At 62.1% G+C, this 56,625-nt stretch carries 52 protein-coding genes and 1 pseudogene (2 of these 53 cut by a window edge); 34 read left to right on the plus strand and 19 right to left on the minus strand.

The genetic code is table 11. The features are described from left to right. The 3 genes from MON38_RS11505 to MON38_RS11515 all read right to left on the minus strand — a co-directional run. Positions 1 to 487: the start of an alpha/beta hydrolase family protein gene (locus MON38_RS11505; RefSeq protein WP_241936315.1), read on the minus strand. The gene continues 1,043 nt to the left of window position 1, outside the view; the window shows 487 of its 1,530 coding nt (coding positions 1-487); it begins with the start codon at positions 485 to 487; its stop codon lies beyond the left edge, outside the window. 381 nt (positions 488 to 868) lie between these two features. Continuing rightward, on the minus strand, positions 869 to 1,063 hold the full coding sequence (locus tag MON38_RS11510) for a hypothetical protein (RefSeq protein WP_241936316.1): 195 nt from the start codon (positions 1,061 to 1,063) through the stop codon (positions 869 to 871). Between the two features lie 41 nt (positions 1,064 to 1,104). After that, positions 1,105 to 1,479: a septal ring lytic transglycosylase RlpA family protein gene (locus MON38_RS11515; protein ID WP_241936317.1), complete on the minus strand. Its 375-nt coding sequence runs from the start codon at positions 1,477 to 1,479 to the stop codon at positions 1,105 to 1,107. A gap of 123 nt (positions 1,480 to 1,602) precedes the next feature. On the opposite strand from MON38_RS11515, the gene MON38_RS11520 reads away from it, so the two are divergent. Further along, complete coding sequence (locus MON38_RS11520) at positions 1,603 to 1,833, plus strand: hypothetical protein (protein WP_241936318.1); 231 nt, start codon at positions 1,603 to 1,605, stop codon at positions 1,831 to 1,833. Positions 1,834 to 2,039: 206 nt separating this feature from the next. Here the strand turns inward: MON38_RS11520 and MON38_RS11525 are convergent, their stop codons facing one another. Next, positions 2,040 to 2,912 (minus strand): glycoside hydrolase family 25 protein, encoded by an 873-nt coding sequence (locus MON38_RS11525; RefSeq protein ID WP_241936319.1) that lies wholly within the window; start codon positions 2,910 to 2,912, stop codon positions 2,040 to 2,042. Positions 2,913 to 3,012: 100 nt separating this feature from the next. Between MON38_RS11525 and MON38_RS11530 the strand changes: the two genes are divergently transcribed. After that, positions 3,013 to 3,288 (plus strand): VF530 family protein, encoded by a 276-nt coding sequence (locus MON38_RS11530; protein ID WP_241936320.1) that lies wholly within the window; start codon positions 3,013 to 3,015, stop codon positions 3,286 to 3,288. A gap of 5 nt (positions 3,289 to 3,293) precedes the next feature. Beyond that, on the plus strand, positions 3,294 to 3,617 hold the full coding sequence (locus MON38_RS11535; RefSeq protein ID WP_241936321.1) for a hypothetical protein: 324 nt from the start codon (positions 3,294 to 3,296) through the stop codon (positions 3,615 to 3,617). Between the two features lie 258 nt (positions 3,618 to 3,875). On the opposite strand, the gene MON38_RS11540 is transcribed toward MON38_RS11535, so the two are convergent. The 3 genes from MON38_RS11540 to MON38_RS11550 all read right to left on the minus strand — a co-directional run bounded on the left by MON38_RS11540 (position 3,876) and on the right by MON38_RS11550 (position 14,770). After that, a complete protein-coding gene (locus MON38_RS11540) occupies positions 3,876 to 4,259 on the minus strand; it encodes an Hsp20 family protein (protein ID WP_241936322.1) in 384 nt (127 codons plus the stop codon). Positions 4,260 to 4,520: 261 nt separating this feature from the next. Further along, on the minus strand, positions 4,521 to 6,344 hold the full coding sequence (locus MON38_RS11545) for a BamA/OMP85 family outer membrane protein (protein WP_241936323.1): 1,824 nt from the start codon (positions 6,342 to 6,344) through the stop codon (positions 4,521 to 4,523). Between the two features lie 185 nt (positions 6,345 to 6,529). After that, a complete protein-coding gene (locus MON38_RS11550; RefSeq protein WP_241936324.1) occupies positions 6,530 to 14,770 on the minus strand; it encodes an FG-GAP-like repeat-containing protein in 8,241 nt (2,746 codons plus the stop codon). A gap of 410 nt (positions 14,771 to 15,180) precedes the next feature. Here MON38_RS11550 and hemW point away from each other — a divergent pair, with 410 nt between their 5' ends. The 5 genes from hemW (at position 15,181) to MON38_RS11575 (ending at position 19,238) form a co-directional block, all read left to right on the plus strand. Further along, entirely contained in the window at positions 15,181 to 16,329 is a 1,149-nt protein-coding gene (hemW, locus tag MON38_RS11555) for a radical SAM family heme chaperone HemW (RefSeq protein ID WP_241936325.1), read from the plus strand. Next, positions 16,326 to 16,748 (plus strand): hypothetical protein, encoded by a 423-nt coding sequence (locus MON38_RS11560; protein ID WP_241936326.1) that lies wholly within the window; start codon positions 16,326 to 16,328, stop codon positions 16,746 to 16,748. The genes hemW and MON38_RS11560 overlap by 4 nt, the downstream gene beginning before the upstream one ends. Positions 16,749 to 16,756: 8 nt before the next feature. Beyond that, entirely contained in the window at positions 16,757 to 17,407 is a 651-nt protein-coding gene (locus MON38_RS11565; RefSeq protein ID WP_241936327.1) for an alpha/beta fold hydrolase, read from the plus strand. A gap of 163 nt (positions 17,408 to 17,570) precedes the next feature. Continuing rightward, the gene (locus MON38_RS11570; protein ID WP_241936328.1) at positions 17,571 to 18,371 is read left to right on the plus strand and encodes a cyclase family protein; all 801 of its coding nucleotides are present in this window, start codon (positions 17,571 to 17,573) and stop codon (positions 18,369 to 18,371) included. A gap of 207 nt (positions 18,372 to 18,578) precedes the next feature. Then, positions 18,579 to 19,238 (plus strand): hypothetical protein, encoded by a 660-nt coding sequence (locus tag MON38_RS11575; protein ID WP_241936329.1) that lies wholly within the window; start codon positions 18,579 to 18,581, stop codon positions 19,236 to 19,238. Between the two features lie 70 nt (positions 19,239 to 19,308). Here MON38_RS11575 and rpmA read toward each other — a convergent pair whose 3' ends face one another. Together rpmA and rplU are read right to left on the minus strand one after the other, a co-directional pair. Then, positions 19,309 to 19,584, minus strand: a complete 276-nt coding sequence (rpmA, locus tag MON38_RS11580; protein ID WP_241936330.1) for a 50S ribosomal protein L27 — start codon at positions 19,582 to 19,584, stop codon at positions 19,309 to 19,311. A gap of 115 nt (positions 19,585 to 19,699) precedes the next feature. Then, the gene (gene rplU / locus MON38_RS11585; protein ID WP_241936331.1) at positions 19,700 to 20,005 is read right to left on the minus strand and encodes a 50S ribosomal protein L21; all 306 of its coding nucleotides are present in this window, start codon (positions 20,003 to 20,005) and stop codon (positions 19,700 to 19,702) included. A 497-nt stretch (positions 20,006 to 20,502) separates the two neighbouring features. Here rplU and MON38_RS11590 point away from each other — a divergent pair, with 497 nt between their 5' ends. From MON38_RS11590 to MON38_RS11610, 5 genes are all read left to right on the plus strand, one after another. Next, entirely contained in the window at positions 20,503 to 21,462 is a 960-nt protein-coding gene (locus MON38_RS11590; RefSeq protein ID WP_241936332.1) for a ribonucleoside-diphosphate reductase small subunit, read from the plus strand. Positions 21,463 to 21,526: 64 nt separating this feature from the next. Further along, complete coding sequence (locus MON38_RS11595) at positions 21,527 to 21,847, plus strand: hypothetical protein (RefSeq protein WP_241936333.1); 321 nt, start codon at positions 21,527 to 21,529, stop codon at positions 21,845 to 21,847. 152 nt (positions 21,848 to 21,999) lie between these two features. Next, on the plus strand, positions 22,000 to 22,641 hold the full coding sequence (locus MON38_RS11600) for a YceI family protein (RefSeq protein ID WP_241936334.1): 642 nt from the start codon (positions 22,000 to 22,002) through the stop codon (positions 22,639 to 22,641). 282 nt (positions 22,642 to 22,923) lie between these two features. After that, entirely contained in the window at positions 22,924 to 25,305 is a 2,382-nt protein-coding gene (locus MON38_RS11605; protein WP_241936335.1) for a ribonucleoside-diphosphate reductase subunit alpha, read from the plus strand. Positions 25,306 to 25,317: 12 nt separating this feature from the next. After that, positions 25,318 to 25,620, plus strand: coding sequence for a hypothetical protein (locus MON38_RS11610; protein WP_241936336.1), 303 nt, complete (start codon positions 25,318 to 25,320; stop codon positions 25,618 to 25,620). 63 nt (positions 25,621 to 25,683) lie between these two features. Here MON38_RS11610 and MON38_RS11615 read toward each other — a convergent pair whose 3' ends face one another. Beyond that, positions 25,684 to 26,037, minus strand: a complete 354-nt coding sequence (locus tag MON38_RS11615) for a type II toxin-antitoxin system HicB family antitoxin (protein ID WP_241936337.1) — start codon at positions 26,035 to 26,037, stop codon at positions 25,684 to 25,686. Between the two features lie 441 nt (positions 26,038 to 26,478). Between MON38_RS11615 and MON38_RS11620 the strand changes: the two genes are divergently transcribed. The 3 genes from MON38_RS11620 (at position 26,479) to MON38_RS11630 (ending at position 28,610) form a co-directional block, all read left to right on the plus strand. Next, positions 26,479 to 27,315, plus strand: a complete 837-nt coding sequence (locus tag MON38_RS11620; protein WP_241936338.1) for a hypothetical protein — start codon at positions 26,479 to 26,481, stop codon at positions 27,313 to 27,315. Positions 27,316 to 28,053: 738 nt separating this feature from the next. Next, on the plus strand, positions 28,054 to 28,389 hold the full coding sequence (locus MON38_RS11625; RefSeq protein WP_241936339.1) for a DUF6883 domain-containing protein: 336 nt from the start codon (positions 28,054 to 28,056) through the stop codon (positions 28,387 to 28,389). Next, positions 28,389 to 28,610: a DUF4926 domain-containing protein gene (locus MON38_RS11630; RefSeq protein WP_241936340.1), complete on the plus strand. Its 222-nt coding sequence runs from the start codon at positions 28,389 to 28,391 to the stop codon at positions 28,608 to 28,610. The genes MON38_RS11625 and MON38_RS11630 overlap by 1 nt, the downstream gene beginning before the upstream one ends. Positions 28,611 to 28,758: 148 nt before the next feature. On the opposite strand, the gene MON38_RS11635 is transcribed toward MON38_RS11630, so the two are convergent. Further along, positions 28,759 to 29,103, minus strand: a complete 345-nt coding sequence (locus MON38_RS11635) for a DUF5615 family PIN-like protein (protein ID WP_241936341.1) — start codon at positions 29,101 to 29,103, stop codon at positions 28,759 to 28,761. After that, entirely contained in the window at positions 29,100 to 29,324 is a 225-nt protein-coding gene (locus MON38_RS11640; protein WP_241936342.1) for a DUF433 domain-containing protein, read from the minus strand. The genes MON38_RS11635 and MON38_RS11640 overlap by 4 nt, the downstream gene beginning before the upstream one ends. Before the next feature lie 252 nt (positions 29,325 to 29,576). Between MON38_RS11640 and MON38_RS11645 the strand changes: the two genes are divergently transcribed. The 10 genes from MON38_RS11645 (at position 29,577) to MON38_RS11690 (ending at position 39,786) form a co-directional block, all read left to right on the plus strand. After that, positions 29,577 to 30,230 carry a hypothetical protein gene (locus MON38_RS11645; protein WP_241936343.1) on the plus strand — a complete coding sequence of 218 codons (654 nt, stop codon included), beginning with the start codon at positions 29,577 to 29,579 and terminating at the stop codon, positions 30,228 to 30,230. Between the two features lie 135 nt (positions 30,231 to 30,365). Next, positions 30,366 to 30,716, plus strand: a complete 351-nt coding sequence (locus MON38_RS11650) for a YbbC/YhhH family protein (protein ID WP_241936344.1) — start codon at positions 30,366 to 30,368, stop codon at positions 30,714 to 30,716. A gap of 115 nt (positions 30,717 to 30,831) precedes the next feature. Next, positions 30,832 to 31,197 (plus strand): hypothetical protein, encoded by a 366-nt coding sequence (locus tag MON38_RS11655; protein WP_241936345.1) that lies wholly within the window; start codon positions 30,832 to 30,834, stop codon positions 31,195 to 31,197. Positions 31,198 to 31,389: 192 nt separating this feature from the next. Further along, on the plus strand, positions 31,390 to 32,295 hold the full coding sequence (locus MON38_RS11660) for a DUF5694 domain-containing protein (protein ID WP_241936346.1): 906 nt from the start codon (positions 31,390 to 31,392) through the stop codon (positions 32,293 to 32,295). 195 nt (positions 32,296 to 32,490) lie between these two features. Next, on the plus strand, positions 32,491 to 33,759 hold the full coding sequence (locus MON38_RS11665; protein ID WP_241936347.1) for a cation:proton antiporter: 1,269 nt from the start codon (positions 32,491 to 32,493) through the stop codon (positions 33,757 to 33,759). 64 nt (positions 33,760 to 33,823) lie between these two features. Continuing rightward, the gene (dut, locus tag MON38_RS11670; protein WP_241936348.1) at positions 33,824 to 34,255 is read left to right on the plus strand and encodes a dUTP diphosphatase; all 432 of its coding nucleotides are present in this window, start codon (positions 33,824 to 33,826) and stop codon (positions 34,253 to 34,255) included. Positions 34,256 to 34,365: 110 nt separating this feature from the next. Further along, positions 34,366 to 35,376 (plus strand): sugar phosphate nucleotidyltransferase, encoded by a 1,011-nt coding sequence (locus MON38_RS11675; protein ID WP_241936349.1) that lies wholly within the window; start codon positions 34,366 to 34,368, stop codon positions 35,374 to 35,376. Between the two features lie 122 nt (positions 35,377 to 35,498). Continuing rightward, positions 35,499 to 37,349, plus strand: a complete 1,851-nt coding sequence (locus MON38_RS11680) for a tetratricopeptide repeat protein (RefSeq protein ID WP_241936350.1) — start codon at positions 35,499 to 35,501, stop codon at positions 37,347 to 37,349. Next, complete coding sequence (gene lolB1 / locus MON38_RS11685) at positions 37,342 to 38,133, plus strand: lipoprotein insertase outer membrane protein LolB1 (protein WP_241936351.1); 792 nt, start codon at positions 37,342 to 37,344, stop codon at positions 38,131 to 38,133. Before MON38_RS11680 ends, lolB1 begins: the two co-directional genes overlap by 8 nt. Before the next feature lie 84 nt (positions 38,134 to 38,217). Beyond that, a complete protein-coding gene (locus tag MON38_RS11690) occupies positions 38,218 to 39,786 on the plus strand; it encodes a murein hydrolase activator EnvC family protein (protein ID WP_241936352.1) in 1,569 nt (522 codons plus the stop codon). 225 nt (positions 39,787 to 40,011) lie between these two features. Here MON38_RS11690 and MON38_RS11695 read toward each other — a convergent pair whose 3' ends face one another. Next, positions 40,012 to 40,938: a GAF domain-containing DNA-binding protein gene (locus MON38_RS11695; RefSeq protein WP_241936353.1), complete on the minus strand. Its 927-nt coding sequence runs from the start codon at positions 40,936 to 40,938 to the stop codon at positions 40,012 to 40,014. A 265-nt stretch (positions 40,939 to 41,203) separates the two neighbouring features. On the opposite strand from MON38_RS11695, the gene MON38_RS22885 reads away from it, so the two are divergent. Genes MON38_RS22885 through gatA form a run of 3 tightly spaced genes read left to right on the plus strand, consistent with a single transcriptional unit; the run spans position 41,204 to position 43,519 of the window. Continuing rightward, complete coding sequence (locus tag MON38_RS22885) at positions 41,204 to 41,584, plus strand: Sec-independent protein translocase subunit TatA/TatB (RefSeq protein ID WP_338423768.1); 381 nt, start codon at positions 41,204 to 41,206, stop codon at positions 41,582 to 41,584. A gap of 18 nt (positions 41,585 to 41,602) precedes the next feature. After that, entirely contained in the window at positions 41,603 to 42,055 is a 453-nt protein-coding gene (locus MON38_RS22890; RefSeq protein ID WP_338423769.1) for a Sec-independent protein translocase subunit TatA/TatB, read from the plus strand. Between the two features lie 36 nt (positions 42,056 to 42,091). Continuing rightward, complete coding sequence (gene gatA / locus MON38_RS11710; RefSeq protein WP_241936354.1) at positions 42,092 to 43,519, plus strand: Asp-tRNA(Asn)/Glu-tRNA(Gln) amidotransferase subunit GatA; 1,428 nt, start codon at positions 42,092 to 42,094, stop codon at positions 43,517 to 43,519. Between the two features lie 85 nt (positions 43,520 to 43,604). Here gatA and MON38_RS11715 read toward each other — a convergent pair whose 3' ends face one another. Further along, a complete protein-coding gene (locus MON38_RS11715; RefSeq protein ID WP_241936355.1) occupies positions 43,605 to 45,110 on the minus strand; it encodes a lipopolysaccharide biosynthesis protein in 1,506 nt (501 codons plus the stop codon). A 97-nt stretch (positions 45,111 to 45,207) separates the two neighbouring features. Beyond that, the gene (locus tag MON38_RS11720) at positions 45,208 to 45,999 is read right to left on the minus strand and encodes an enoyl-CoA hydratase/isomerase family protein (protein WP_241936356.1); all 792 of its coding nucleotides are present in this window, start codon (positions 45,997 to 45,999) and stop codon (positions 45,208 to 45,210) included. Between the two features lie 239 nt (positions 46,000 to 46,238). Here MON38_RS11720 and mscL point away from each other — a divergent pair, with 239 nt between their 5' ends. After that, on the plus strand, positions 46,239 to 46,622 hold the full coding sequence (mscL, locus tag MON38_RS11725) for a large conductance mechanosensitive channel protein MscL (protein WP_241936357.1): 384 nt from the start codon (positions 46,239 to 46,241) through the stop codon (positions 46,620 to 46,622). A 236-nt stretch (positions 46,623 to 46,858) separates the two neighbouring features. Further along, on the plus strand, positions 46,859 to 47,308 hold the full coding sequence (locus tag MON38_RS11730) for a hypothetical protein (RefSeq protein WP_241936358.1): 450 nt from the start codon (positions 46,859 to 46,861) through the stop codon (positions 47,306 to 47,308). Between the two features lie 199 nt (positions 47,309 to 47,507). Here the strand turns inward: MON38_RS11730 and infB are convergent, their stop codons facing one another. From infB to MON38_RS11745, 3 genes and pseudogenes are all read right to left on the minus strand, one after another. Continuing rightward, positions 47,508 to 50,600: a translation initiation factor IF-2 gene (gene infB / locus MON38_RS11735; protein ID WP_241936359.1), complete on the minus strand. Its 3,093-nt coding sequence runs from the start codon at positions 50,598 to 50,600 to the stop codon at positions 47,508 to 47,510. A 346-nt stretch (positions 50,601 to 50,946) separates the two neighbouring features. Next, a pseudogene (nusA, locus tag MON38_RS11740) lies at positions 50,947 to 52,179 on the minus strand (transcription termination factor NusA); the annotation flags it as partial. 94 nt (positions 52,180 to 52,273) lie between these two features. After that, entirely contained in the window at positions 52,274 to 52,759 is a 486-nt protein-coding gene (locus MON38_RS11745; protein WP_241936360.1) for an LSm family protein, read from the minus strand. Between the two features lie 287 nt (positions 52,760 to 53,046). Between MON38_RS11745 and MON38_RS11750 the strand changes: the two genes are divergently transcribed. From MON38_RS11750 to MON38_RS11760, 3 genes are all read left to right on the plus strand, one after another. Continuing rightward, complete coding sequence (locus tag MON38_RS11750; protein WP_422388740.1) at positions 53,047 to 53,601, plus strand: DUF2911 domain-containing protein; 555 nt, start codon at positions 53,047 to 53,049, stop codon at positions 53,599 to 53,601. Between the two features lie 114 nt (positions 53,602 to 53,715). Further along, entirely contained in the window at positions 53,716 to 54,753 is a 1,038-nt protein-coding gene (gene selD / locus MON38_RS11755) for a selenide, water dikinase SelD (RefSeq protein WP_241936361.1), read from the plus strand. 21 nt (positions 54,754 to 54,774) lie between these two features. Further along, complete coding sequence (locus MON38_RS11760; RefSeq protein WP_241936362.1) at positions 54,775 to 55,368, plus strand: PH domain-containing protein; 594 nt, start codon at positions 54,775 to 54,777, stop codon at positions 55,366 to 55,368. A gap of 169 nt (positions 55,369 to 55,537) precedes the next feature. Here MON38_RS11760 and MON38_RS11765 read toward each other — a convergent pair whose 3' ends face one another. Then, on the minus strand, positions 55,538 to 56,625 hold the 3' portion of the coding sequence (locus MON38_RS11765; protein WP_241936363.1) for a hypothetical protein. 322 nt of this gene lie beyond the right edge of the window; 1,088 of the gene's 1,410 nt are visible here — the last part of the coding sequence; the start codon falls outside the window, past its right edge; it ends in the stop codon at positions 55,538 to 55,540.

A 56,625-nucleotide genomic window follows, 5' to 3' on the forward strand; every position in this document is an offset into this window, starting at 1 on the left:
CCGCCGGCCGGCGCAGAATGCCACCCAGGCCCACTTCGGGGTTGGGGCTGCCGGGGCTGCTCACGTGCACTTCCTCGATGGCGAAAGTAGCCGCCGGGACGGGCGCGGCGCTGGCACCCGCTACGTGGTCGAGCACCAGCACCGTGCGGAAGCCGGGCTGCTGCCAGGTGCCGCGCAGCCGCTGGCCTTCGGCTACCGGCAGCGCGACGAAGCGGCAGCCGGCCTGGTCGGCCACGAAAGAGATGCTGTCGGCAGTGTTGCGCACGCGCATCGGGCTGTTGTCGAGCCGGTGGGCATCGATGCGCAACACCGCCGTGGGCGTGCCATCGGCCTGCTGGCTGACGAAAATAGCAACCTGTCGGCTCCCGCCCGGCACCGGCAGCACGCCGGCCCATTGGCCCAGCAGGTGCGGTGCGGCAGTCGGTGCCGCTTTCAACGCGCTGCTACACGAAAGCAAAATTGCCAGCAGACTGATGAGTTTGTTCATGGCAGTAGCGCGGCCGAGGCCATTAGTAAGACAATAGCTAGTTAAATCATTCTTGATATTATTAAAAATACAATTAAAAATTGGATAAGCAATTAATCAACCCATAAATGATTAAAATTTATGGGCGAATAGTTCTATCTGCACGGCGATGATTCTTCGCTATGACGCGCACAGCTTGCGGGCCGCCTGCTCAGGCGGCAGGGGCAATACCCACTATTTATCGATTAAAGACCGCAAAAACTGAACTGGTCGAACGTTAGCAATAAGCCGCACATCATGCGGCTGGCCGTGCCGGCGGAGTAGGCAGCACTAGCAAAGCCATGCTTTCAGATAACTCATTCGTCGGAATGAGTTATTCGGCGCAATGTTCCACCCAGCGGCTTAGAAACGCGAGTACCAGGCCAGCACGGCCAGGCCGGCGGCATCATCCTCGGCTTCTACTACTTCGTCGATGACGAACTGAATTTCGGCTTCCGACCAGTCCTCGTCTTCGGCGGCGGCCACCCAGCTATCGAGAGCAGCGTAGCGGTTGAGGCCGGCGGGCAGCGTCCAGGCAACTTTTTTGCGGATGTTCATGACGACAGAGGCGGTAGGCGTTGGCAAACGAATGGGCAAATTTAGCGGTTGCCCGGGGCCGCGCGCACCACGGCTACCTCCACGGGCACCACGCCCGCCTGGATAATGTCGAGCTGCACGGCGGCGCGGTGCGATACATCCACGATGTAGCCTTTGGTGTGCGGGCCGCGGTCCGTCACGGTGACTTCGACGGAGCGGCCGTTGCGGGTGTTGGTGACGCGGATGAGGGTGCCGAAGGGCAGCGTGTTGTGGGCGGCCGTCATGCCGCCGGGGCGGTAGATGCTGCCGCTGGCCGTGGCCCGGCCGTTGAATTTGCTGGCGTAGTACGAGCCGAGGCCGGTTTGCACGGCCCCGCGCGGGCCTTTGCCGGTGCCCACGTTGCGGCTGCCGTGGCACGAGGCCAGCAGCAAAAGCACGAATAGTGGCAGGAGGCGGAGGTATAGAATTTTGGCTTGTGGCATGGGCTTCATCTAAAATTTATGCGGGCGGCTAACCTTTCGGGCAGAATTCTCACCCAACCTCATTTCACTCCAACAACCATGAACAACCTGCTGAAACTGGCTTCGGCCGCCGCCCTGTCGCTCACTTTTATTGCTGCCCACGCCCAGCAAGGCGATGGCAAGATGATGAAAAAAGATGAGAAGACGGACGCCAAGATGATGAAGAAGACCGGCAAGATGGCCAACGACAAGTCGATGAAGAAGTCGGGCAAAATGATGAAGCACGACGCCAAAATGGATGCCAAGATGGAGTCGAAGGACAAAATGTAGTTTGCAGATGGCCGGAAACGGCAACCGCCCGGCTCGTTTGCTTCAGATTGAAGCAGCGGGCCGGGCGGCTTTTTTGTGAGCATTTTAGTGATGATGCTGAACAATGTAGAGACGCGACACCTCGCGTCTCGTGGGCCGCGCTGTTCCTGAATCGTTCAATCCCGCCGTTCAACGACGAGACGCGAAGTGTCGCGTCTCTACACCCGTCATTTCCGGCGGGCGGGCGCAGTGGGCAGCTTCGGCGCGGCGGGCGGCGCGGGCACGCGTAATGCCTGCAAGGCCTCGAAGTTGCCTTGGAACACGTTGAAATCGACCACACCGCGGATGCCGGGCACGTAGGCTTCGTCGGAGTGTTGCCAGATTATCCACTTGCTGCGGGCCATTTTGGGGCGGGCCACCTCGTAGTGAGCCAGCCAGAGCGGGTAGTCGTCGAAATGCCCGGCCAGGTGGCGCTGGTAGAAGCTGTGGTTGGAATACAGAATGGGCCGCACGCCGTAGTGCGCCTCCACGAGGCGCAGCCAGCGGGCCACCTCGCGCCGCATCACGGCCACGTCGTGGAAATTGGCGGCTTCCACGTCGAGCACGGGCGGCAGGTCGCCGGGGGCCAGCGGCACGGTGCGGGCAAAGAGGTCGGCCTGCACTTGGCCGTCGCGGTTGGGCTGGAAGTAGTGGTAGGCCCCGCAGAGCACCCCGGCCTTGCGGGCCTCGCGCCAGTTGCGGGCAAAGCGCGGGTCGCGCAGCGTGGCGCCTTCGCTGGCTTTGATGAAGGCAAAACGCACGCGGTTGCGGGCCACCTCGGGCCAGTCGATGCGGCCCTGGTAGGCCGATACGTCGATGCCGTGCACCGAGTAGCCGGCCAGCAATGGCGTCTTTTCGCGGCCGGTAAGGCCATTTTTGGTGAACGTGGCCCAGGCGCGGCGGGCGTAGCGGTTCAGCTGCACTTGGTGCCGAACGTAGTAGTAGCCAGCCAGTAATACGGCCGCCAAAGCTGCCGCCAGCAGCCCGCGCCGCCATGGCCGGCGCGGGGCAGCGCGGCGCACGGAGCGGGAGGCGGAAGCAGCAGCAGAAGATGAGGGCATAGGCGGGCGGCGGCCAAAAATAACGCCCGGCCCGCGCCCATCGTGCCCACGGCCCCGGGCTTTTCGCCAACTTTGCACTTTCCGCCCCTCACTTTCGCCCATGTCATTCCTCCGCGCCGCCGATGCCCGCGACGAATCCGGCCACCTCATCAGCGAGCTGCACGGCGTCAAGCTCGTGCAAATTCTGGAGTACCTCGTGGCCGCCTACGGCTGGCCCGAGCTCGATGCCCGCCTGCGCATGAACTGCTTCGCCGAGAACCCGAGCATCAAATCGAGCCTCACGTTTTTGCGGCGCACGCCCTGGGCCCGCACCAAAGTCGAAGAGCTGTACATCAAAGCCCGCAGCGCCGAAGTGCAGGGCCGGCCCCGCCCCTAACCGCCATGGCCGACATCTCCGAAAAATCGTCTGGGCAGGCGCTGCTGGCGGGTTTCTGCTGGTTTGTGGCCTTTGAGGTGGCCGCTTTTTACGGGCTGCAATACCTCACTTCGGGCCTGGGCGAGAGCAACCAGTACCAGGCTGAAAACACCATCGTGAGCAATTGGGTGAAGACGATGGTGTTCTTCGTGGCCCACCTGCTGCTGGTGATTGCGGCCATGCTGGTGCTCAGCAACCGCCTGCCGCGCCGCTACCGCGGGCAGGTGATGGGCTGGTTTTACCTGGCCCTGGTCATGAGCTTCGTGCTCATTATTCCCTTATTCGGGTAGGCCCCAAAAAACAAAACCACCGCTGCGGGCGGTGGCTCAAGAGTGAAAACCCAGATGACTTCGGTAAGCAGCCGGTCGGTCCCGGCGGTATAACTGGACTGCGGTTGCCGGTCGGTCCCGGCGTTATATGAAGAAATAATCGGCTGTCATCCTGAGCTTGCGAAGGACCTTATCAGGTCTGTGCAATTAGGCTACTAGCAGCGTGGCCGTGATAAGGTCCTTCGCAAGCTCAGGATGACAGCCAGTTCAGATAACGAATTACTCTTCGCGCTTGATGTCGATTTCGCGCTGGCTGTTGGGGTTGGCGAAGGGGATGCGCACGCGCAGCTCCTGGCCTTCGTGGATGGCGTCGATGCGGGCCGCGTCGAGATTGGCGGGCAGTTCCAGCGTTTGCACAAACAGCGGGGCGGCGAGCTGGTCGTCGGGCTCGTGGCGGTACTCGCTGAAGACGGTGAGCTTGTTCTGGTTGAGCACCACGCGGAAGCTGTCGGCCGAGACGGTGGGCATGGCCACCCGCACAATCACGCCCTTTGGGTGCTGGTCGATGCGCAGTTGGGGCTGGGCTACGCCACCACCGATGGTGTTGAGCAGGTCGAGCTGAGGGGCAATGCTATGGATGAATTTCGAGCTGATGAGTTTCATGTCGGGGAGCCACAAATAGGGGCGGCTTCGGGTCGGTAATTACAAATGATGTACCAATCTGAATCACCCATTATCCGCATTGAATATCAGCGCAATTGGCAGTTTTTAAACCGGCGCATTTTGTTATTCCGGCCACAGTGGCGGGAAGCGGTTTTAGTTCCCGTAAAATGCGGACGATATGGCGGCTTGTAGCATGGACTCTGCAAGTCCGCGCATTGAATGCAACCATACAGGCGCGGACTCGCAGAGCCCATGCTACGGCTAGAACCGGCTGGTCAGGCCGAAGTGGATTTTCGACGATTTCACATCGAACCCCTGCCCATTGGCCCGGCCCACCGAGTACACGAACTGAAACAGCCCCGCCGGCGTGCGGAAGCTGAGGCCGGTGCCCAGGCCGGTGGGCTCGTTGGCGGTGGCGTTGGCCAGGTCGCGGCGCAGGTAGGCCTGGTCGGCAAACAAAAAGGCGTAGGAATCGGGCCCGATGAACTGGCGAAACTCGGCCGTGGCCACGGCGTAGGTGCTGGTATAGAACTGATTTTCGTTGAAGCCCCGCAGCGAATTCAGCCCGCCCAGCCGGTACAGGTCGTTGATGAACAGCTGGGGGTTTTGCAGGGTTTCGCCGCGCACGCGCAGCAGCAGCACGCCGGCGCGCTGCACCGGGAAGTAGCGTTCGGCCCGCAGGCTGAAGGCGTACTGCGTGGTACGCAGGGCCACGCCTTCGTAGAGTTCCGGCCGAAGCTCAGAGTTGCGGCTGATGGTTTTGGTGCCGACTGCGCCCTGCCCGCTCAGCAGGTAGCCGCGGCGCGGAAAGTAGAGGTCGTCGAGGCTATTCCACGTGTAGTTCAGGCCGTAGGAATTGAACTGCGAATCGATGTTTTCGGGCAGCGTCGTGCGGGTTCTCAGCAGCGTGTCGAGCAAAAAAGAGTTGCGCTGCTCGAAGAAAAAGCTGACGCGGCCAGCCCGGGCCGTGGGGTAGCTCACCTGCACCCGGGGGCGCAGGGTGAGGAAGGCGTCGGTTTGCTTGTAAAGATTGAAGCTGGCCGCTACCTCGAAGGGCGTGCCGAAGAAGTTGGGGTGCACGTATTGCACATCGAGCAGCTGCGAGAGGGCATCGGTTTTGCGCCATTGCAGTCCAATCTGCTTGCCGCCGCCTTTGATGTTGCGCAGGTTGATGGTGACGTCGCCGGTGAACTGCACGCCGGTTTTATCGGTGTTGGCGTTGGGCAGAATGCCCACAATGGCATCGAACTGGTTGCTGGGCCGCTCGTCGAGCAACAGGTACACCCGCGCCCGGCCCAGGGCAAAGCGCACTTCGGGCTCGGCGCGCAGCTTCACGTAGGGCAGCTGGCGCAGCAGCTGGGCGGCGGCATCCACGCGCTGCTGGCTGAAGGGCTGGCCCGGGAACAGCTGCAGGTACTTGGTGAGGAAGCGCTTTTTGGTTTTGGTGTTGCCCACAATCTGCAGCGAGTCGAACACCACGGCCCGGCCGCGCTTCAGCACCACGCGCCCGGCAATGGCGGCCCCGTCGAGATGAATGGAATCGAGCCCCACAGTAGCAAACGGGAAACCCTGGTTTTCGGCTTCGGTGAGAATACGCTCCTGCAGCCGCGCCCAATCGGCGGGCACGAAGGGCGTGCCCCGGAAGAACTTTTCGCGGTAGCCGGCCCGGGTCAGCAGGCCGTCGCCGAGGTTGCCGTTGCGCAGGTAGGCCCAGCGGAAGGCCTCGCCCACGTACAGGCGCACCCGCACGGTGTCGCGGCTCCAGCGCAGCTCGTCGGCCGAGGCCGTGAGGTAGGCATCGGCCTGCAGGCCCAGCACCAGCTCGCGCACGGCGCGCAGGGCACTCAGCGAGTCGGGCACGGTGCTGCGCAGCTTGTAGCGGCGCAGCAGCGGCCGGTCGGCGGCTTCGGTTTCGAGCAGCAGCACGCGCGGACGGACTGGGGCGCGCGGGCCGGCAACCGGCGCGGCGGGGGCGGCCGGGCGCGGCGGCAGTGGCGGGCTGGCCAGGCCGGGCTGGTTGGGGTTGGCCGGGTTCAGGCCGGGCGTTTGGGCGCGGGCAGCCGGGCCGGCCAGCAGCACAAGCATTCCCCACAAGCATAGCAAAACCCTGGTCATTCGGAGGCACAACGCGAAAGCGGGCGAATAATTTCCCGAAGGTAGCCGGCAAGCCATGCCTGCCGAGAACCGGACACTGAAACAGAAAAACCTGCCCGAAAAATCGGACAGGCTTTTCCTGTTCTCAGCTTGCCCATCGGCCCAACGGCCGGAACCTAGTGCAGCACGATTTTGAAAGTAGCCGGGCCATCGCGCAGGGCGAGCCGAAGCGTATAGAGGCCGGGCGGCAGGTGGGCTGCTTCCACGGTTTGTTCGCCGTTGGCGGCCGGTGCGTAGGGCTGCTCCAGTACCAGCTGGCCCAGCGCGTTGTAGAGCCGCAGCGGGCCTGGCGTGGCGGAACGCAGCTCGTGGGGCACCAGCAGGGTGAAACGGCCGTGCGCCGGGTTGGGGTACACCCTCACGCCCGCTTCGGTCGGTTGGGCTGCCGTGGTGGCCAGGGCCACGCCGTCGTTCAGCCGCTCGTCGAGGTAGGCATTCACGCCGTTGAACTGCACCAGCGTGCAATCGAGGTCGCCGTCGCCGTCCAGGTCGCCCAGCGCCAGCCGCGAGGGGCTGCCCGTCAGCATCAGGCTGGCGGTGCGCGCAAATCGACCCGCGCCGTTGTTGAGCCGAACGTTGACGCTCGGGTAGGTATACACGTCGTAGTAGCTCAGGGCCACCACGTCGAGGTCGCCGTCGTGGTCCACATCGCCCAGGGCGAGTTGTCGCAGGCCCTTATCCATCGTCACCTGGGGGGGGGCGCCGGTGAAGCCGCCCGTGCCGTTGTTGGTCATGGTTGTCATGGCGGAATTGTTGGCCGCATCGATTAGCCCGATGGCTAGGTCCAGGTCGCCGTCGTTGTCGAGGTCGGCCAGGGCCAGGCTCGGGACGTAATCCGTTACCGGCAACGTGGCCCCCACGGTCAGAACGTTGGTGCCGGTATTGAGCAGCAGCCGCACCCCGTTGTGGTCGTTGGCTGTAACGGCATCCAGGTCGCCGTCGCCATCAATGTCGCCCAGGGCCAGGTCGGTGATGGGGTAATAGTAGCTCAAGTTGGGCGAGGTATAGGTGAAGTTGGCTTGCCCGTCGTTCACGGCAATGGTCACCAGCCCGGTAGTGGAATTGTCGCCCACCACAATGTCGAGGTCGCCGTCGCCGTCCATGTCGCCCACGGCCAGTTGGGTGGCAATCAGGCCCACGAAGCGCCCGGCACCGAAGGTCGCGCTGCCGTTGTTGAGGCACACGTTCACGCCCCGGCTGCCGGCGCCCACAATCACGTCGAGGTCGCCGTCACTGTCCACGTCGCCCAGCGCCAGCTTTTCTATTCCGTAGATGCTGGTGGTGATGTTGGTGCCGGCGCTGAACTGGCCCTGCCCATTGTTGAGCCGCACGCCCACCCGGGCCGGCGAATACGACAGCCCCGTTTCAAGGGCCGTAATCATGTCCAAATCGCCGTCGTTGTCGAGGTCGCCCATTGCCAGGCCCGCGGCATACTGGCCCATGGCCACAAGGGGCCCCGGCACAAACCCGCCGCGCCCGGTGCCTCCGGTGGCCGCCGTGAACTGGTACACCTGGGGGCTCACCAAAGCCCCGGTCGTCGTCTGCATGCTGCGGGGCAGGCTCACGCTGATTTGCTCGCCGGGCGCGAAGTCCTGGCTGGGGTCAAAGCTCAGGGCAGCAGTGCCGCCCCCGCTGAGCGTGCCGGGTCGTTTGCCCCGCAACTGGCTGCCAAACACGCGCATAGTGCCCGCCGAGGCTGCCGTAATGGCCGCCGGAAACGTGACGCCAACAGCCGCATTCCGCGCCACCGACGGGGCGTTGGCCGCGGGCAGCAGCTGCGTGGCCACCACCTGCGGGGCCACGGCAAAGGCCGTGGCCGAGGTGCCCGTACCATTGGGTGTGGTAATCGAAATAGCCCCCGTAGTGGCCCCGGTGGGCACGTTCACGGTGATGCGCGTATTGGAATTGATGACGAAGCCCGGCGCGTTGGTGCCGTTGAAGCGCACGGCCGTGGTGCCCGCGAATGCTGTGCCCGTAATTACCACGGGCGTGCCCACCGCGCCCGACGTGGGCGTGAAGCTGGTGATGACCGGCAGGGGCAGCGGCCCGTTGTAGAACACCGTGAGGTAGGGATAAGTCGTGACAAAGTCCAGGTCGCCGTCGCCGTCCACATCGGCCAGAGCGGGGCGGCGGGGCTTATCGGAAACAGCGAAATCCTGCACCGGCGTAAACGTGCCCGTTCCGTTGTTCAGGAGTACCTGCCCCGTGTAGAAGTTCGGGCTGCTCGTTACCAGGTCTAGGTCGCCGTCGGCATCGAGGTCACCCAGGGCCAGGCATTCGGCATCGCGGCTGGCCCAGAAGCCTCCCGCCGTAAAGGAGCCCGTGCCATCGTTGCGGGCTATATTAACCCAGACATTGCCCCCGCCCGAAACATTGCCGCCGGTGTCGCGGAAACTGGTGCCGAGCACATCGAGGTCGCCGTCGCCATCCACGTCGGCCAATTCAATGATTCGGTCAACATCCAGGTAGAAGGGCAGGTTTCCCCCGGGCGAAAAATGCCCCTCCCCGTCGTTCAGCCGCACCGAACTGGTGCCAAGGTTGGCCATTACTAGGTCGAGGTCGCCGTCGCCATCCACATCACCAACTTTCGGGGGCCACATACCAGCATAGCCCGATGGCCGCAGCACTTCGTTGGTGGTGCCGCTGAAATGCCCGCCGCCATCGTTGTAGCGCAGGCTGGTCGTAGTAGCAGTCGTGCCGGAGTTGGCCGTTAGTAAGTCCTGGTCGCCATCGCCGTCGAAATCAGCCAGCACAATGCCCTGCGGGTAATCCCCCACCGGCACATCAGGCGCCGCCGTAAAAACGCCGGTGCCATTGTTCAGTCGTACGTGCACCACGTTGGCGGTTGAGTTGGTTACCGCCAGGTCCAAGTCGCCGTCGCCGTCCACATCGCCCACGGCCAGCAGGTTCAGAATGTTGCCGGAGTTGGTAATCAGCGGGGTTTCCGCCCCAAAAGTGCCCGTCCCGTTGTTGCGCTGCCACGATATCCGGTCGTTGTTATCACTCACCTGAAAGACATCCTGGTCACCGTCGCCGTCGGCATCGGCCAGCACAGTTTGCCGGGCGTAGCCCTGGGTCGCAGTCGGCACGCTCAGGTAGCCCCGGCCGGTGCCGCCCACCGCCGCCCGGAACTGGAAAACGCGCTTCTGCACCCGGGCCGTGGCCGCCGTATAAGCCGGCACGCTTGCGCTCAGCACCTCGCCCGGCACGTAGGGCGTGCCGGGCGTGAGGGTAAGGGTAGCGCTGCCCGCGCCCGTGCGGGCACCGGCTAGTCGCCCACCCCGCTGCTGGCTGAATACGGTCAGGTTGGCATTGGTATTGGTGGCAATGGCCTGCCCAAAACCCACTGCCACCGGCGTGGTAGGCGGCACCGTAGCATTGGCCACAGGATTGGTATTCAGCACCGCAATGGGCTGCAGTACGGTGAAAGCGGTAGCCGAAGTCGCCGTGCCGTTGGCGTTGGTTAGCTGCAGCGGGCCGGTGGTGGCCCCGGCCGGCACCTGCACCTCCAACCGGCCGGCCGTGCGCAGGCTGAAGCTGGTAGCAGCCGTGCCATTGAACGACACGGCAGTGGTGCCAACCAGGTCGGTACCCGTCACAACCACCGTAGCACCGGGCAGGCCGCTGGCCGGCGCAAAGCTGAGCAGCGCCGGCGCCGCCAGGCGTTGGTTTAGCCACACGCGCACCGTGGCGTTGCTGGCATCGCCCACCAGCAGGTCGAGGTCGCCGTCGCCGTCGAGGTCGCCCAGCACGGGGTGGTGGGCCTGGCCGCTGCTGCCAAAGCTCAGGCTTTCGGTGCCGCCAAACTGGCCGGTGCCGTCGTTGCGCCGCACGGCGGCCGTGGTGGGTCCGCTCACCAGCAGGTCGAGGTCGCCGTCGCCGTCGAGGTCGCCCAGGGCTAGGTCGGTGCCGGTGGCCGTCGTCTGGCTGCCAGCGAAGGTGCCGGTGCCGTTGTTGAAGCGCACCAGGCCGTTACTGGTAACCAGGTCCAGGTCGTGGTCCCCGTCGAGGTCGCCGAGGACCGCCTGGAGCAGGCCCGTGCCGGCAGCCGTCGTCTGCACGCTGGTGAACACCCCGATGCCATTGTTTAGCGCCACGCTGAGGCTGCTGCCGCTCACGCCGGCGTTGGCGGTGATGAAGTCGAGGTCGCCGTCGTTGTCCACGTCGCCCAGGCTGATGCCTGTGGGCCGGCTGCCCACGGCAACCAATAGCCGCGTAGGGAAGTGACCGGTGCCATCGTTGAACAACACGCGCACGCTGTCGCGGGCGTAGTTGGGCGCCACCAGGTCCAGGTCGCCGTCGGCATCAAGGTCGCCCAGGGCCAGGTCGCGCGTATCGTCATCGAAGCCGCGCAGGGAGGCTTGGTTGGTAAAGCCGCCCTGCTGGTTGTTCAGGTATTCCGTTCCACTCGTCGACAACAGGTCGAAGTAGCCGTCGCCGTTGAGGTCGCCCACGACCACGTGGCGCGAGGCGGTACCGGCAAAATAGCCGTAGCTGAGCATAGTGCTATCGGGAAAGGCTCCCTCCCCGTCGTTGAAGCGCACAATGCCGCTGTTCGACAGCACGTCCAGGTCGCCGTCGCGGTCGAGGTCGCCCACCGCGAAACCCGCCGGCGAGCGGTAAGCCGCAAAGGGACGGCCGTTGCTCACGGGTAGAAACAGGCCCGTGCCGGTTCCGCCGGCGGCCATCGTAAATTCAAAAACCTGGCGCTCGGCCCGGCTGCCGTCGGTGCCGGCCAGGCGGTCGGGCACGCTCACGCTCAGCCGCTCGCCGGCGGCCAGCGGCCGGGCGGGGGCCAGCGCAACAGTGCTGCCGCTGGCCGTAGCCGTGCCGGCGGCTGTCCCGCTGCGCCGGTTGCTGAACACCCGCAGTTCGCCGGCCGAGGCCGCGCTCACCGGCCGGGCAAACGTTACGCTCACCGTCGAAGGCCGTGGGGCATTGGCCGTATTGCGGGCCGGGCTCACTTGCGTGGCCGCCAGCGTCTGCAGCACGGCAAACGAGCCGGGGGCCGTAGCCGTGCCGGCCGGCGTGGTAGCCGCCACCGGGCCACTGGTTGCCCCGGCCGGCACAGTAGCCACCAGCTGCGTATTCGAAAGCACCGTAAAAACCGCCGTAGCTACTCCGTTAAAGCTAACCGAGGCAGTGGTTTGCAGGTTGGTGCCCGTCAGCAGTACAGCGCTGCCCACGGGGCCTGCGGCCGGCCGCAGGCCGGCGAGGGTGGGCGGCGGGCCAGGGCGGTTTAGTTTCACCAGCACCGTGTTCGAATTGTCTTCGCAGAGTTCGTCGAGGTCGAGGTCGCCGTCGAGGTCGGCCAGCACTACATTGTTCGAATCAGTTGTCGACGTGGGAGTCAACTCCAGGGTGAACTGGCCGGCGCCGTCGTTGAGGGCGACGCCCGCACTGGTTACCAGGTCGAGGTCGCCGTCGGCATCGGTATCGCCCACGGCCAGGCTGTTCCCGCCCAGGCCCAAGATGGCCGTTTGGCTGAAATTGCCCGCCCCGTTGTTGCGGAGCACCACCACGCGGTAGCTGTAGGCGGGGTACGATTGCAGAGCCAGGTCGAGGTCGCCGTCGCCGTCGAGGTCGCCCAGCACCATTTTGCGCACCGTATTGGCCGACTGCGTGAGCGCGGCGGCCGTCGCAAAGCTGCCTGCGCCGTTGTTGAGGCTGACGGTGAGGCGCTCGTAGCCGTAGTTGTCGCGGCCGGCCACCACCACGTCGAGGTCCCCGTCCCCGTCCACGTCGCCAATGGTCATCGCGGTAGCGGTTACGCTGCTGGCAGAAAAAACCTGGCTGGCAAAGGTACCGGCGCCATTGTTCAGCAGGGTCGTTATCTGGCCATCGCCTACGAATAACAGGTCGAGGTCACCGTCGGCATCGGCATCAGCCAGAGCCAGCAGGGTGCTCGCACCAATTGCTCCCGAAAAACTGCTCCCTCCCGCAAAAGCTCCGCTGCCGTTGTTGAGCCAGGTCTTGCCGGTGGTAGCCGTCGCCGAGCTGACCAGGTCGAGGTCGCCGTCGCCGTCCACATCGCCCACCACTACGCCACTGGCGGGGGCGGTGCCGGCCAGCGGCGTGGCGCTCGCAAATGTTCCCGTGCCGTCATTCAGCAGCAGCAGCAGGCCCTGCGCGCCTCCCGGGGCCACCAGGTCCACGTCGCCGTCGTTGTCGAAGTCGCCCGCCCGAAACCCAGTCGCCCCGGCCGTGGCCAGGGTGCCGGTGCCCACAAAATAGTGCCGCCCCGTACCGCCCACGGCGGCCGTGAACTGCACCACCTGCTTGTTTACCCGGTTGCCATCGGCAGCCTGCAGGCTGCCGGGCAGGCTCACGCTCACCAGTTCGCCCGGCGCAAACTCCTGGCTCGGGGCAAAGGTGAGCGTGGAGGTGCCGCCGCCGCTCACGGCTCCCGGCCGGCCGCCACGGCGCAGGCTGCCAAACACCCGCAGGTTGCCCGCCGTAGCCGCCGTAATGGGCACCGTGAACGTGGCTGCCACCGTGCTGGCGCGGGGCACCGCAACGGCATTGCGCGCGGGCGCAATGGCCGTGAGCAGCACCGGCACGGGAACAACAATGGTGAAAGGCGTGGGCGAAGTGGCAGTGCCGGCTTCTTCCGTCACCACCGTCACCACGCCCGAGGTGGCACCCGCTGGCACAACCACATCAAGGCCGGTGCCCGTGCCATTGAGCACAAAGCCGGAAGCCAGCAATCCATTAAAGAACACACCGGCCACATCGGTCAGGGCCGTGCCGGTGATGGTCACGGTGGCCCCCACCGGGCCCGAAACCGGGCTCAGCCCCGTGATGACGGGCGCGGGTAGCGGGGCCAGGCTGCCCTGGTTCAGGCTGGCAAGCACCTTGCCGTGCTCGTCAGACGTAATCAGGTCGAGGTCGCCGTCGCCATCCAGGTCGCCCAGGGCCACGCCCACCGCTTGCACCGGGCTGGCCGTGCCGGGCCGGTTGAGGCGCAACGGGCGGGCCTGCACCGCAAAGCTGCCCGCCGCGTTGAGGCAGGTAAATACCCGGCCACCGGAGCCCTGCGCGACCAGCAGGTCGAGGTCGCCATCGGCGTCGAGGTCGCCGGTGCGCAGGCCGGTGGGCGTGCTGCCCGCTGGCAGGCTGGTGGTGGCCAGCGAAGCAAACGTGCCGCTGCCGTTGTTCAGCAGCCGGCTCACCGAAGCACCGCCGGTGTTGGCCGTCAGCAGGTCGAGGTCGCCGTCGCCGTCCACGTCGGCCAGGGCCAGCTCGCTGGGCTGCAGGCCCACGGCAAAAGTAGTGGGCGCGCCAAACGTGCCCGTACCCGAGTTGCGGCACAGGCTCACGGTACCAATGGGGCTGTTCAATGTGCCGGCGTTGCTGGTGAGCAGGTCGAGGTCACCATCGTTGTCCACATCGGCCAGGGCCACGGCCGTGGGGCCAACGCCCACTCCTACCGTAGTGGCAGCGGTGTAGAGCAGCGGCAGGGCGCCGTTGTTGTAGCGCACAGTGGCCGAGTTACCGCCGTTGTTGGCTGTCACAAAGTCGAGGTCGCCGTCGCCGTCCACATCGCCGGCGGCCACACTCACCGGGCGTAGGCCAACCGGCGCATTCTGCGCGCCCGTTACCGAGCCGATGAAATCGCCGGTGCCATCGTTGATGCAAACCGACACCACCGCGTTATCGGCATCGCCCACCAGCATGTCGAGGTAGCCGTCCTGGTTCACATCGGCTAGCGTTACGCCGCTGGGTGTTTGGGCCGTTACCACGCCCGTTTTGAAGGTGAAACGGCCGTTGCCGTTGTTCAGAAAAATGCGGCAGCCGTAGAGCGCGCCGGTTGTTACCAGGTCAAGGTCGCCATCGTTGTCGAGGTCGCCCAGCACCTGGTCGCGGTTGCCCGTATTGCCCACCACGGTGGTATCGCCGAAAAAGCCTTTCCCGCCACCGCCCGTGGCCGCCGTGAACTGGTACACCTGCCGGGCCAGGGCCGTGCCGCCGGTGCTTAGCATACTGGCCGGCAGGCTCACGCTCAGCACATCGCCGGGCATAAATGCCTGGCCGGGGGCGAAGGACAGGGCCGCCGTGCCCCCGCCGCTGAGGCTGCCCGCCAACCGGCCGCCCCGCTGGGCACTATATACCCGCAGGTTGCCGGCCGATGCCGCCGAAATTGCCTGCGAAAACCCGACGCCAACGGCGGAGCTGCGGGGTGCCGCCACGGCGTGCCGCGCGGGCTGGCGGCTCATCACCGTCACCTGCGCCTGGGCTGCCAGGCCCGGCAGCAGCCCGCCCAAAGCCAGCAGGCGATGCCACCGAGAAGCCCGGGATGTAGCAAGAAAACCGGCCCCGCCGCAGTGGGCCGCAGTGGAAGTAGAGAATGAAGCCAAACGATTGTAAATGATAAAGTAGAAGCCGAAATGAAGAAAGGCGGAAATACCTGCGCAACGAAGTTATTGTGCAAATAACCAAATATAAAAGTTACCGCCAGAGCTTCTCATTTCCTCCTTTTTCAGGTTTCGACAATCCTTGTTTTTCGGTGTAGCCACCAAGCTCACTGGTGTGTTGAAACGGGTGTTGAGACTGGTTTCAGCGGGGCAAACTGTGCTCAGCAAGGCAGAAGCTCCCGTTGCTCCAGCGCAGTATGCCGCATGAGGCCCGATGACTTGCCTCAGTGGTTTTGCCGCTACCGTTGCGCTGCTGACGGGCGCAGTATCGGCGGCCGGCAACCTGATAGCTGCTCTGCGTAGTAGTGACGACCTTTGCGGGCAAGTATTGTATTGCTGCACCCGCGTTTCTCATGGCCGGCCTCTATCTCCACATTCCCTTCTGCAAGCAGGCCTGCCACTACTGCGACTTTCATTTCAGCACCTCGCTGGGGCTGAAAAGCCAATTAGTAGAGGCCATCGTGCGCGAGCTGGAACTGCGTCGCGATTACCTGCCCGCCGATACTACGCTCGACACCATCTACTTCGGGGGCGGCACCCCGTCGCTGCTCACCGCCGATGAGCTGGCGCAGATTTTTGCCGCCATTCACCGCCACTTCGCGGTGTCGCCGCAGGCCGAAATCACCCTCGAAGCCAACCCCGACGACCTCAGCGCCGCCAAGCTCGCCGAGCTACAGGCCGCCGGCATCAACCGGCTCAGCATCGGCCTGCAAAGCTTCTACGAGCCGCATTTGCGCCTGATGAACCGCGCCCACACCGCCGAGGAGTCCACCACGGCCGTGCGCCGCGCCCAAGATGCGGGCTTCGAGAACATTTCCATCGACTTAATTTACGGCGTGCCCGCGCCCGGCCACCACATCTGGGAAGCTGACCTGGCCAACGCTTTCGCGCTGGGCGTGCCGCACGTGTCGGCCTACGCCCTCACCATCGAGCCGGGCACGGCCTTCGGGCACCGCCTGCAAAAAGGCACGTTCAAGGCGGCGCCCGATGAGTTTGTGGCCACGCAGTTCGAAATGCTGCTAGCGGCAATGCGCGCCCATGGCTACACGCAGTACGAAATCAGCAATTTCTGCCGGCCCGGCCGCGAAAGCCGCCACAACGGCAACTACTGGCGCGGGGTACCCTACCTCGGCCTCGGCCCCAGCGCCCACAGCTACGACGGCCGCAACCGCCTCTTCACCCTGGCCAACAACCCGCAGTACGTGGCGGCGGTGCTGGAGCGCGGCGAAGTGCCCGTGACCATTGACGAGCTCAGCGCCACCGACCGCGCCAACGAGTACCTGCTCACCACCCTGCGCACCGCCCGCGGCTGCGACCTGGCCCACCTGCGCACCCACCACGGCCTCGACCTACCGGCCACCCGCGCCGCCTACCTCGCCGAGCTGCAGGCCAGCGGCTGGGCCACCATCCAAAACGAAGTGCTTACCTTGACCGACGCTGGCAAGCTGCTGGCCGACCACATTACGCTGGAGCTGTTCCAAACCCCTGCCGTAACCGAATGAAACTCCTGAGCGACAGCATTGCCGACGATGCCGACTTCTTCGTCGAGCAGATTCACCTCGTGACCATCGTCTTCGACAATACCGACGACGTGACCGTGTGGGCCACCACCCACTTCGACCACGACACGCACTTTTTCCACCTCGCTCTGCCCTTCAAGGCACTCGATACGCTGCTCTCGCTGGCCCATACCCGCGCCGAAGCCCTGCAGGAAGAAGTAGCCGATGCCCTCGCTACCGCCGACTGGCCCGCTCTGCTCGAATACAACTCCGACGACCGCCCGCCCGTGCCCCTGCCCAGCGTGGCCCTGAAACTATCCGTCACCTACCCCGTGCCCGAGGAGGGCGAAGCCGAGGACGACGACCCGCAGCCCCACAACATCTTCTACCTCGAAGGCGTGTTCGTGCGCCTCGACACCTAGCGCCCGCCGTGGCCGCGCCGCCCGTTTTCTATCTCATTCCCGGCCTCGGGGCCGATGAGCGGGTGTTCCAGTTCCTGCGCTTGCCAAGCGAAGTGCACGTGCTGAAATGGCTCGCGCCCGAGACGCCCGCCGAGCCCCTGCCCCACTACGCCGCCCGCCTCGCCGAGGCCGTGCCGCCCGGGCAACCCTGCTGGCTGGTAGGCGTGTCGTTCGGCGGCGTGCTGGCGCAGGAAGTAGCCCGGCTGCGTCCGTTGGCCCGCGTCGTGCTCATTTCCAGCTTCGCCGGCCCGCGCGAGTTGCCCTGGCTGGGGCGGGTAGCCCGGGCCACCCGCCTCTACCGCCTGCTGCCGCCGCAGCTGCTACCGAAGCTACCGGCACTGGCCAGCTGGTTCTTTGGCGTAAAAACCACCCGCGACCGCCAATTGCTCACCCAGATTTTGCGCGACACCGACTCCAATTTTACCCGCTGGGCCATTGCCCGGCTGCTGCAATGGCCCGGCCGGCCCGAGGTGCCCGCCATCCGCATTCACGGCACCGACGACCGATTGCTGCCGCACGGCGCGGCCCACAGCCAGTACGTGCTGCCCGGCGGGCATCTGATTATCATCAGCCGCGCCGCCGAAATCAGCCGGATTCTGACGATGCTGACCACAAATTAGTGTTGTTGAGGCTGATAAAATAACGTCCTGCTGAGCGTAGTCGAAGCATCTTGCGTGCAGTAGCAAACTCAATCGAATAGATTAATGGCGAGGTAGAGATGCTTCGACTGCGCTCAACATGACGTTCTTTTGCTTACTGCTCATTGCTCATTGATAAGTGTCCATGCTTCCCACCTACCCCTTCGCCGGCCGCGTTTATACCTACGACCCCGCCGCGCCGCTCGACATTTCCCTGCCCCTGGCCCCCGGCGAAAGCCAGGTAAACTGCTTCTGGGCCGAGCCCGTGCAGTTCGATACCATTCGGGTGGGCAGCTTCGTGGGCAGCGTAGCCCTGGGCGGCAGCACCAACTACCAGCGCATCCACGTCACACCCCACGGCAACGGCACGCACACCGAGTGCTACGGCCACATCTCGCCCGACCCGGCCATCACGCTCAACCAGTGCCTGCGCCGCTTCCTGTTCGTGGCCCGCGTGGTGAGCGTGGCCCCGGTATCCCAGCCCAACGGCGACCTTGTGGTGCTGCTGGCCGATGTGCAGGCGGCCCTCATGGCCCAACCCGACCGCGCCCTGCCCGAAGCCCTGGTCCTGCGCACCCTGCCCAACGACGACGCCAAACGCCACCGTCACTACTCCGGCACCAACCCCACCTACATTGAGCCCGCGCTGGCCGAGTATCTGGCCGAATACAGCATCCAGCATTTCCTGCTCGACCTGCCCAGCGTCGACCGCGAAGAAGATGCCGGCCAGCTGCTGGCCCACCACGCCTTCTGGCAATACCCGGCTCAGCCCCGCCGCGAAGCCACCATCACCGAGCTCCTTTTCGTGCCCGATGAAGTCGAAGACGGCCTCTACCTGCTCAATCTCCAAATCACCAGCCTGGAGCTCGATGCCAGTCCCAGCAAGCCCGTCCTCTACCGCCTCACCCCGGCGCCCACCGAGGGCAGCGCCGCATTGGCCCGGTAACGCCCGCCACCGCCCGCGCCATACTTGCAACCGCGCCGGCCTTATCCGATATTGCTGAACCATTGTAAATCAGCAATAAACCTGATGCGCCGGACTGCTTTACGTTATTTCTTTTCTCAGCCGCTGGCCCGCCAAAGCATGGCGCTGGCCGGGCTGGGTTTGGCCCTGGTGGCACGGCCCGAAGCGGGCGTTGCGCAAACTGTTCCCGTGCCCTCACTTCCGGTACCCGCGGCCGCTCCCGAAACCAGTGCGCCCTCAGCACCAGCGGTAGCCTCGCCCCGCTTTCTGCTCAAAGCCGGCCTGCAGCTTACCCACCTGTTCTACCTGCCCGACCATCTGGGTTGGCAATTGGTTTTCCCGGCTTCTCTGGGCTTCGAGTACCGCCTGAATCCGAAGTTCAGCCTGCTGGCTCGGGCCGAGGCCGACATTGCCGCCGGCCGCGCCCCACGTGGCCGCCGCGGTGGCCCCCAGGCCCCGGCCGCCGGAGCCGCCTTCGGCCTGGAAGCGCGCTACTATTTCAACCAGAGCCGGGCACGCTGCGCCGGCGCCCCCGCCGAGTGCTGGGGAAATTACGTGGCCTTCGAAACCAGCACCGACTTGAGCGCGGCCGGCCGCCTGCGCGGTGGCGCGCGCAGCCGCAAGCGGGGCGCGAGCAGCCTCACGCGCTTCACACCCAGCGCCTTCGTATTGGTAGGCACCCAGCACCGCGGCCCGGGCCGCCACCTGCTCTACGACCTGAGTGCCGGCCTGGGCCTCGAAGCCCCGCCGCCCTACGCCGCCGATGCCACCATCAGCCGCCCCTGGGAAATGGCGTCCCAGTTGAACCTGCGGGTGTATTTCAGCAACTCAACCCGGGCGCCGCGCTAGCCAGCCAACCCAAACGCGAAAAGGGCTGCCCGTGAGGAGCAGCCCTTTTTAACGTTTAATTAGCAGGCAATTAAGCCGGAACCGATACTACTTCGCGGGGAACAACCGTTACGAGCGAACGGTCTTTGCGGCCCTTGCGGAACTGCACCTCGCCATCAACGAGGGCGAACAGCGTGTGGTCCTTGCCCATGCCCACGTTAGCGCCGGGGTGGTGCTTGGTACCGCGCTGACGCACGATGATGTTGCCAGCAACCAGAGCCTGGCCGCCGAAGATTTTTACGCCGAGACGTTTCGAATGCGATTCGCGGCCGTTGTTGGACGAGCCGACACCTTTCTTGTGAGCCATTTTGTTGGAGCTGTTAGCTAATAGCTGTTAGCTGTTAGCGTCTGGTTAAAATAAAGGTAACTGCCAGTAGAACAAAGAGCTAACAGCTGATAGCTGATAGCTAAAAGCTCAAAAACTAGCCGATGCTGTTAATCATTACTTTGGTGAACGACTGACGGTGGCCGTTCATTTTCTGGTAGCCTTTGCGGCGCTTCTTCTTGAAGACCAGAACTTTGTCGCCTTTTACGTGGGCGATGATGGTGCCGGTTACGGCCACGCTCAGCTCGGGAGCACCAACCGTGATAGTGCCGTTGTCATCGGTCAGCAGGGCGTTGCCCAGCGTTACGGTGTCACCAACATTGCCGGCCAGTTTGTGAGCGTAAACGAATTTGTTGGCCTCAACCTTGGTCTGCTGGCCAGCTATGTTAACAATTGCGTACATCAGCTTTCGCGGGTTTTTCTGAAATGGGAAGGCAAAAGTACGACTTTGATTTGGGAAATCCAAACCCTAAGTTGTTAATCGTCATTGGCTGCCCGTCGCTTAGCCGGCTTTAGGCCCTTGGCGGCAAGTGAAGGCCAGATTAAGACACGGTTAAAAAATCCGGCAAATCGGCCGAAAAAGCCGGCACTTTGGGGACAAGTGAGTTTATCCACAAGTCAAATGTGGATAAGTAGCGCAAAACACCTGATTTTGAGCCTGGTTTTCCATCGGCAGTGCGCGGATAATCGACGGGTTTTGGCGCGTAGAAAACTGCGGCTTAGCTAAAAAATACCGAACAAAAAAGCTAAGTCCGGTGGCAATCGGCCCTGGGCGCGGGGCTATATTTGAAGTTGAAACGCCGCCCGCTTTTCTCGTGGCCGGGCCAAACATCTGCCCGCGGGCCGGGGTTTGGCTGCCACCTTCCCCGCCGAAAACCGCCATCAACATCCTCTCCGCCTATGGAACCGCTCCTCGCTGAAAACCCCAACCGCTTCGTGCTTTTCCCCATCCAGAACGATGAGGTGTGGCAGTACTACAAGAAGTCGCAGGCTTCGTTCTGGACCGCCGAGGAAATCGACCTGAGCCAGGACCAGAAAGACTGGAACAACCTGAACGACAACGAGCGGCACTTCATCAAGCACGTGCTGGCTTTCTTCGCCGCCTCCGATGGCATTGTGAACGAAAACCTGGCCGTGAACTTCATGCAGGAGGTGCAGATGCCCGAGGCGCGCTGCTTCTACGGCTTCCAGATTATGATGGAAAACATTCACAGCGAGACGTATTCGCTGCTGATTGACACTTACATCAAAGACCCCAAGGAGAAAGACTACCTCTTCAACGCCCTCGAAACCGTGCCTGCCGTGCAGAAAAAAGGCGAGTGGGCGCTGAAGTGGATTAACTCGGAGAACTTCGCCGAGCGCCTCATTGCCTTCGCGGCCGTGGAGGGCATCTTCTTCTCGGGCTCGTTCTGCAGCATTTTCTGGCTGAAGAAGCGCGGCCTGATGCCCGGCCTCACGTTCTCGAACGAGCTGATTTCGCGCGATGAGGGGCTGCACTGCGATTTCGCCTGCCTGCTCTACAGCTACCTGCAGAATAAGCTGAGCACGGAGCGGGTGCAAAGCATTATCCGCGACGCGGTTACGATTGAACAGGAGTTTGTGACCGACGCGCTGCCGGTGAGCCTGATTGGCATGAACGCCAAAACGATGTCGCAGTACATCGAGTTTGTGGCCGACCGCCTGCTGGTGTCGCTGGGCTGCGGCAAAATTTACAACGCTACGAACCCCTTCGATTTCATGGAAATGATTTCGGTGCAGGGCAAAACCAACTTCTTTGAGAAGCGCGTGGCCGAGTATCAGAAGGCCGGTGTGATGAGCGAGCGCAACGACAACGTGTTCTCGCTCGACGAGGATTTCTAATGCATCGTGCAACGGCCTAGCAGTCGCAGCGGTCAAGGCCCCGTACCTTAACCCTGCGACTGCTATGCGTTTACGATGGACGATTACGCTTCTGGTAATGGCGGCTAGCTTGCCGGCCTGCAAAAAAGACGCGCCGCAAAAAGAGGCCACCTGCGGGGCGGGCTTTGCAAAGGCAACCGTGCTGCACGGCCGTAACCTGTGCGACCAGAATGGCTACGTGATACAGTTGGATGCAGGTGCTGCCTATCCGCCGGATTCGTTGCCAGCCAACTTGCAACAAAGTGGGTTGCGCATCTGCCTTACGTACACGCTGTATGAAGACCCGCGTATGTGCGCCTGCTGCGGTGGTACACGGCTAAAAATCGGGCAGATACAGCGGCAATAGAGCGGTAGTATTATGTGCCGATAGTCAGTTGCTGCAGACACTATTTTTCTGGCCTTGCCAGGCAACCGAAGAGTAAAAAATGCCGAGTTGAAAATATTCCGAGCCGACGGCTCGGGCTGATTTTATTTTCACCTTCCAGCAATTTATTACTGATGAAATACGGTTTATTCCTGCTTCTGCTGCTAAGCGCGGTGGCCCCGGCCGTTTATGCGCAAACATCAACCGCGCCTGTGCCGCCAGCTTCGGCGGTGGCGCCGCCCACGGGGGCCATGCTGCAGCGCTACTCCACGGCCAGCGGCCAGACGACCTTCTTCTCCTCGGCCCCGCTGGAGGACATTGAGGCGCTGAACTCGCGGGTGGCGGCCATCTTCGACTTGACCAGCGGGCAGCTGGCGTTTTCGATGTACATGAAGGACTTCCAGTTCAAGAACTCGCTGATGCAGGAGCATTTCAACGAGAACTACGCCGAGAGCGACAAATACCCGCGGGCCCGCTTCACCGGCAAGCTGGTGCTGATGCCGACGGAGGGACAGCTGCGTGCCGGGCCGCAGCCGGTGTATGTGCAGGGCTTCCTCACCATTCACAATGTGAAGCGCAAGGTGCGGGTGCCGGGCACGCTGCAGCTGCGCGGCAACGATTTGGTGGTGACGTCCAAGTTCAACGTGGCGCCCGCCGATTATAAGATTAAGATTCCGGCACTGGTGCGCAACAACATCGCCAAGAGCATCGATGTGAGCATTATCCTTACGTGCCAGCCGGGGCAGGCCAACCCGGTGGGCACAGCCAGCCGGTAAATCGGTTAGATAGTAGAGTTGCTATAGTTGCTTTTGCCGCCCGGCTACTTGAAAAAGTGGCCGGGCGGCTTGCTTTTGGGGTGTGTGGAAAACTTCCGGTTTTTTTCCTTGCCCTGCGAAAACCCAGGCGGTAATTTCCGGGATTCAATACTACGCCGGCTCTACCAACTGCCGCCGGCTTATCTACCCTTTCCACAACTGAATGAGCTACTTGCCGCCGGACTGGCTCCGCTCCGGCGACACTCTTATATAAGCAAAAACCTTCAACCAAACACCACTGGTATGCTAGTAATTAAACGCGACGGGCGCCGCGAATCCGTCAAGTTCGACAAGGTCACGGCCCGGATTGAGAAGCTTTGCTACGGCTTACACATGGACTATGTGTCGCCCATCGAAGTAGCGAAGAAGGTGATTGACGGCATCTACGACGGCGTGACCACCGTGGAACTGGACAACCTCGCCGCCGAAACCGCCGCCTCGCTCACCACCAAGCACCCGGACTACGCCATTCTGGCGGCCCGCATTGCGGTGAGCAACCTGCACAAGGTGACGTCGAAGTCCTTCTCGTCGACCATGAAGCGGCTTTATACTTATGAAGACCCGAAGAATGGCGACAACGCTTCGCTGATTGCCACCGATGTGTGGGAGGTGATTCATAAGAACGCTGCCACGCTGGACTCGGCCATTATTTATGACCGGGACTACAACTACGACTTCTTCGGCTTTAAGACGCTGGAGCGCTCGTATTTGCTGCGCCTGGAGGGCAAGGTGGTGGAGCGGCCCCAGCACATGCTGATGCGCGTGTCGGTGGGCATCCACAAGGACGACATTGACTCGGTTATCAAGACCTACAACTTGCTGAGCGAGCGGTGGTTTACGCACGCTACGCCGACGCTGTTCAACGCCGGCACGCCGAAGCCGCAGATGTCGAGCTGCTTCCTGCTGACGATGAAGGACGACTCCATCGATGGCATTTACGACACGCTGAAGAACTGCGCGTTGATTTCGCAGAGCGCCGGCGGCATTGGGTTGTCGGTGAGCAATGTGCGGGCTACGGGCTCCTACATCAAGGGCACCAACGGCAACTCGAACGGGCTGGTGCCCATGCTGAAGGTGTTCAACGACACGGCCCGCTACGTGGACCAGGGCGGCGGGAAGCGCAAGGGCGCTTTCGCCATTTACCTGGAGCCCTGGCACGCCGACATTTTCGAATTCCTGGACCTGAAGAAGAACCACGGCAAGGAGGAAATGCGCGCCCGCGACCTGTTTTACGCCCTTTGGACGCCCGACTTGTTCATGAAGCGCGTGGAGGAAAACGGCGACTGGACGCTGATGTGCCCCCACGAATGCCCCGGCCTCGACACCACCTGGGGCCCGGAGTTTGAGCGCCTCTACGCCAAGTACGAGAAGGAAGGCCGCGGCCGCCGCACCATCAAGGCGCAGGAGTTGTGGTTTGCCATTCTGGAAAGCCAGACGGAGACGGGCACGCCCTACATGCTGTTCAAGGACGCGGCCAACGGCAAGTCGAACCAGCAAAACCTGGGCACGATTAAGAGCTCGAACCTGTGCACCGAAATCATCGAGTACACCGACGCCGACGAAATTGCGGTCTGCAACCTAGCCTCGCTGGCGCTGCCCCGCTACCTCGTGACCGACAAGGCCGGCAACACCACCTTCGACCACCAGAAGCTGTACGAGGTGACCTACCAGGCCACGCTGAACCTGAACAAGGTGATTGACGTGAACTACTACCCGGTGCCCGAAACGCAGAAGTCGAACTTCCGCCACCGCCCCATCGGGCTGGGCGTGCAGGGCCTGGCCGACACGTTCATTGCCCTGCGCATGCCCTTCGAGAGCGACGAAGCTTCGGGCCTGAACAAGGACATTTTCGAAACCATCTACTTCGCGGCGATGACGGCCTCGAAGGACCTGGCCATCAAGGACGGGGCCTACGAAACCTTCCCCGGCTCGCCCCTGAGCCAGGGCAAGTTCCAGTTCGACCTGTGGGGCGTGACGCCCGACTCGGGCCGCTGGGACTGGGAGAGCCTGCGCGCCGAGGTGGTGAAGCACGGCGCCCGCAACTCGCTGCTGGTGGCGCCCATGCCCACGGCCAGCACCGCCCAGATTCTGGGCAACAACGAGTCGTTTGAGCCCTACACGAGCAACATTTACGTGCGCCGCGTGCTCAGCGGCGAGTTCATGGTGGTGAACAAGCACCTGCTGAAGGACCTGGTGGCCCTGGGCCTGTGGAACGACGCCATGAAGCAGGAAATCATCGCAGCCAACGGCTCGGTGCAGGGCATTGCCCGCATTCCGCAGCACATCAAGGACCTGTACAAGACGGTGTGGGAGATTTCGCAGCGCCGCATCATCGACCAAGCCGCCGACCGCGGGGCCTACATCTGCCAGAGCCAGAGCCTGAACCTGCACGTGCAAAACGTGAACTTCGGCAAGCTCACCAGCATGCACTTCCACGCCTGGAAGCGCGGCCTGAAAACGGGCATGTACTACCTGCGCACCAAAGCCGCCGCCGACGCCATCAAGTTCACGGTGGAAAAGCAAGCCGCCGAAACCCTGGAGCCCTTGGCCCTGGTGGAGCAAAACCAGTCCGACATGGCCTGCTCCCTGGATAACCCGGACGCCTGCGAGGCCTGCGGGTCGTAAGCTGCGGCTATCGTGAAGTCAATTCCCTATCAGCAGTTCGTAGCGCTGCTGCGGGCGCTGGGGCTGGTCTTGGTTCGCACCGAGGCCAGCCACCAGCACTGGGATTTTCCGCCCGACGCGGGTAAGAAGCTGCTCCGGCACCTGATTATTCGTGACAAAGACAAGGATATTCCGGTACTGCACATGCACACCAATCTGGTGACGCTCGAACTCTCGGGCGTGGTGACGCGAGAGGAATTCAACCGGATGCTGGCGGAACAAGCTAATCCAAAAGCTGCCAAAGCGGCAGCCCGCAAACGTAAAGCCAAGGAGTAACGCCAATAAAAAAAGCCCTGACCGCACTGGTCAGGGCTTTTTTATTGGGACGCTTGTGCCCTATTAAGCGGGCAGCAACACTTCTTCGGTAAGGATGCGACGGCTACGGGACGTGCGGTTGAGCAGTTCGATGGGCAGGCGTGGGGGCTCGTAAACGGGCTCGGGCTGCTTGAGCAGGCGCCAGCCCAAGGCTAGCAGGAACTGGTCGAGGGTGCCGCGCTCGGCGGTGTCTTTGATGAAAATGGCCAAGGCATCTTCGAAAGCGGCGCGGGCTTCCTCCTCGGTGTCGCCGTAGGACGAGACTTCCAGCGCGGGGCAATAGGCCACGTACTGGCCGCTGTCGTCGTCAAGAACGAGCAGGACCTCAATCTGGGCTTTGGCGAGGCGACCGTGCGGGTCGGTGGTGAGAGTAGCCATAGAAAATATAGGGATAGGAACCGGGCCGGGCCTGGCTTAAGTAAAGCTAGTACAAAGTACGCTACCGTGAACAACGACGGGGGGCAGTTATGTTCGCGGCAACTTGCAAGGGCATGAAAGCCATGTATATTTGCTCAACGCCTAGCCACAAATTCACGGTGGAATCAAGCCGCCGAAATCCTGGAGCCCCTGGCCTTGGTGGAGCAAAACCAGTCCGACATGGCCTGCTCCCTGGATAACCCGGACGCTTGCGAGGCCTGTGGGTCGTAGTAGGAGTAGAAGAAAGAGCGTATAATTTGCAGAAAGGCCACCTCCACGAGGTGGCCTTTTTATATGGGCAATATTTTAGTCGTCTTGCTTCTGTTTGTAAGTAGCGCAACGTGTCTGCAAGTGCCTGTAAGAACTAAACGCATGAGTTGCCGCTAGCTAATATTATTTGCTTTGACTTGGATTGACTTGCATGTGTTTGGAATGTCTTGCACGTCATCGTACATTTGTTTCGAATCAAAGCAATTCAAAGCAATGCCAACGCCAATAGATGTGTCTAGCTTGCCAGCGTCCGACAGAGAGGACATTGCGCGTTTGTTCCAATCGAAGTTGCAGCTCGCAATCCAGCAGGAAAAAGAACTGCAAAGGCAACTTGCACCGATTCGTGAGTCAGTAACGACTTATAAAAGTTTCTTAGAGCAGTTGGGCCTACCGGAGGCAGCACTTGCTGTAGTGTCTAACATAACCTCTATAGAACACCAAGGCGAAAAGGCTTTAGAAACGGTAGCAGTTGCTAATTCTGCCCAAGTAACACGGGAGTATAGTTCAGCATGGACTCACGCTGAGAAAATCATGTATGTCTTGAAGAACCCTGAAGAGTATGGGTTTAGAACATTCGTTGGAGCGTCATCAGTTGTGGACGCAATAATTCAAGAAGAGAAAAACCTGGACCGTATTCTTTCAAAAGACAATCTGAAAAATATAGGTCCCACGTTATCCCGGATGATTGGCAGGGACCAAGCTTTTAAGTTTCTTGAAAAAGGCAGCCTATCTAGATATCACTTTGTTTCCTCTGATTGGTTTGGGCAAGATGGTAGACTGAAAGCAGAGTTTGCCATCGCAACAAGACATCTGCAGATACCTGCCAACAGAAAACCTCTGACACTGCGAATAGCGGAGAGCAATGAGAAGATTGTGGGCAAGACAGAACAGGATGTAGAAGACACCCTAGAGGACAATGCTAAGCGCAACAAAGCACCGTTAGAGCTTTTTAGCCCTGGTGTCAGTTAAATAAAAAACCCAGTTGAGTTGGCGCTCAACTGGGTTCTTGACGGGAAGGTCCCGGCCTCGTATTTTTTCACCAGTTACTTCAGTAAACAAAGCAAATGGCAGACAAAGCCAATGACCCGAGTTATGTTGAAGTGTTTACGCCATTCATTACGATAAAAGGCAAAAGAGTTTATCGTAAAGGTGGTGGCGTATTCCGGTTCTTCGCAAAACGACGGTAACTCCAACGGTGGGGTGTTCGGGACGAGCAGCCTCACTTATGTTCAACAAATGTAGTAACAACTCTCAAATTGCTGTGAGTTCGCTGCATCACCAGCCGCTTCCGCCCCGGGAGCGGCTGGTTTGCGTTTGGGGAAGCTTGCGCGGAATGGCGAGAAACCAACGCATCGCCCAGCCGCTGCGCGCCGGGGGCGGCTGGTTTGGTTTGGGGAAGCTTGCGCGGAATGGCGAGAAACCAACGCATCGCCCAGCCGCTGCGCGCCGGGGGCGGCTGGTTTGGTTTGGTTTGGTTTGGTTTGGTTTGGTTTGGGGAAGCTTGCGCGGGATTGCAAGCAACTCTAAGCATCGTTCAGCCGCCCCCGCCTCGGGAGCGGCTGGTTTGGTTTTGGGGAAGCTCGCGCGGCATGGCGAGAAACTCTAAGCATCGTTCAGCCGCTGCGGCGCCGGGGGCGGCTGGGGTGGGGGCGTGGGGCTGCTGGGGTGAGGTTGGGGGCCGTGGGGCCGGGGCAGTAGCTTTACCGGATGACGCTTCACGACAAGCCGCTGTTTGTGGCGGCCAACAAGGTGCAGGACTATCTGCTCAATCCTGACCACCCGATTGGCGGGGCTAAGGCCAGATTCTTTCTTGGCATCGGGTATTCGCGGGAGCACTACGAGCGGCTGATTGCCGACTTGATTGAGCACGGCCATTTCCGTCCGGTGACGGAAGAAAAGGAATCGCCTTACGGCGTTAAATTTGTGGTAGATGGCCCGTTGCTGGCTCCTAACGGCCGCGAATACCCACTCCGCACCGTGTGGATGGAACAATCGCCCGGCACGTTCGTTTTGTTAATCACCGCTCACTTACTCGACCGCTAATGAAACCCTTCGCCGAATTAGACATCGTGCAATTGCAGCAAGCGCACCCTGAATGCGGCTTGCCTACCGGAGCCGTAGGGACCGTCGTGCTGGTGTATCGGCAGGGCGAAGCTTACGAAGTAGAATTTGTACGCCCCGACGGTACCACACAAGCGGTAATAACCTTGCCCGCCGCTGAAGTAGCCGCGCCGGCTGCTCACGCTGCTCGGCAGGCCGCTTAACTGTTTTGTAGCTCCTGTATCACCTAGCCGCTTCCGCCCCCGGTAGCGGCTGGTTTGTTTTTGAAGAAGCTCGCGCGGAATTGCAAGAAACTCTAAGCTTAGCCGCCTTCGCGCCGGGGGCGGCTGGGGGGCGTGGGGGTGGCAGTAACTAAGGCAGGACGTTGCCGATTTCCACAAAGGGCTCCCCAGCTTCCAGTAATTCTATCGCGGCAGGCAGGGTAGCCAACAGCACTTCTTGCAGCCGCTCGTTGGACGTATTGCCACACGTGAGCCAGATAACCTGCGGTGGCGGGCCGAAACGGTCGAGTAGCTGCCGGAAGTCGGCGTCTTTGGTGAGCACGACGGCTCCGGCGGCTTTGGCCGCCCGGAATATTTCTTCGTCTTCGGCATCGCGCAGCCCTAGCGTGCGGAGCGCGACGGCCTCAACGGGGAATTTCCACTTTATCCAGGCGGCGATGAGCGGCGAGAGGTGCGCGTCAATCCAGAAGGTCATGCGGCGAGGCGCGGGTAGTCAATCTGGCGGGCGGCGTACTGCAGCGCAGCTTGCAGGTCGGCGGCTTCAAGGTCGGGCATCTCGACCAGAATCTGCTCGGCGCTGAGGCCAGCGGCAAAGAGCTGGAGCACGTCGGCCACGCGGATGCGCATGCCGCGAATGCAGGGCCGGCCGCCGCACTGGCGCGGGTTGGTAGTGATGCGATGCTGCAAGGATTCCATGTGGTGAAGATACTGGAGTTTCTATTGCCGCTGCGCGCCGGGGCGGCTGGGGTGCGTTGGGGCATAAGCTCCGGCAAGTGGTACGCGGTGAATAAGAGGTCGGAACTCAGTAACTTTCTATCCAGCGCACGTCGTCTAATAGCTACCAGCCAGAGTCCGGCTAAGGGTGGGTGCGAGTCAGTAAGGCCGAGCTAAGAACATTCGTCTCTAGCTGCCGCAGAAACCGCGGTGACTTTCTGCTTTTTTCGCACCATGAACCTGTTGTGCCTTTGCTTTCTTCTGACGGTGCTAAGTAGTGCTGGCTGCGTTTGGGCACAAGCCACTGCCCAAGCTCCTGCTCCAGACCCGCAATTACTCACGCTTGAAGAACTGATGCGGATGCGGCAGCAACCCTTCGCCGTTACCAATCAGGAATTACAAGCCCGGGGCTGGCGGTTGGCGAGCCGCAAAAACGACCAACACTTTGGCTGCATAAGCTATTGGTGGGCCTACCCACCACGGCAACCGGGTGAATTTGCCGATAGCATGTTCCTAGCCGTTTACCCCGGTGATGGTAATTGGAACCTGATTAGTCACCGTTCCGCCAGCAGGCGGGAGTACGCGCTGGTGCGGGCAGCCATTTTGGCCCGAGGCCTTACCCGCTACGACAATCCCCATGTGGAACAGGCTACTGACAGCGCTTGGCAATGCTACGAAGCTCCTCGTCAATACATCAATCTAGATTATGACGCTAACCGAGTGCATCGCGAGTATTACGTGATGGTCCAGCGCCGAAATCCGCAACCAGCGCGTACTAAGCTTGAGGTTTTGGGTAGCGAAGCTTTTCCACCGCCACCAGATTTTTCTAGGCGACTGAAGCCGATAAAGCCTCAAGGCAAACCGCGTCATAAGAATAAGAAGCTCTAAGTTCCCCGGCCGCTTTGCGCCGGGGGCGGCTGGGTTGGTTTTGGGGAAGCTCGCGCGGAATGGCGAGAAAAGCTAAGCATCGTTCAGCCGCTTCGCGGCGGGGGCAGCTGGGGCGTGGGGACCGTAGGTTGCGGAATGAAGCAGTTAGTTTCTCTCTCACTCATTATGGGTTTGCTAATGGTAGCAAGCAGCGCCAAGGCCCAAACGCCAAAGGCAAGGCCGCAAGAGCCCACCGCATCGCCGAGTTTCATGCCAAGTGGCGGTTTCGTGCCCGATGCTGCCACGGCCAAGCGCATAGCCGAAGTGGTCTGGTTACCTATCTACGGTAAGAAAGTTCTAAGCGAAAAGCCGTATCAGGCTACGTTAAACAGCAAAGGCGTGTGGGTAGTGGAAGGCTCCTTGCCAAAGGACATGGACGGCGGTGTGGCTTATATCGAGATAAGCAAACGCGACGGCCGGATTCTAGAGGTTACTCATGGGAAGTAACTGACGCATCGTTCAGCCGCCTTCGCGGCGGAGGCGGCTGGGATAGGATTCGGGGCCGTAGCCGGCCCGGCGCACTTATATTGTGGCGATGAACACCGCGTGGCATTTCCCTTTTATGATAGCGGCTTCGCTGCTGGTCTTCTGGCTGATGGTGCGGCTGCTATTGCCCAAGGAGCAGTTCCGCGCCAAGCGCGTTCAGATTGCAGCTCTGGCCCTGGTAGTGGTGGTGTTTGGGATGCTGTTCGGCAAGTATGGCGCCACGGCGGGCTTGCCGTGGTGGGTGTACTATCCCATCCCCATGCTCATCACGGTGCTGCTGCCCCCGCTGGTGCTGAAGCTGAATGCTCGCACCACGGCCGCCTATCTGGTGCTGAGCTTTCTGTTGGCGCCGCTTATCCACGGGCTGTTTTCCTTCTTCCTGGGCTGGACGGAGTACATGCCTTTCTGGAAAATCCCTTCGGTGGGTAGTTTGCTGGCGTAAGCACCGCGGCAGGGCTTGGCCTCACCAGGAGCATGCGTGCGGGGGCGAGTCCGGGGTTTCTGCGCCTCGTTCGGCAGCCGCGCTGGGAGCGGCGGGGTTATTTTGGAGAGGCTTGCGGCCAATTACGGTGGCCTGTGCAGCTTTGCAGCGTCCAACGGGCCTTTAGGCACTGTTTCATCCTTTCCATTTTTTATGCAGTTGTTCGGTAATCGTAACCGGCATTTCGCTACCAGCCTGCTGGGGCTGGCCTTGAGCTTGTTCGGCTGTAGCGCTACTAAAACGCCACTGGCCGCCAGCGCCCGCCCGGGCAGTGCTCCCACTTCCATCCTGCTGATGGGCTGTAGCCACCTGTCGCAGCTCTATAAGGCCGGCAACCCCAATTCTGACGTACTGACGCCCAAACGCCAGGCCGAGCTGGCCGCCGTGCTCGATGGGCTGCAGCGCTACCAGCCCGACGGTATTCTGGTGGAAGAGCTACCCGAGCAGCAGGGCCGCATCGATAGCCTGTACCAGCGCTACCGGCAGGGCCAACTCGACCTGAACACCCTGCCCGGCGGCCGCAGCGAGGTGTACCAGCTGGGCTTCGCGCTGGGCAAGCGCTTGGGGCTGGCCCGCATTCAGTGCGTGAACGCGCCGGGCGGCACGTCGCAAAGCATCCTGAACGCCGGCCAGAACATCGAGCTCTACAAACAGGCCGATGCCGACTGGCACGCGTTTTCCGACCCCTTTGGCCAGCAATTGCTGGCCGGTGGCACCATTGGGCAGTTTTTGCGCACCATTAATGCGCCGGCTACCCTGCAGCAGTTGCACGCGCTGGTGTATTGCACGCCGGCCCGCGTCACTAACGGCACGCTCAAGCCCGACGAGATGGTCGACGCTGCGTTTATCAACCCCAGGTATGTGGGCGCGGAGTTTATCTCGGTGTTCTACAACCGCGATTTGAAGGTGTATTCTAACATCGTGACGACCCAGCTGCAAACCAGGCAAACCCGCCAGCTCCTGATAATCGGGGCGCGGCACGCGGGGTCGCTGCAAGGCATTCTGGCCGCCGACCCGGCTTATCGGGTGGTGCCCACGGCGCGCTACCTGGGCCGCTAGCCGCCGCTTTTGGCCCTCGCCAGTGGCGGCCGGGCCAGTGTTGGGAGCAGCCAAAGCGGAAAATCCGAGCGCGGCGGTGGCGGCGCTGGCCACACCATCACCCGGCCCTTACGCGGGCAATGCCGTATAAATGAGGCTTCACCTTACCCGGCGGCCGGCGTTATCGTAGTACCGGGCCGCTGGTTCTTTTTGCCCATGCCCTACTATACCATTGCCCTGCTGCTGCTCGGAATTGCCATTTTGGGTGTGGCCTGGCTGCCGTCGCTGCTCGAGAAGTACCCGCTTTCGTATCCCATTCTATACATTCTGCTGGGGCTGGGCGTGTGCAGCCTGCCCATTCCGCTGCCCCACGCCGACCCGCTGGTGCACCCCGTCTTCGTGAAGCACCTCTCGGAGCTGTGCGTGATTGTGGCCCTCACGGGCACTGGGCTGAAGATTGACCGGCCGTTTTCGCTGCGGGCCTGGCGCTCGCCGCTGCTGCTGGTGCTCGTGCTCATGGTGTTCACCATTGCCGGGCTGGCACTGGCGGGGCACTGGCTGCTGGGGCTGGCACCGGCTTCGGCGTTGCTGCTGGCCGCCGCCCTGGCCCCCACCGACCCCGTGCTGGCCGGCGACGTGCAGGTGGGCGACCCCGGCGAAGGCCGCGAAGACAACGTGCGCTTCGCCCTCACCGGCGAGGCCGGTTTGAACGACGGCCTGGCCTTTCCCTTCGTGTACCTGGCCTTGGCGCTGCTGCCCACGGCCGTGCCGCTAGACGAGCGGCTGCGCCACTGGCTGTGGATGGACGTGGGCTACCGCATTGGGGTGGGCGTGCTGCTGGGCTGGCTGTCGGGCAAATTCCTGGCTTACCTGATTTTCAACCTGCCCAAGCGGGTCAGCATCAAAACCGAGGGCTACGGGTTTGTGGCGCTGGCCGTCACGCTCACGTCCTACGCCATCACGGAGCTGGTGCACGGCTATGGCTTTCTGGCGGTGTTCATTGCCGCCATCACGCTGCGCAGCCGCGAGCGCAAGCACGAGTACCACCGCCTCATGCACGCTTTTACGGACCAGATGGAGCGGCTGTTCATCGTCGTTATTCTGCTGCTGCTGGGCGCGGCCATTGCCGATGGCTTGCTGCGGGCCCTTACCTGGCCGGGGGCGGCGCTGGGGGTGCTGCTGGTGCTGGTGCTGCGGCCGCTGGGCGGCATGCTCACGCTCATCCGCTCGCCGCGCATCAACCTGGCCGAGCGGGCCGTGATTTCCTTTTTCGGCATCCGGGGCATCGGCTCGGTGTTTTACGTGGCCTACGCGCTGGGCGAGGCCGACTTCCCGCAGGCCCGCCAGATTTGGGCGGTGCTGGCCTTCACCATGCTGCTGTCCATCACCGTGCACGGCGTGCTGGCCACGCCCGTCATGAACTGGCTCGACCGCCGCCACGGCCGCCAAACCGCTGCCGAAATCACCGAAGCAACCGCGGAATAAGCCCGATGCACGCGGGGCAGTTGCTACGGCTAGTTCTATATTTGCCCACCCCTACCCTGCCCGCATGCGCATCCCCGTTATCAATCATTCCAGCCACCCGCTGCCCGAGTACCAGACGCCCCACGCCGCCGGCCTCGACCTGCGCGCCCACCTGACGGCGCCCGTCACGCTCGGCCCGCTCGAGCGCGCCCTTATCCCCACGGGGCTGAGCCTGGAAATTCCCGTCGGGTACGAGGCCCAGATTCGGCCCCGCAGCGGCCTGGCCCTCAAGCACGGCATCGGGCTGGTAAATAGCCCGGGCACGATTGATGCCGACTACCGCGGCGAAGTGCGGGTGCTGCTCGTGAATTTATCGAACGAGCCCTTCGTGGTGAACGACGGCGAACGCATTGCCCAGCTGATAGTTGCCAAACACGAAACCATTGCTTGGCAGCCCGTCGAAACCTTGAGCGAAACCCAACGCGGCGCGGGCGGGTATGGTAGCACGGGGCGCTAGTAGTTAGTTGTCAGTTGTTCGTTGTCAGTTGTAAGAAGCAGACATCGTTACAGAACTGGCAACAACCGCCTGATAACTGACAACCAACAACTGACAACTAACCAAGAAACATGAAAATCATCGTCCCGATGGCCGGCATGGGCAAGCGCATGCGCCCCCACACCCTCACCGTTCCCAAGCCCCTGGTGCCCATCGCCGGCAAGCCCATTGTGCAGCGCCTCGTGGAGGATATTGCCAAAGTGTGCGGCGAACCCGTGGACGAAGTGGCTTTCATCATCGGCCGTTTCGGCGCGGAGGTGGAAAAGAGCCTGGTGAAAATCGCCGAATCAGTGGGCGCTAAGGGCACCATCGTGTACCAGGATGAGCCGCTGGGCACCGCCCACGCCATTCTCTGCGCCAAGGACAGCCTGACCGGCCCACTGGTCGTGGCCTTCGCCGATACGCTGTTTAAAGCGGATTTCGTGCTCGATTCGAGCGTGCCCGGCACCATCTGGGTGCAGAAGGTGGACGACCCTAAGCCCTTCGGCGTGGTGAAGCTGAACGAGCAGGGCCAGATTACGGAGTTCGTGGAGAAGCCCCAGGAATTCGTGTCGGACCTCGCCATCATCGGCATATACTACTTCCAGGACGGCGAGTACCTGCGCAGCGAGCTGCAATACCTGCTCGACAACGACATCAAGGACAAAGGCGAGTACCAGCTCACCAACGCCCTCGAAAACATGAAGAACAAAGGCACGGTCTTCGTGCCCGGCCGCGTGACGGAGTGGCTTGACTGCGGCAACAAGGACGCTACTGTATTCACCAACCAGCGCTACCTCGAGTACCTGAAGGAGCGCGGCGAGAGCCTGGTGCACGAGTCGGCCACCATCACCAACTCGGTGCTCATCGAGCCGGTGTACGTGGGCGAGGGTGCCGTCATCACCAACTCGGTGGTGGGCCCACACGTGAGCCTGGGTGCCCACGCCAACGTGCGCGACACCCGCCTGAGCAACTCCATCGTGCAGCAGTCGGCCTCGCTGCTGAACGTGGTTATCACTAATTCGATGGTGGGCAACTTCGCCACCGTGGCCGGCACCCCCGACGATTTGAGCCTCGGCGATTATAACCAGCTGCGGGTGTGATATTTTTCACCTGATTAACGTTAGCAGCGACGCGGCCTTCTGATGGGGGCCGCGTCGTTGGTTTATTCCCCTTAATTTTGGGAGCCGGGCCCTGCGTCCGGCTTTGTTATATGGCTGCTGCTATGATGCGTCGAGTTGTGCTGAGCGTGGTGTTGTGGGCCGGCCTGTTGGGCGGCGTGGTAGTGGCGCAGGTGCCCGAGGGCAGCAACGTGCCCGCCGCGTCCGAAAAGCCCCTGACGCGCCGCCAGCAAAAAGCCCTCGAAAAGGAGCAGCACGAGTTGGAAAAGAAGCTGGCCGAAGCGCGCGCCAAGCGCGCCGCGCTGCGCGCCCAGATGTCGTCGCTGATGACCGAGCGCGAGCGCGAGCGCAGCGAAGCCCTGTTCGTGGACGGCGTGAAATATTCGCTGCTCGAAGACTACAACAAGGCCCTCGAAAGCTTGCTGAAGGCCTACGCCATCGACCCCGACAACGCGGCCATCAACTACAAGATTGCCGAGGCCAACATGCTGAGCGGCAACATGCGCGACGCTGCTAACTACGCCGAGTCGGCCACCCGCATCGACCCCAAGAATGCCTATTACTACCTGCTGCTGGCCCAGATTCAGGCCAGCCAGAAGCAGTACGATTCGGCCATTAAAACCTACGCCACGCTCATAAAGGAAGTGCCCAATTCGGGCAGCTACCTCTTCAACCTCGCCGACCTGTATTTGGCCCAGAGCAAGCTGCCCGAAGCCCTGACCACTCTCGACCAGGCCGAAAAGGAATTCGGGCAGGTCGACGAGATTTCGTTCAAGAAGCAGCAGATTTACCTCAAGCAGAACAAGCTGGACCAAGCTTTGGTCGAGGGTGAAAAGCTCATCAAGGCCAACCCCAACGAGGTGCGCTACGTGCTGGCCCAGGCCGAGCTCTACGCCAACAACAACCGCCTGCCCGATGCTTTGCGCGTGGCCCAGCAGGCCCTGCGCCTCGACCCCAGCGCCGCCCAGGCCCACTTGATTCTGGCCGACGTGTACCGCCAGCAGAACCTGGCCACCGAGTCAGCCCAAGAGTTGCGCCTGGCCCTGAGCAGTCCGTCGCTCGACATCGACGTGGCCGTGCGCATCCTCATCGGCTACCTTAAGCAGCTGCCCAGCCCGCAGGAATCCATCAACCAGCTGGCCCGCGACCTGGCCGCCGCTACCGTGACGGCCCACCCGCGCGAGGCTAAAGCCTACGCCATCAGCGGCGACGTGCTGGTGCAAACCGACCGCAAGGCCGAGGCCCGCAACGCCTACTCGCGCGCGCTGCGCTACGACAACTCGAAGTTTGAGGTGTGGCAGCAGGTGATTGGGCTGGATGGGGAGCTGAACCAGACCGACTCGCTGCTGCTGCACAGCAACCGCGCGCTGGAGATTTTCCCGAATCAGGCGCAGTTCTGGTTCTACAACGGCATTGCCTACCAGCTGAAGAAGCAGCCGGCCCGCGCCGCCAAGTCGCTGGAGCACGGCCGCAAGCTGGCCGCCAACAATGCCTCGCTGCTAGCCCAGTTCGACGCCCAGTTGGGCGAGGCTTACCACGAGCTGCACGAAGATGACAAGTCGGACGCCTCCTACGAAGCCTCGCTGGCCAGCGACCCCAGCAACGTGCTGGTGCTGAACAACTACAGCTATTATCTATCGCTGCGCGGCGTGAAGCTCGACAAGGCCAAAACGATGGCCGGCAAGGTCGTAAAGCAGTTTCCGGAGAACGAGACCTACCTCGATACGTATGCCTGGGTGCTCTACAAGCAGAAGGATTACGCCGGAGCGAAAGACGTGCTCGATAAAATCATTACCAAGTCGACGGACGGTTCCATCATCGAACACTACGGCGACATTCTCTACCAACTCGGCGACAAGGAGAAAGCCGCCGCCGAGTGGCAGCGCGCCCGCAAAGCCGGCGGCACCTCCGAGATGCTGGAGCGCAAACTGAAAGAACACAAGCTTTATGAATAAATACACGCTGCTGCTGGCCTTGGGCCTTGGCCTTGCCGGCTGCGCCCGCAAGGCCACGCCTACTGTTTCGACCACCGGCCCCGGCACCTCTACGCCCGCCATGGAGCCGACATTGCCCTCAGTGCAGGCGCAGAACACGGCCTTCGACTTCCTCACCATCAAGGGCAAAGCCCAAGTGACGATGAAGGGCAACAAGCAGGGCGCTAACCTCTCGATGCGGGTGCGGCGCGACAGCGTTATCTGGGTTTCGGCCGGGCTGGCAGGATTTGAGGGCGTGCGCGCCGTGCTTACCCGCGACTCGGTGCACGTGGTGAACCGGCTGGAAAAAACCTACTTCAGCGGCGGCTACGACTACCTCACCAAGCTGCTGAACGTGCCCGTGAGCTTCGCCCAGATGCAGACGCTGCTGCTCGGCGACTACCTGCCCGCGCCCGCCGGCACCAAGCCCACCGTGGCCACCGAAGAGGCCGCCCGCCAGCGCGTGAGCTACAACCTGAGCAGCGTGCTGGTCGAGCACCTGTTGCAGGCCGGCAACACCGGCCGCGTGCAGCAACTGCGCTTGAGCGACGAGGCCGCCAAGCGCAACCTCACCGTCGATTACACCGATTTCCAGCCCCTGGATGCCCAGCAGCCGCTGCCGTTTGCCCACGCGCTGTTTGTGCAGGCGCAGCAGCCGTCGGCCGGGGCCGTCACGGCCGCCATCAACTACAACAAAGTGGAAGTGAGCCGCAGCCGCTTGTCGTTCCCGTTTGAGGTGCCCAAGGGCTACCGCCGCTTGCGCTAGGCCGGCCCGCCGTGCGGAATACCCGCGGCGGCTGCCTAATTTTGCGTTTCTACCAGATTGGTAGGTTTTTGAACATCCTCTCCGTTGAGCAAGCAGGCATTCCCGACCAATAAAGTAGCATTTCCGTCAGCCACTGGCGCACGCCGGGGCTATTGGTGGCTGCTCCTGTTGCTGGGAGGATGGTTGAGCGTCGGCCCGGCGCTGGCTCAGCAGAAGCGTCCGCAGCCTGCCCGGCGCGGCAAAACGGCTAAACAAGCCCCGCGCCCGGCCCCCGCTCGCCGCAAACCCGCGCCGCGCCGCGCTGCCAGCAGCAGCCCGCGCGGCAAAAGCAAGGCCCAGCTGGAGCGCGAGCGCCTGAACAACCTGCGCCAGATTGAGCGCACCAGCCAGGCCCTCGACCAGACGCAGGCCAAAAAGAAGGTGAGCCTGGGCCAGCTGCACGTCATCAGCGAGAAGCTGACGGAGAAAAAACAGGTCATTCGGGGAATTTCGACGCAGCTGCAGGGCATCGAAACCAACGTGCACCAAACGGTGAAACAGGTGGTGCAAACCCAGCAGACGCTGGCCCAGCTCAAGGCCGAGTATGCGCGGCTGCTCTACACGGCCTCGAAAACCGCCAATGGCTTCAACCGGCTCATGTTTTTGTTTGCTTCGGAGTCGTTCAACCAGTTTGCGCTGCGGCTGCGCTACATCCGGCAGTACACCGAGGAGCGGCAGCGGCAGGCGGCCCGCATCATGGGCACGCAGTACCGGCTGCACGAGCAGCTTACGGGCCTGACGAAACAGCAGCAACGCAAAAGCAGCCTGCTCAACAGCCAGCTTAGCGAAAACCGTAACCTGCTCACCCTGAAATCGAAAGAAGATGAGATGGTGCAGCAGCTCAGCCAGCAGGAACAGGGCCTGCGCCAGGAGCTGGAAGAGCGTCGCCAAGCCGTGAACCGCCTCGACAACCTGATTGCCGAGCGGGTGCGCGAAGAAATTGTGCGCGCCGCCCGGGCCGCCCGCCTCGCCGCCCGGCGCGAAGCCGCCCGCGCTGCCGAGCGCGACGCTCGCACCGCCGCCCGCAACCGCCGCGACAACGCCTCCCCCACCCGCCGTGAGGAATCTACCGCCAGCAGCGACAGCCGCAACGACGACCCCACCGCCGCCCCCGAAAACGACGCCCCCGAAACCGCCGCCGAAGCCGCCGCCGACCGGCGCGCCGTGCGCATTGCCCTCACGCCCGAAACGGCCCTGGCTTCGTCGTCCTTCGCTGGCAACCGCGGCCACCTACCCTGGCCCGTCAGCCGCGGGTTCATCAGCCAGCGCTTTGGGCGCCACCCGCACCCGGTGCTTAAAAACGTGACCGTGGAAAACCGGGGCGTGGATATTCAAACGGCGGCCGGGGAAGAAGTCCGCTCCTGCTTCGACGGCAAGGTGCTCACTATCACCAACATCGCGGGCATGAATACCATCGTTATGATTCAGCACGGCGACTTCTTCACGGTGTATGCCAAGCTGCGCTCGGTGAACGTGCAGGAAGGCCAGCGCGTGCGGGCCCGCGAGGTCATCGGCACAGTCGCCACCGACGGCGAAGGTACCTCCGAGGTACAATTTCAGGTGTGGCACAACTCGTCCAACCTCAACCCCGAAAGCTGGCTGGGACACCGCTAAACCACGGCGCAAAAAAAAACCCGAACCAGAGGTGCGGGTCTTTCCGAGCTATGAAAACAAACTTAGCTGTCAGCGGAAGGGGATTTTCATCTGCTTCTGCCGATAACCGTAGCAAAGATGCACGGCCGGAAAGGCCTCAGCCAGCGCATTTCGTTGAAATATCCAATTTCGCCGACGAACGACTGGTTTCGCCGTGTTGATGCTTCGCAGGAAGTAGCCAAGTAGTTAAATCACCGTCAAGCGGGCCAGCAGGCCCGCTTTGTAGGAGCTGCCGATGGACACGCGCACGGGCACCCGGCCTGGCCCGCTTACCGGGCTGCTTTCGAGGGCCACCGAGTCGCCTTCGATGGCCACAATGCGGTCGAGCCGCACAATGTATTTGCGGTGAATGCGGGCAAAATCGGCGCTGGGCAGCTTGGTTTCCAGGTCCTTCATGGTGCCGTACACGGTGAGGCGCTCGCGGCCCAGGTACAGGTTCACGTAGTCGCCCAGAGCTTCCACATACAGCAGGTCGGCGGTAGGGATGCGGATGAGGCGCTGCTCCTGCTTCACAAAAATATCCGGTCGGCTATAGGTCTGGGCCAGCCCGTCGGAGCGGCCGGCCAGCCGGATAACGCCTTCCAGCTTCTGGCGCTCGTCGTCGAGCAACAGGCGGGTGCGGCGCAGCTCCAAATGGGCCATTACCTGGCGGGCCAGCAGGCGCAGGGCCTCGCGCTGGTCGGTGCTCAGCGAGCGGGGCACGGTATCGAACGCGCAGAGGGTGCCCAGGGGGTAGCCTTCGGGCGTGAGCAGCGGCGTGCCGGCGTAGAAGCGGATGTGCGGCGCGCCGGTTACCATCGGGTTGCTGGCATACAGCGCATCGGCGTGGGTGTCGGGAATTTCAAACACGCCGCTGGAACGCAGCGCGTACTGGCAGAAAGTCTGCTCGCGGGGCACTTCGCGTACGTCGATTCCAACGCGGGCTTTCAGCCACTGGCGCTCATCATCGAGCAACGACACCGATGACATAGGCGTGCCGCACACGTAAGCCGCCAGCTGGGCCAGGTCGTTGAACACCGGCTCGGGTTCCGTATCGAGAATGCCGTAGCTGTGCAGGGCTTCGAGGCGGTCCTGCTCATCGGAAATCAGGGCGGAGGGAGAAGGCATTTTCATGGCAGTCGGAGAAAGGAAAGCCCTCGGAGGCGGCGAAAGCCGCGGCACCCGAAGGTAGCGACAAAGCTACGGCCGTGTCTTACGCCAGATTAGCACCTTCCGGCCAACTCTGCTGTTGGGGCGTTCAACTCCCTCGTTTCGCTTGCCCAACGGCGGGTTCATCCGCAAAACATCTGCCAAGCGGTATCTTTGGCACGCCAAAACCCGTTCGGCTGCGTATATCCGTTTTTCTAACCCTCCACCGGGCCCAGGCGCCCACCCTCTGATGCTCCATTCCCTGTTTCTTATCGGCAGCTTCGGTACTACCGAAATTCTGCTTATTCTCTTTGTTATCATCTTATTGTTCGGGGCCAAGCGCATTCCCGAGCTGTTCCGCGGCATGGGCCAGGGCGTGCGTGAGTTCAAGGACGCTACGGCCAAGGCCGATGAGCAGCAGCCCCAGTACCGCGACCAGCCCGGCCAGCCGCCCTACCAGCAGCAGTTTCCCTCGCAGCAGCCCGGCTACGGCCAGCCCCAGCAGCCGAACTATAACCAACAGCCCGGCTACAACCAGCCGCAGCCCAATGGCTACCCCCAGCAGCCCGGCTATCAGCAGCCCACGCCGCCCGCCTACAACCCCAACGACCCTACTAACCAGCCGCGCTAACCCGCGCTTTTATTAGCCATGCACACTCCCTTCGTATTATTTCTGGGCGACATCGGCGGCTCTGAGCTCATCCTCATCATGGTCGTCATCCTGATTTTCTTCGGGGCCAACAAAATTCCTGAGCTGGCACGCGGCCTCGGCAAGGGCATCCGCGAGTTCAAGGATGCCAGCACCGAAATCCGCCGCGAGTTCGAGCAGGCCGGCCAACCCGCCGCGCCGAACCAGCACTATCAGCAGCCCAACCCCTACGCGCCCCAGCCGCAGCATCAGTCCACGCCGCTGCCTATCGCGGCCGAGCCCGGCTCCGGCTTCGACCCGTGGGCCGCGCCCGCAACTGCTGCCGCACCGATTATGCCCACGGCCGACCAGCACGACCCGGCCCCGCCCGTGGCTACCGTACTGCCCCCCAACCTGGCCCCCGAGGGCACCCAGCCCCGCCAGCCCTACCTGCCCGCCGATTCCGGCGCGTAATTTCTCTGCTATCGGTCACCTAACTCTGCATCAGGTTTGAAGCGTTTTCAGTCATTATCCGAAGTCCGCAGCGAGCTGGCGGCAGGCAACACGTCCTGCCGCCAGCTCGTTGATTATTACCTCGATAACATCGAGCGTCAGCAGCACCTCAACGCCTTCCTGGAAGTGTGGCCCGACGAGGCCCGCGCCCAGGCCGACGCTGTGGATGCCAAGCTCACGGCCGGTACCGCCGGCCCGCTGGCCGGTATGGTTATCGGCCTCAAAGACGTGCTGGCTTACGCCGGCCATTCGCTGCAAAGCAGCAGCCGCATGCTCGACGGCTTCAAGTCGCTCTACACCGGTACGGCCGTGCAGCGCCTGCTCGATGCCGACGCCATCATCATCGGCCGCCAGAACTGCGACGAGTTTGCCATGGGCGGCTCGAACGAAACCTCGTATTTCGGCCCCGCTCGCAACGCCGCCGACCCCAACCGCGTGCCCGGCGGCTCGTCGGGCGGCTCGGCCGTGGCCGTGCAGGCCGATATGTGCCTCGCTTCAATCGGTTCCGATACGGGGGGCTCGGTGCGCCAGCCGGCCGCGTTCTGCGGTGTGGTGGGCTTTAAGCCGACTTACTCGCGCATTTCGCGCTACGGGCTGGTGGCCTTCGCCTCGTCGTTCGACCAGATTGGGCCCATCACCCGCTCGGTAGCCGATGCCGCGCTGCTGACCGAAATAATGGCCGGTCCCGATGGCATGGACAGCACCGCCAGCCAGCGCGAGGTACCCGCCTACAGCCAACAGCTCACGCCCGCTGCGCACTACCGCATCGGCTACATCGCCGATGCCGTGAACAGCGAGGGCCTGAACCCGGAAATCAAGGCGGCTATGGAGGCCCAGCTCGACGTGCTGCGCGGCCAGGGCCACGTGGTGGAAGCGGTAGATTTCCCCTACCTCGATTTCATGATTCCGACCTACTACATCCTCACCACCGCCGAAGCAAGCTCCAACCTAGGCCGCTTTGATGGCGTGAAATATGGCTACCGTGCCCCGGATGCGACGGATTTGGAATCGATGTACAAAAAGAGCCGCGCCCAAGGTTTTGGCCCCGAAGTGCAGCGCCGCATCCTGCTCGGCACGTTCGTGCTCAGCGCGAGCTACTACGACGCGTATTACACCAAAGCCCAGCGCGTGCGTCGCCTCATTAAGGAGAAAACCGACGAGCTGCTGCGCCAGTACGATTTCCTAGTGCTGCCCACCACGCCCACCACGGCCTTCAACATTGGCGAAAAGCAGGACCCGGTGAGCATGTATCTGGCTGATATTTTCACGGTGCAGGCCTCGCTGGCTGGCGTGCCCGCCATTTCGGTGCCAGTGGGCGAAGACGCAGCGGGCCTGCCCATTGGCCTGCAGGTAATGGCTGGCGCTTTCCGCGAAGCCGATTTGCTGGCCTTTGCCAGCACCATCACCGAGGAAGTGCCGGCCTAGCCAGGTTTTGATTACGTTATGCAAAACGCCCGACCGTAATGGCCGGGCGTTTTTCGTTTTATAAGGCTTATACGGAAAGTGTTTCTTACTTCCCAGCCATCGCCCGGCGCGGCTGCTCTACCAGCCACAGCGCCGCCAGAAACAGCAGCGTCAGGCCCGCGTGCCAGGCGTGGCGCACCCACCAGTTTTGGGGTTGCAGCCACCAGCCCAGCGCCACCAGTCCCGACGCAAACAGCAGCCACAGCCCCAGCCGCAGCGCCGGATACGGCACCGGGAAATGCCGCTCGCCCAGTCGCCAGCACAAAATTGCCATCATAAAATAGCAGGCCAGTGTAGCAATGGCTGAGCCCAGATAGCCCAGCAGCGGAATCAGCACGAAGTTGAGCGCGATGGTGAGGACTGCGCCGCCTGCGCCGATATAGGTGCCGTAATACGTCTTATCCGTGAGCTTGAACCACACCGACAGGTTGTAGTACACGCCCAGAAACAGATTAGCCAGCAGCAGAATGGGCACTACGACTAGGCCCTGCAGATACTCCGGCCGCCGCAGAAACAGCCGTCCGAAGTCTTCCACATTTAGGCTGATACCCACGAAAATGACCGCGCAGCACAGCGTAAACCACTTCAGTATCATGGCAAACGTGGCCGGCGAGTTCTTCTCCGTGCTCTGGGCAAAGAAGAACGGCTCGGCCGCGTAGCGGAAGGCCTGAATGACCAGCGACATGAAGATGCTCAGCTTGTAGCACGCGCCGTAGATGCCCACCGCCGTGAGGCTGCTCTGGCCGGGGTAGAAATTATCGGGCAGCCACTTGGGCAGCAGGATGCGGTCCAGCGTCTCGTTCACCATACCGGCCAGGCCCATCAGCATCAGCGGGTAGGCGTAGGCCAGCAGCGGCTTGAGAAACGACAGATTCAGCCGGAAGCGGAAATCCAGCAGCTCGCGGCCCAGCAGCAGCAGCGTGAGGCCGCTGGCAAAGAGGTTGCTCAGGAACACGTAGCCCACGCCCACGCTGGGGTCGTACAAATGCGTTACCAGCGGCTGCAGACTTGGCAGCCACTTGCCGCTCATCACGGCGGGGCAGAACACGATAAAAAACAGGTTCAGCACCACGTTGGCCACGATGCCGGCCAGCTTGATGCCGGCAAACTTGCGCGCCTTATTTTCCAGCCGCAATCGGGCAAACGGAATGGCCGTCAGCGCATCCAGCCCCAGAATCAGCGCTACCCACACGGCGTACCGCTCGTGCCCGGGCGGAATCTCCAGCAGCCCCAGCAGCGGGCGCGCCAGCAGCATCAGCAGCACCGTCAGCAGGGCCGTGCTGATGAGCAGCAGGCTCAGCACCCGGTCGTACAGCTCTTTGCGGTCGGTGCCCGGCCGGTTGGCAAAGCGGAAAAACGTGGTTTCCATGCCGTAGGTGAACACTACGTTCAGAAACGACACGTAGGCGTACAGCCCCGTCACCACTCCGTACTCCGCCGCCGAAAACGCCGCCGTGTATATGGGCACCAGCAAATACGTGAGCACCCGGCCCACAATGCTGCTCACGCCATACACGGCCGTTTGCGAGGCTAATTTTTTGGCTACACTCATTTAGGGAATGTTAGGTTTTGAATGTTGAGGGTTGAATGAGTAATCAAACTGGCGCTGCCTTTCGAGTAACTCAACATTCAAAACTCAACTCTCAACCCTATTTACCAATGAATACTGCCGCGCGTTTCTCCACAAAAGCCGTCGTGCCTTCCTTGAAATCGTCCGTTTCAAACGCCTGCCCGAAAGCGTGCGCTTCGGCTGCGTAGCCGTCGGTTTCCTTGTCGTAATGCGCGTTCACGCACTCCAGCACCAGGCCCACGGCCACGGGCGCTTTGCCCAGAATCTTACTCAGCAGCTGACGGCAGAAACCCAGCAACTCGGCCTGCGGCACCACGTGGTTCACCAGGCCCAGGCGCAGGGCCTCGTCGGCCTTCACCTGGTCGGCCGTGAGCAGTAGCTCGATGGCCTTGCCCTTGCCAATCAGCTGCGGCAAGCGCTGCGTGCCGCCGTAGCCGGGCAGCAGGCCCAGGTTTACCTCGGGCTGGCCGAAGCGGGCATTTTCTGAGGCCACGCGCATGTGGCAGGCCATGGCCAGTTCGCAGCCGCCACCCAGCGCGAAGCCGTTCACGGCCGCAATCACGGGCTTGGTGCTTTCCTCGATGCGGGCGAAGGCTTCCTGGCCACGCTCGGCGGCGCGGGCGGCCTGCGCGGGCGTAAGGGCCGCCAGCTCGGCAATATCAGCGCCGGCCACGAAAGCCTTCTCGCCACTGCCCGTGAGGATAATGCCGCGCACCTGCGCATCGTCGAGCGCCTGCTCCACCGCCACGTCGATTTCGGCAATGGTGGCCGCGTTCAGCGCGTTCAGCTTGGTGGGGCGGTTGAGGGTGATGGTGAGGATGCCGCTGGCGGTATCGAGGTCGTAGAGCAGGTTTTCGAAGGTGGTGGACATAAGCGCGAAGAGCCGGGGTTACGGTTGGTGCCGCCAAAGATACGGCCCGCGCCCGCCGGGCACTGAACGCGCCAGCACCCCAGTTAAACGCGGCCCGCCACCCGCCCAACGAAACCCAGCCTGCTTCCTATTTCCTCTCCACCACCTTTGCAGCGACAATACCGCAAGGTATTTTAATTTATATACTTAGCTTTAGCGCCAAGCCTGCATTTCTTCTTCTCACCTAACCCCTTACTGCAATGGGATTTGTTTCCGAATTCAAAGAGTTCATCTCGAAAGGCAACGTGCTCGACTTGGCCGTCGGCGTCATCATCGGCGGAGCCTTTGGCAAAATCGTGACGTCGCTCACCGATGATGTCATTATGCCTATTGTCGGGTTGATTGGTGGTCAGCCCGATTTTTCGGCCATTCACGTTGGACCAGTGAAAATCGGCTTATTCCTGAATGCCGTGGTGGGCTTCCTCATTCTGGCACTCATCATTTTCTTCATTGTGAAGGGTGCCAACAGCATCAAGAAAAAACCGGTGGAAGTAGTTGCGGCGCCTGCCACGCCTCCGCCGCCCACCACCGACCAGCAGTTGCTCATGGAAATCCGCGATGCCCTGCGCAGCGGCCGCCTGTAAGCGAACCCGCATCCACCGAGAAAAAACCGTCGTCTGCCGAATGGCGGGCGGCGGTTTTGCATTTGGAGTTAAAGTTTTCGTTTTATTTGCAGTAGGCAAGCGGCCGAATCAAAATAAGTTACGAACTTCGCCTTGCCTCCGTTCGAGTGAATATCTTTCACTTTGCGAATGGAACCCCTCCCCCGCTTCAATCGTTAGGCCGCCAACGCCACCTCTTTTATCACCACCTCTCGCGCATGAACAAGCTGTTTGCCGTTGCCCTGCTGGGCGTTCTGAGTCTTGGTACCGCCGCCGTGGCGCAGGCCCAAACCGGCCCCGCCTTCCCCGAGCCCGGCCGCAATAAAAACCCCGAAGCTGCCCGTACCAACGCCACCAACGCGCAGGAGTTGGCCCGCAACCAGCGCCGCGCGGCCATGACGCCCGACGAAATCAAGAAGGACCAGCAGCTGGCCCTGCTCGAAGCCCGCACCGGCAACACCAGCTTCGGCACCAAAGGCCCCGACCGCCAGTTCGATTCCAACCGTTCGGGCGGCGGCTTTATGGTGCGCAAATTCAAGGCCCAGGCCGGCAAGCCCGGCTACGCCGAAAACAAGCGCGGCCAGAGCCACTTCGTCGGCGGCTCCGACCCGGCCGGCAAACCTTTGGTGCACAAGCACAAAAGCAAGCATAAATTCCTGTTTTTCTAGGAGTCAAAATCATAAATAAAAGCCCCGGCTGCAGCTGCAGTTGGGGCTTTTTTGTGTCTATAAGCTGCTAGTCGATGCGGTAGTATCAGCTGCAGTGCCACGCTCAATAGCTGGAGTCAGCCTGAAACCCAACGCAAAAACAAAGCCCCAACTGCACAATGCAGCCGGGGCTTTTTCACCTTGGCAGGTTGCGCTTGTCTTACAGCGTGCGCTTGATTTCCTTTTCTTCGAAGCCTTCGATGTTGTCGCCTTCAATCAACTCGTTGAAGCCTTTGATGGAGATACCACACTCGTAGCCCTGGCGCACCTCGCTCACATCGTCTTTGAAACGCTTGAGGTCCTGAATGTCGCCGGTGTACATCACGATGCCGTCGCGCACCACGCGCACCTTGGTTTTGCGGGTCATCGTGCCCTCCGTCATCATACAGCCGGCGATGGTGCCCACTTTGGTGATGTTGAACACTTGGCGAACCTCGGCGTTGGCCACCACCACTTCCTGCACCGTCGGGGCCAGCATGCCTTCCATGGCATCCTTCACCTCGTTGATGGCGTTGTAAATGATGGAGTACAGGCGGATGTCAATCTGTTCGTTCTCGGCCAGTTTGCGGGCACTCTGCGAGGGCCGCACCTGGAAGCCAATGATGATGGCGTCGGAAGCCGAAGCCAGCAGCACGTCGCTTTCCGAGATGGCACCCACCCCTTTCGAGAGGATGTTCACCTTCACTTCCGGCGTACTCAGCTTGAGCAGCGAGTCGGAAAGTGCTTCCACCGAACCGTCCACGTCACCTTTCACCAGAATGTTGAGCTCCTTGAACGAACCGATAGCCAGGCGGCGACCAATTTCGTCCAGCGTGATGTGCTTCTTGGTCCGGATGGTTTGCTCGCGGGCCAACTGCAAACGCTGGGTAGCGATTTCGCGGGCTTCGCGCTCCGTCTCCATTACCTGGAGGCGGTCGCCGGCCTGCGGAGCACCGGTGAGGCCGAGCACCTGCACCGGCGTTGCGGGCGGCGCGGTCTTCATTTTCTTACCGCGGTGGTCCGTCATGGCCTTCACGCGGCCGAAGTGAGGGCCGGCTAGGATTACGTCGCCCACGTTCAGGGTGCCGGTTTGCACCAGCACGGTGGTTACGTAGCCGCGGCCTTTGTCCAGCGAAGCTTCGATAACGGTGCCGATGGCGTTGCGGTCGGGGTTGGCTTTCAGGTCGAGCAGTTCGGCCTCCAGCAGCACCTTTTCCAGCAGGTCCTCAATACCAATGCCCGATTTGGCCGAAACCTCCTGGCTCTGGTATTTGCCACCCCATTCTTCCACCAGAATGTTAATCTGGGAAAGTTCCTCGCGGATTTTCTCGGGGTTGGCGGCCGGCTTGTCAATCTTGTTGAGGGCGATGATAATCGGTACCCCGGCCGCTTGCGCGTGGTTGATGGCTTCTTTCGTCTGCGGCATTACCGAGTCGTCGGCAGCTACCACGATGATGGCAATGTCCGTCACCTTGGCACCACGGGCACGCATAGCAGTAAACGCTTCGTGACCTGGCGTATCAAGGAAGGTGATGGGCTGGCCCGACTTCGTGCGCACCTCGTAGGCACCAATGTGCTGCGTGATACCGCCGGCTTCGCCTTTGGCCACACTAGCATCGCGGATGTAGTCAAGCAGCGAGGTTTTGCCGTGGTCGACGTGGCCCATGATGGTAACGATGGGGGCGCGAGGCTTCAAATCCTCTTCAGCATCGCCAGCATCCACATCAATTTCTTCCTCTTCAGCCGACAGGAATTCCACGTCAAAGCCGAATTCGTCGGCAATCACGGTAATGGCTTCGGCATCGAGGCGCTGGTTGATGGACACGAACATGCCCATGCCCAAGCACACCTTGATAACCTCGTTCACGTTCACGTCCATCAGCGAGGCCAGGTCATTGGCCGAGATGAATTCGGTGAGCTTGAGGGTCTTGGCGTCGAGCTCGTTCTGCGCGCGCAGGGCCTCGCGGTCCTCCGCCAGCATGCTGCGCTTGTCGCGGCGATACTTGGCGCGGTTCTGATTGTTGCCGCCCTTGTTGCCGCCAAGTTTGGCGAGCGTAGCCTTAATCTGCTCCTGAATCTGCTTCTCAGCCTGTTCGGGCGTGAGGGCAGGTGCATTCGGTTTCGGACCGGGCTGGCCGGTGCGCTGGCCGGGACCACCGGGGCGATTGCCACCCTGGCCGGGACCGCCGGGACGGTTGCCCTGGTAACCGCCACCCTGGCCGCCCGCGGGGCGGTTGCCCTGGTAGCCGGGGCTGGGGGGCGAAGTAGTGCTGCCGGCCGGGCCGGGCAGGCGGGCGCGCTTCTTCTGGCCGGGGCCAGCGGGCAGGCCGCGCTTGCTCACATCCGACGACGCAATGGGGCGGGGGCCACGGCCACCCGGACCACGCCGGTCGTTGTTGATGGACGACAAATCAATTTTGCCGAGCACGGTCAGACCTTTCAGCGTGTCCGATTTGGCAACAATTGTGCTGGTATCTTCGGCGGGAGCAGCAGGCTCAGCCGGGGCGGCCGGCGCAGCAGCGGCCGGAGCCGAAGCCGCCGCAGGAGTTGCTGGCGCAGCAGGCGCGGCCGGAGCAGCCGCCACGGGAGCCGGAGCGGCCGTTTCCGCTTTTGCCACGGGCTGGGCCACGGGAGCCGGAGCAGCAACCGGGGCCGGAGCAGCGGGCGCTTCTACTTTAGGAGCAGGAGCGGCCGGAGCTTCCACTTTGGGCGCGGCCGGAGCCGGGGCGGGCGTGGGAGCCGGCGCGGCAGCTACCGGGGCAGGAGCCGGAGTAGCCGGACGGGGCGGAACCACGCGGCCTTTGCTATCCAGCTCGATTTTACCCAACACTTTCAGGCCAGGCACGCTGGGTGCTTCGGGTGCGGGCGTGGGAGCCGGGGTAGCGGCAACGGGGGCTGCTGGCGCTGCGGGAGCAGCCGGGGCCGGCGCAGCCGCTACGGGGGCAGCAGCGACGGGCGCAACTGGCGCGGCCGGCTTGGGAGCCGGGGCAGGCGTTGCCACCGGCGCGGGGCGCGGGGCTGGGGCAGCGGGTTTCGGAGCCGCGTCGAGGTCGCTCTGGCGCTTGGCCTGAATGACTTTCTGGGCTTCTTGACGGTCGTGGGCAGAGGCGGCGAATTCCTTCTCCAGCGAGGCCACTTGCTCACCGGTGAGCTTCGTGGTCGGCTTGTTCTCTACTTGTATACCTTTTTTGGCCAGGGCTTCTACCACCCTGTCCATTCCAATATTCAGGTCTTTGGCCGCCTGTTGTAGCCGTTTCGGGGTTGCTTCCGCCATTCTATCTTTTCTCGCGTACGATACGCTTCTAATTGCAAAGGTATTACATTAAATCTTGCCAGCAGGGCACAAACCGCGCCTGCTGGCTCGATTTGTTACCCTTGCCGTACCGGCCGCGCGGCCGTCATTGGGCTGGCTCCGCGGGAGAGCTGGCGCCCGCTTCCTCAGTCGTGGTATCGGTGGTACCCTCGGCGGCATCGGCCAGAGGCGTGTGTTCAGCGGCCGTTTCGGTGGCCGAGGCGTGCGTTACGGCTGCTTCTTCGTCGGCGGCACCGGCGTTTTTGCTGGCGGCAGCGCTGTTTTTAGCGGTTTCGAGCGAGTTGTCGTCGAGGTCTTCGTCGTCGGCAAATTCCTGACGGATAATGCGGTACACATCGTCCACCATTTCTTCCTCCAACTCCGTGCGGCGCACGATGTCGTCTTTCTTCACTGCCAATACGGCGCGGCCGGTGTCCAGACCGATTTTTTTCAATTCGGCCAGTACCCAGGGCTCGATTTCGTCCTGGAACTCGTCCAGCGAAATGTCTTCCTCGTAGTCGATGGCTTCGCGGAATACGTCGATTTCCATGCCGACGAGGCGGCTGGCCAGCTTGATGTTGGCACCGCCGCGGCCGATGGCCAGGCTCACCTGGTCAGGCTTCATGAACACGGAAACCCGGCCGTTCTCCTGGTTTATCTTCATAGAACCCACCTTGGCCGGCGATAGTGCCCGCGCAATATAGAGTTCGAGGTTATCGGTGTAGTTGATGATGTCGATGTTCTCGTTTTCGAGCTCGCGCACCACCGGATGGATGCGGCTGCCCTTCATGCCCACGCAGGCACCCACGGGGTCGATGCGCTCGTCGTAGCTCTCTACGGCTACTTTGGCGCGCTCGCCGGGCTCGCGCACCACGTTCTTAATCACGATGAGGCCATCGTAAATCTCGGGCACTTCCAGCTCGAACAAACGCTCGAGAAAGGCCGGGGCGGCGCGGGAAAGAATAATTTTCGGCGTGCCGTTAATCACTTCCACGCGGTGTACCACGGCGCGCACGGTGTCGCCCTTACGGAAACGGTCCTTTGGGATTTGCTCGCCCTTGGGCATCACCAGCTCGTTGTCGTCCTTGTCCATGATGAGGGCCTCGCGGCTCCACACCTGGTAGACTTCGCCAGTCACGATTTCACCTACCTGGTCCTTGTACTTCTGGTACAGGTTGTCGCGCTCGAGGTCCTTCACGCGCTGAATCAGCGTCTGGCGGGCCATGAGCACGGCACGGCGGCCGAAATCCTCCAGCTTCACGCCTTCGGCTACGGACTCGCCTACTTCGAAGTCGGGCTCGATTTTCTGAGCTTCGGCCAGCGGAATTTTGTCGTGGTCCCAGATGTCCTCCGAGTTATCGTCCACGATTTCGCGGTTGCGCCAAATCTCCAAGTCGCCGTTATCGGGGTTAATGATGACGTCGAAGTTTTCGTCCTGGTCGTACTTCTTCCGAATCATGGTGCGAAACACGTCGTCCAGGATGCTCATCATCGTGGGCCGGTCGATGTTCTTGCTCCGGGCAAATTCGCCGAAGGATTCGATTAGTTCGTGGCTATTCATTGTTTTAGCTGTTAGCTATTAGCTGATGGCTTTTAGCTTTTTTGAATAAACAGAATGAACGTTAGCTAACAGCTAATGGCTGTCAGCTAACAGCTTACTTGAAAGAGATAACAACCTTGGCCTCTTTAATGTCCCCGAAGGAATAGAAAGCGGCGGGCAGGGTGGTTTTCTTGGTTTTTTGTTTGATGACTTCCTCGATTTCTACGCCTTCGGCGGTGGCGGCGGTGAGGGTGCCGGTTTTCTCGGTGCCGTCGGCCAGTTTCATGGTCAGCGAGCGACCGATGTGGCGCGGGTACTGGCGCGGGTCGGTGAGGGGCTGGTCGGCACCGGGGCTGGTGACCTCCAGGGAATACGCAGATTCTTCGCCGTAGTGCTCGTCGATGCGGCGGCCCAGGCGGCGGCTGATGGTGGCGCAGGACTGGATGGCGAGGCCGTTGGGGCCGTCGAGGGTGACGGTGACCTTGGGCAGCACCGAATCGGAGACGGTGAGGCTCACGATGAACAGCTCCTCGTCGCCGATGGCGTCGTGGAGCATTTCCAGCAGCAGGTTGCGGTCGAAGTGCATAGGGATTTGAAACAAGCGGGCAAAAAAAGAGGGGACTGCGCGTCCCCTCTTTATCAGATTGAATACCAACTTCGGGGCAAAGGTACGACAATACGGGGCGGAATGCAAGATGGGGCGACCGCGAGGCCTTTCCCTTTCCTTAGACAGCAAGGAGCTGCTCAGCTTTGCCAGTTGCGCCTACTGCTGCTGCAACGGCGGCGGCAATAAGTGTCTTTGGTAAACCTCGGCGGATGGTGGGTAGTTTGCGAGTCGGCAACCGAACTTCGCCGCCTCATTCACCCTCATTTTCAACACTAATTCCCATGAAAGCTCACATCATTCTTCGCACGGCCGCATGTGCCTTAACGCTGACTTTGGCCGGTGCCGCCGCCCAAGCTCAAACGGCGCCCGCCACAATGCCCGCTCCAGCCCAGGGCGCGGCCAAACCCAGCCCGGCTGCTACTGCTACCGGCAAAATTGGCGCGGCCGAAGTAACGGTGAACTACAGCAGCCCGGGCGTGAAAGGGCGCAAGATTTTCGGCGGCCTGGAGCAGTATGGCAAGGTGTGGCGCGCCGGAGCCAACGAAGCCACCACCGTAGAGTTCAGCAAGGCGGTGACGGTGGAGGGCAAGTCATTGCCGGCCGGCAAGTACGGCTTCTTCGTGATTCCGGCCGAGAGCGGTCAGTGGACGGCCATATTCAATAAGCAGCCCAACCAGTGGGGCGCGTTCAAGTACGACGAGAAGCAGGACGCGCTGCGCGTGATGGTGACGCCCCGCAAAACCGCGGCCCTCACCGAGCGGCTGGCTTATGAGGTGACGCCCACGGGCCTGGTGCTGCGCTGGGAGAACGTGGAATTGCCGGTGGCCATTAAATAAAGCATCTAAGTAATTGTAGCGTGGACGCTGCAGGCCCGTGTGTGGAGGCATTTCACACGCGGGCTCGCAGCGTCCACGCTACATACTTTTGTACCCATCTCAACCTGACATCCCATGGAATATAAGCTCACTCAATACAGCCACGGCGCGGGCTGCGGCTGCAAAATCGCGCCGGCCGTACTCGACCAGATGCTGCACACCAGCATTGCCCAGCCCCAGCACCCCAACCTGCTGGTGGGCAACGCCAGCCGCGACGACGCGGCGGTGTACGACATCGGCGGGGGCCAGGCGGTGATTTCGACAACGGACTTCTTTATGCCCATCGTGGATGACGCATATGATTTCGGGCGCATCGCCTCGGCCAACGCCATTTCGGACGTGTACGCTATGGGCGGACGGCCGCTGCTGGCCATTGCCGTGCTGGGCTGGCCCGTGGATAAGCTGCCGCCCGAGGTGGCGCGCCGCGTGCTGGAAGGAGCCCGCAGCATTTGTGCCGAGGCGGGGATTCCGCTGGCGGGTGGGCACAGCATCGACTCGCCGGAGCCCATTTTCGGCTTGGCGGTGACGGGCATGGTCGATATCAAAGACCTGAAGCAGAACGACACGGCTACGGCAGGTTCGGAATTATTCCTGACCAAGCCGCTGGGCGTAGGCATTATGACGACGGCCCAGAAGAAGGGCATTCTGCGCGACGAAGACGCGGCGCTGGCCCCGGCCCAGATGATGCAGCTGAACAAAATTGGCGCGGAGCTGAGCCCGCTGAAAGCCGTGACGGCGCTGACGGACGTAACCGGCTTCGGCCTGCTCGGTCACCTGGCCGAAGTGTGCGAAGGCAGCCACCTGACGGCGGAAATTGACTTCAGCAAAGTGCCGCGCCTGACGGCAGCCGAAAGCTACCTGAAGCAGGGCAGCGTGCCTGGCGGCACCGGCCGCAACTGGGCCAGCTACGGCCACAAAATTGGCCCGGTGACGGACGAGCAGCGCGCCTGGCTCTGCGACCCGCAGACTTCGGGCGGCCTGCTGGTGTGCGTGGAGCCGGCCGGGCGGGCGGCCGTGGAAGCTGTTTTTGCGAAGCACGGACTAGCGCTGGAGAGCTTCGGCCACCTGCGCGAGCACGCCGATGGCGAAGCCTGGGTGCAGGTGCAGGCATAGCTTGAGGCCGGATTCGCAGGCATGAAATCGACGTTTTTCCGCCCGCTGCTGGAAGCAGCCGTAGCCATTTTTCTGGTGCTGGGCGCGGCGCGCTGGGTTACGGGGCTGTTTTCGAAACGCACCCACGTGTACCAGGCCACAGCGGCGCGGCAAATGCGGCTGCTGTTCTGGCCGCTGCTGGCGCTGGGTGCGGGGCTGAGCGTGCTGCCCGCCGTGGCTATGGGCGAGGGTCCCGTCAGTGGCTTCGAATGGACGCTGACACTGGGGTTCATGGCCTTCACATTGGTATTGAGCGGACCGGCCCTGCTGCTGCACCTGCGCTACTGGATGCTGAACCACGACACCACGCTGGCATTTCAGCCCACCGACAACCGCTTCGAAGTATACGAGGCCGGCCAGCGGCTGCCCTTCGAGCGGCGCGACCTGGCCCGGGTGGAGCGCGTGACCTGCCGCGCCCGCCACAGCTTCTGGGCCAAATACGATTACCTGCGCCTGCATTTGCACGACGGCCGCATCATCACCCTCACCTCGCTGCTGACGGAGCTGGAGCCATTGGCGGTTTTTCTGCGCAGCGTGCCCACGGAGCGCAAAGGGCGGTACTGGTGCTGGGTGTGAGGCGAAGCAGCAAAATTCAGTAGCGCAGGAATGGGGTGGTGCTATCAGCCTGAGCGCAGCGAAGAAGCTTATCACGCTGGCGCTGTTTGAATTTACTACCAACTGTTCAGCAGTGATAAGCTCCTTCGCTGCGCTCAGGATGACAGACGAATTTCGTCGCTTCCTGCCCCTACTTCCGCCGATACAGCCCCGGCGTTTCCGTTGGCTCATACACGCCGAAAATACCCGGCAGCAGCTGCTTGAGGCGTGGCACGAGGCGGGCTTCATCGAGCAGATAGGCTGGCGGAGCAGGGCCTATTTTCTGGGCTACGCGCACCACGGCGGCGTATTCGTTGAGGTGGCCAAAATCGGCCTGCGAGAGGGTCCAGTCGAGGTAGGGCGTGGCAGGATGATTATAGAAATAGGGCCGGTCGTCGGGACCGAGCACCAGCAGGGTTTGGTTGCGCAGGGCCGCATAGCGCGGGTCGGGAGCGAGGCCGAAGCGGCTTTCGGCGGGCATGTGCAGCAGCGCTTCGAGCCGGGGCACGTAGGCACGGTAGCGCAGCACAGCGGCGGCGTTTAGCAGCAGCAGCAGCACCAGCTCCAGCCACCAGTGCTTCCGGTCGTGCTGCCACAGAAACAGGCTGAAGTAGGCCATCGGGGCCAGCAGCAGCACCAGCACGCCCGGGGCCGCGCCGTGCTCTACGGCGGCCGCGGCGGCCGCTACGGCCAGCCACACCAGCATCAGCTGCCGGAACTTTACCTGGAACACCAGGCCCAGCGAGGTGCCCAGGGCCCGGAGCAGCCCGGCGGCCAGGACCAGCATCGGCACCACCAGCAACCGGAGCTGCAGGCCCGCCGGTAGGCCGCTCGAAATCAAGTCGTTCAGGCCGGCTTTCAGGTGCAGGCTCCAGAAATCCGGCAGGGCTTCTTTATAAAACAGAAAGGTGGCCACCAGCGCATACGGAAACAGAAACCCGCACAGCAGCAGCAGCGAGCTGCGAAAGGAGCTGGCCGCGAAAATCACCACCGCAAACAGGCCCACCAGTACAAACAGGCCCAGCGGCAGGTAGCACAGCGTCCCGAGCCCAATCAGAAACCCGGCCCGAAACAGGCGGCGGTTGTCGTAGCCCTCGCGCGAGGTGGGCAGCAGCGCGCTCAGGGCAAACACGATGAAGGTGTGGCCGAGCAGCAGCGGCGACAGCGCATCCAAATCGGTACTGATGCTGCCCACCAGCAAGTACGTGAGCGCCGTGACGTAGCCGCGGTCGGGGTGCA

Origin of the sequence: Hymenobacter cyanobacteriorum (assembly GCF_022631375.1) — a bacterium.
Classification (GTDB): domain Bacteria; phylum Bacteroidota; class Bacteroidia; order Cytophagales; family Hymenobacteraceae; genus Hymenobacter; species Hymenobacter cyanobacteriorum.

Bases quoted from the DNA above. Each gene is read 5' to 3' on its own strand.
- MON38_RS11510 (WP_241936316.1), bottom strand. From the start codon at position 1,063: ATGAACATCCGCAAAAAAGTTGCCTGGACGCTGCCCGCCGGCCTCAAC.
- MON38_RS11520 (WP_241936318.1), top strand. From the start codon at position 1,603: ATGAACAACCTGCTGAAACTGGCTTCGGCCGCCGCCCTGTCGCTCACT.
- MON38_RS11525 (WP_241936319.1), bottom strand. From the start codon at position 2,912: ATGCCCTCATCTTCTGCTGCTGCTTCCGCCTCCCGCTCCGTGCGCCGC.
- MON38_RS11530 (WP_241936320.1), top strand. From the start codon at position 3,013: ATGTCATTCCTCCGCGCCGCCGATGCCCGCGACGAATCCGGCCACCTC.
- MON38_RS11535 (WP_241936321.1), top strand. From the start codon at position 3,294: ATGGCCGACATCTCCGAAAAATCGTCTGGGCAGGCGCTGCTGGCGGGT.
- MON38_RS11540 (WP_241936322.1), bottom strand. From the start codon at position 4,259: ATGAAACTCATCAGCTCGAAATTCATCCATAGCATTGCCCCTCAGCTC.
- MON38_RS11545 (WP_241936323.1), bottom strand. From the start codon at position 6,344: ATGCTTGTGCTGCTGGCCGGCCCGGCTGCCCGCGCCCAAACGCCCGGC.
- hemW (WP_241936325.1), top strand. From the start codon at position 15,181: ATGGCCGGCCTCTATCTCCACATTCCCTTCTGCAAGCAGGCCTGCCAC.
- MON38_RS11560 (WP_241936326.1), top strand. From the start codon at position 16,326: ATGAAACTCCTGAGCGACAGCATTGCCGACGATGCCGACTTCTTCGTC.
- MON38_RS11570 (WP_241936328.1), top strand. From the start codon at position 17,571: ATGCTTCCCACCTACCCCTTCGCCGGCCGCGTTTATACCTACGACCCC.
- rpmA (WP_241936330.1), bottom strand. From the start codon at position 19,584: ATGGCTCACAAGAAAGGTGTCGGCTCGTCCAACAACGGCCGCGAATCG.
- rplU (WP_241936331.1), bottom strand. From the start codon at position 20,005: ATGTACGCAATTGTTAACATAGCTGGCCAGCAGACCAAGGTTGAGGCC.
- MON38_RS11590 (WP_241936332.1), top strand. From the start codon at position 20,503: ATGGAACCGCTCCTCGCTGAAAACCCCAACCGCTTCGTGCTTTTCCCC.
- MON38_RS11595 (WP_241936333.1), top strand. From the start codon at position 21,527: ATGCGTTTACGATGGACGATTACGCTTCTGGTAATGGCGGCTAGCTTG.
- MON38_RS11600 (WP_241936334.1), top strand. From the start codon at position 22,000: ATGAAATACGGTTTATTCCTGCTTCTGCTGCTAAGCGCGGTGGCCCCG.
- MON38_RS11605 (WP_241936335.1), top strand. From the start codon at position 22,924: ATGCTAGTAATTAAACGCGACGGGCGCCGCGAATCCGTCAAGTTCGAC.
- MON38_RS11615 (WP_241936337.1), bottom strand. From the start codon at position 26,037: ATGGCTACTCTCACCACCGACCCGCACGGTCGCCTCGCCAAAGCCCAG.
- MON38_RS11625 (WP_241936339.1), top strand. From the start codon at position 28,054: ATGACGCTTCACGACAAGCCGCTGTTTGTGGCGGCCAACAAGGTGCAG.
- MON38_RS11630 (WP_241936340.1), top strand. From the start codon at position 28,389: ATGAAACCCTTCGCCGAATTAGACATCGTGCAATTGCAGCAAGCGCAC.
- MON38_RS11635 (WP_241936341.1), bottom strand. From the start codon at position 29,103: ATGACCTTCTGGATTGACGCGCACCTCTCGCCGCTCATCGCCGCCTGG.
- MON38_RS11640 (WP_241936342.1), bottom strand. From the start codon at position 29,324: ATGGAATCCTTGCAGCATCGCATCACTACCAACCCGCGCCAGTGCGGC.
- MON38_RS11645 (WP_241936343.1), top strand. From the start codon at position 29,577: ATGAACCTGTTGTGCCTTTGCTTTCTTCTGACGGTGCTAAGTAGTGCT.
- MON38_RS11650 (WP_241936344.1), top strand. From the start codon at position 30,366: ATGAAGCAGTTAGTTTCTCTCTCACTCATTATGGGTTTGCTAATGGTA.
- MON38_RS11655 (WP_241936345.1), top strand. From the start codon at position 30,832: ATGATAGCGGCTTCGCTGCTGGTCTTCTGGCTGATGGTGCGGCTGCTA.
- MON38_RS11660 (WP_241936346.1), top strand. From the start codon at position 31,390: ATGCAGTTGTTCGGTAATCGTAACCGGCATTTCGCTACCAGCCTGCTG.
- MON38_RS11665 (WP_241936347.1), top strand. From the start codon at position 32,491: ATGCCCTACTATACCATTGCCCTGCTGCTGCTCGGAATTGCCATTTTG.
- dut (WP_241936348.1), top strand. From the start codon at position 33,824: ATGCGCATCCCCGTTATCAATCATTCCAGCCACCCGCTGCCCGAGTAC.
- MON38_RS11675 (WP_241936349.1), top strand. From the start codon at position 34,366: ATGAAAATCATCGTCCCGATGGCCGGCATGGGCAAGCGCATGCGCCCC.
- MON38_RS11680 (WP_241936350.1), top strand. From the start codon at position 35,499: ATGATGCGTCGAGTTGTGCTGAGCGTGGTGTTGTGGGCCGGCCTGTTG.
- lolB1 (WP_241936351.1), top strand. From the start codon at position 37,342: ATGAATAAATACACGCTGCTGCTGGCCTTGGGCCTTGGCCTTGCCGGC.
- MON38_RS11695 (WP_241936353.1), bottom strand. From the start codon at position 40,938: ATGAAAATGCCTTCTCCCTCCGCCCTGATTTCCGATGAGCAGGACCGC.
- MON38_RS22885 (WP_338423768.1), top strand. From the start codon at position 41,204: ATGCTCCATTCCCTGTTTCTTATCGGCAGCTTCGGTACTACCGAAATT.
- MON38_RS22890 (WP_338423769.1), top strand. From the start codon at position 41,603: ATGCACACTCCCTTCGTATTATTTCTGGGCGACATCGGCGGCTCTGAG.
- MON38_RS11715 (WP_241936355.1), bottom strand. From the start codon at position 45,110: ATGAGTGTAGCCAAAAAATTAGCCTCGCAAACGGCCGTGTATGGCGTG.
- MON38_RS11720 (WP_241936356.1), bottom strand. From the start codon at position 45,999: ATGTCCACCACCTTCGAAAACCTGCTCTACGACCTCGATACCGCCAGC.
- mscL (WP_241936357.1), top strand. From the start codon at position 46,239: ATGGGATTTGTTTCCGAATTCAAAGAGTTCATCTCGAAAGGCAACGTG.
- MON38_RS11730 (WP_241936358.1), top strand. From the start codon at position 46,859: ATGAACAAGCTGTTTGCCGTTGCCCTGCTGGGCGTTCTGAGTCTTGGT.
- infB (WP_241936359.1), bottom strand. From the start codon at position 50,600: ATGGCGGAAGCAACCCCGAAACGGCTACAACAGGCGGCCAAAGACCTG.
- MON38_RS11750 (WP_422388740.1), top strand. From the start codon at position 53,047: ATGAAAGCTCACATCATTCTTCGCACGGCCGCATGTGCCTTAACGCTG.
- selD (WP_241936361.1), top strand. From the start codon at position 53,716: ATGGAATATAAGCTCACTCAATACAGCCACGGCGCGGGCTGCGGCTGC.
- MON38_RS11760 (WP_241936362.1), top strand. From the start codon at position 54,775: ATGAAATCGACGTTTTTCCGCCCGCTGCTGGAAGCAGCCGTAGCCATT.